Source organism: Micromonospora hortensis (assembly GCF_022230935.1).
GTDB classification, from domain to species: domain Bacteria; phylum Actinomycetota; class Actinomycetes; order Mycobacteriales; family Micromonosporaceae; genus Micromonospora; species Micromonospora hortensis.
This window is the reverse complement of sequence record NZ_JAKKFE010000026.1, coordinates 339,652-394,536: the sequence shown is the minus strand read 5'-3', so window position 1 is coordinate 394,536 and position 54,885 is coordinate 339,652. Positions and strand designations below refer to the sequence as shown.

The window sequence follows — 54,885 nt, the reverse complement described above, 5'->3', positions numbered from 1 at the left end:
GTCGGGGGCTCGCATCCGCCACAGCCGGTGCTGCAACCCGCTCCAGGTCTCCCAGTCGCTGGCCGACGGGATGCGGGCCACCTCGTTGCCCTCGACCATTCCCGACTCGGCGTTGACCACCGCGTGCCAGCGCGGCAGCGACTGCGCCGCGTCGTTGCGCTCGGCGAGGATGCGCAGCGCCTTGGGCAACGCGATGCGGAGGGTGAACTGGGCGACGAGCGCGGGGCGGCCCCACAGCGCCTCGATGCCCCGCACGTCCTGCGAGGCCAGGACCAGGTGGATGCCCTGGGACCGGCCGCGGCGGGCCAGGTCCTCCAGCAGGTCGGCCGCCTCGCGGGCTACCACGTCCCGGCCGGCCAGCAACATCTGGAACTCGTCCACCACGGCGACGATGCGTGGCCAGTGCCCGGTCGGGTCGACCGCCCGCAGCTCGGCCAGCTTGGTCACCTCGTGTTTCTTGGCCGCGTCGGCGCGTCGGCGCAACTCGTCGGTGAGGAAGCGCAGCAGCGCCAGCCCGAACTCCCGGTCGGTGTTGACGTTGATGCCGACCAGCCGCATGTGCGGCAGCCAACTCGGGTCACGCCGGCCCTGCGCGAACCGCGCGAAGGAGACCCCCTCCTTGAAGTCCAGCAGGTAGAACTCCAGCTCGGCGGGGGAGTAGCGGGCGGCGAGGGCGCCGATCCACGCGAAGATCAGATTGGTCTTGCCGGTGCCGGACGGCCCGCCGATCAGCGCGTGCGGTGGGTAGTCGCCGAGCGTCAACCGCACCGGCCGGCCCTGTGGGCCCTCGCCGATCGGCGCGGTCAGCCCGTCGGCGGAGTCCTCCCGCCACATCAACTCGGGCGGGGGCAGCAGGTCGGTGAAGGGGGTCGGCGGCGGGCCCGCGTTCACCCGGGCGGCGACGTCCCGGCAGGTTTCGGTGACCAGCGCCGCCGGTGGCTGTGGGTCCAGTCGGACCGGCAGCCCGGCCGAACCGCCGATCCGCGCGCCGGACACCCCGGCCACCACCCGGGTCACCGTCGGATCCTCCGGCAACGGCACACCGTGCACCACAAGGTGTACGCCGCAGGCGGCGCCGGCCCGCACCACCCGGTCCAGTTGCCCGCGCTCGTGCCGGTTCAGCTCCTCCCCGCCGAGCAGCACCGCCACCCGCCACGGCTCGGGTCGTCGGCCGGTCGCCGCCGCCAGTTCGCGCAGTGACGCGTACTCGCCGGCGAGGACCGTCTCGTTGATACGGCGGATCTGCTCCACCAGGTCGTCCAGCAGTGGGCCCAGTCCGCCCGGGCCGACGAAGGTGAGCAGCCCGGCAGTGCCCAACGGGGCGAACCCGGCCAGTCCGCCGCCGAGTTGGTCCGGGTCGTACCCGATGAGTCGTACCGCCCCGGGGTTGGCGCGGCCGACGGCCCGCAGCAGCAACGCGGAGACCACCGCGTCGCAGCCGGCGCGGTCGTCCCCGGAGAGGTGGACGTGCCCGGCGTCGAGCAGCGGCACCAGCGCGGGCACCGGGTCCACGCCGTCGATCCCGACCGTGCCGACCCGCAGCGCGCCGGGCGGCTCGGCCCGGCGGGCGGGCGTCGGCGCCCACCCGGCCCAGTCGGCCCCCGCGCAGCCGGGCGCCTCCTGCCGGGCCGCGTCGGCGGCCCTCCGGGCCAGCTCGGCGATCCGGGTGGAGTAGCGGGCGTCGATCTCGGCGATGCGGCGGTCCCGTTGGGCGCCCACCCGCTCCGGCACGGCGGCCGCGGCCCGCTGGACCCGGGCCAGTCTTTCCCGCCCGGCGGTCAGGTCGGCCTGGGCGGCGGACAGCCGGGTACGGGTGGCGCCCAACGCCTCGGCGAGGGTGTCCCGGACACGGCTGGCCAGTTGACCGCGCCGGTCAGCCATCGGAGCCCCGACGCGTCGGCGCGTCCCGCCAGGGGCTGCCCGAGCGCGGTGGCAGCCCACCGGGGCGCGGCGGCAGCCCATCCGAGCGCGGCGGCGGCAGGCCACCGGAGCGCTGCGTGGTGGCGGTGCCCGGCCGCTGTGCCACACCGCCTGCGCGGGGAGCCGTGCTCGGCCGCCCGGCCCCGCCCGGTTGCTGAGCGCCCGCCGGTTGCCCGGCCCGCGCTGGCTTTCCCGCGTCGCCACGCTGCCCCGAGCCCGCCGGTTCTCTCGCTCCCGCTGGTTCTCCCGCGCCGCCGGCCGGCAGGTCCCGGCCGAGGCGGGCGAGCAGCAGCCCGGTCGCCACCCCGGCGGTCACCGCGGAGTCGGCGGCGTGCGGTGGTTCCCCGGAGGCGCGTGGCGGCGGCATCCGGCACACCCGGGTCAGCAGCGTCTCCAGTACCGGCGGCGGCAACCCGGGCAGCAGGTCGCGGACGCGTCCGTCCAACTCGCCGCGCAGCCGCCCGAGGTCGGTGGCGCGCGGCGGGTGCCCGAGCAGCTCGCCGGCCAGTTCGCGCAGCAGCGGCGGCGCCAGCGCCGCCATGCCCAGCCCGACGTCGGCCGGGGCCCGGCGCAGCTCCTTGCGGAGCCGGTCCCGGTCGCCGGAGCGGACACCACCCACCACTCGGCGCAGCAGTTCCTGGGAGTCGTCCACCCGCTCGTCGGGTTCGTCGTCGGCACCCTCGCGCCCGCCGGTCAGCTCGGCCACCCGCACCGACCACCAGCGGCGCATTCGCACCTGCTCGGCCGGCTCCGGCGCGACCTCGGCGGGCCCGGATGCCGGTGGCGTGTCGTGTCGGGGTGCGCGTTGCTCAGGGCGGGGCGCCGGGCCGCCGTCCGCGCCGAGGCCGATCGCCGTCAGGTAGGCCGACAACTGCTCCTGTGCCACCCGCAGCGCGTAGCCGGCGCTCTCGGCGTGCTCGGTGGCGGCGGACAGCTCGGGCACCCCCATGGGGTTGGCCGACTCCTGTCGTACCCAGCGCAGCCGCTCCGCGGCCAGGCCGAACTTCTCCAGCGCCTGCCCGAGCAGCGCCACCGGGAACTCCTCGGTGGCGGCACGGACCTGCCCGCCGACATCCTCGATGATGGACATGGCGGCCTACAGGGTGGAGACGTAGAGCTGCGCCTGCTCCACCGCGACAAGTGTCGCGGCGAGACACTCCTCCAGCTCCTGGCTGGCCTGGGTCAGCGACGCCTGGGCCGCCTCCACCGTCTCGTGCCCGCTGCCCTCCAGCGCCCCGGCCAGGGTCTGCTGTGCCTCGGAGAGCTTCTCGCCGGCCGCCTGCACGGCTGTCTGCCCGTCTCCGATCTGTTGGAGGGCGACATCGATGGCAGCCTTCAACTCGGCGACGCTCGCCACGGCGGAACCTCCTGGGGGCGGGGAGATCTCCATTAGAGCCTATCGGCGGTTCCGAAAGAACATCCGCCCTGTCGGTGTTCCTGCCCGCCTGTCCGGAAGGCCCTCGGAAGTGCCGGGAGTCCGATCTGTGGGAGTCCCAGTGCGAGAATTTCTCAGTTGCTGGTCGGATTCTCGCGGAGCCAGCGCGGGCCGTACACCTCGGCGCCCAGCGCCGTCACCCGCCCGCGCAACTCCCGGTCGGCGGTGACCACCAGCCGCCGACGCCGCGGCGCGCCCTCCACCAGCTCGACCACCGTGTCGTCGCCGGAGCCGGCGGCGGAGACCACCCGGACCCCGTCGGTGCCCGGCACGTCCCGCGCGGCCCCCTCGACCACCAGGACCACCTCCACCGGGGCGGTCAGCCGGGCCGGCAACCCGATGGTCGCCACCGGGGCGAGCGAGTCGCGCAACCGGGCCGCGGCGCCGGCACGGTCACGCCACCACCCGTTCGGGCGCGAGCCCACCACGTTGGCGCCATCCACGATCAGCAGCGGGGTCTCATCCATCCCGTCAGCCTGCCACCATCGCCCGGCCCTGACCCGACGCCACTCCCGGAATGCCGGTCCTCCGCCACCTGCGGCGTTTGTCGGGGCGCGCGCCGGGTAGCCCCTGCCGACCGTGCCGAGCCCTACTGCGGAGGACAGACATGATGGGACCCGGTGACATCGGCTCCGACCCGTGGGACGAATTCCTGGCCAGGTACTTCGGCCGGGGCGAGGGAGGGCGCCGACCGCCGCACCGGGTCGACATCACCCGACTGATGACGGCCGACGCCCGGGAGATGCTCGCCGACGCGGCCCGGCGCGCCGCGCAACGGCAGAGCAGCGACCTGGACACCGACCATTTGCTCTGGGCGGCGCTGCAACGCGAGCCGCTGCGTGATTTGGTACGCCGGGCCGGTGCCGACCCGGACACCCTGCTCAACGCCCTGGGCGGAAAGGGCGACGGCGCGCCGCGCGGGGAGGTGCCGCCGAACCTGTCGTTGACCCCCGCCGCCAAGCGGGCGCTGCTCGACGCCCATCAGCTGTCCCGGGCGATGGGCGCGAACTACATCGGCCCCGAGCACATCCTGATGGCGCTGCCGCTCAACCCGGAGTCGCCGGCCGGGCGGATGCTGGCCGCCGGCCGGATCCAACCCGAGTCGTTGCAGGCCGCCAACGCCGAGCGCGGGCCGATGACCGGGCCGAAGCCGGACCGGGGCACCCCCACCCTGGACCAGTACGGGCAGGACCTCACCGACCTGGCCCGCAACGACCAGATCGACCCGGTGATCGGGCGGGCCGACGAGATCGAGCAGGCAGTGGAGATTCTGTCCCGGCGGACCAAGAACAACCCGGTGCTGATCGGCGAGGCCGGCGTCGGCAAGACCGCCATCGTCGAGGGGCTGGCCGAACGGATCTGCGACGGCGATGTACCGCAGACCCTGCTCGGCAAGCGGGTCGTCCAGCTCGACCTGGCCGGTCTGGTCGCCGGCACCCGCTACCGGGGCGACTTCGAGGAACGGCTGAAGAAGGTGATCGACGAGATCCGGGCGCACCGGGACGAGCTGATCATCTTCATGGACGAGATCCACACCCTGGTCGGTGCCGGCGGCGCCGGCAGCGAGGGCGGGATGGACGCGTCCAACATGCTCAAGCCCGCTCTCGCTCGCGGCGAGCTGCGGGTGATCGGCGCGACGACGCTGGACGAGTACCGCAAGAGCATCGAGAAGGACGCAGCCCTGGCCCGGCGCTTCCAGCCGGTGCTGGTGCCCGAGCCCAGCGTCGACGACACCATCGCCATCCTGCGCGGGCTGCGCGACCGGTACGAGGCCCACCACCAGGTGCGCTTCACCGACGAGGCGCTGGTCTCGGCCGCCGAGCTGTCCGACCGGTACGTCACCGACCGCTTCCTCCCGGACAAGGCCATCGACCTCATCGACCAGGCCGGCGCCCGGGTGCGGCTACGGACCCGCACCCCCGCGTCCGACGTGCGCGAGCTGGAGCAGGAACTCGACGAGGTACGCCGGGACAAGGAACAGGCCGTCACCGACGAGCAGTACGAGCGGGCCTCCGCGCTGCGCGACCGGATCTCCGAGCTGGAGGAGGACATCCGACGCGCGAACGGCGACGACGGCTCTTCCGGATCCCAGGTGCCCGAGGTGGGCCCCAAGGAGATCGCCGAGGTGGTCTCCCGGGCCACCGGCATCCCGGTCAGCCAGCTCACCGAGGAGGAACGCGACCGGCTGCTGCGTCTGGAGGGTCACCTGCACCAGAAGGTGGTCGGCCAGGACGACGCGGTCACCGCCGTCGCCGAGGCCGTGCGCCGTTCCCGGGCCGGGTTGGCCGACCCGGAGCGGCCGATGGGCAGCTTCCTGTTCCTCGGCCCGACCGGTGTCGGCAAGACCGAGTTGGCGCGGGCCCTCGCCGAGGCGTTGTTCGGCGAGGCGGACCGGATGGTCCGGGTGGACATGAGCGAGTTCCAGGAGCGGCACACCGTCAGCCGGCTGGTCGGCGCGCCGCCCGGATACGTCGGCTACGAGGAAGCCGGTCAGCTCACCGAGGCGGTGCGTCGCCGCCCGTACGCGGTGGTGCTGCTCGACGAGATCGAGAAGGCCCACCCGGACGTGTTCAACATCCTGCTCCAGGTGCTCGACGACGGCCGGCTGACCGACAGCCAGGGCCGCACTGTGAACTTCAAGAACACCGTCCTGATCATGACGAGCAACCTCGGTTCCGAGCTGATCACCGGCGCCCAGCGCTCGGTCGGCTTCGGCACCGGGGACGTGGGCAGCGAACAGGAGAGCAACGAGCTGCGGGAGCGGCTCATGCGTCGCCTGCAGGAGAACTTCCGCCCGGAGTTCCTCAACCGCATCGACGAGGTCATCATCTTCCGCCGGCTGGAGGCCGAGCAGCTGCGCGACATCACCGCGCTGCTGCTGGAGGAGACCCGCCGCCGGATGCACGCCCAGGACCTCCAGGTCGAGTTCACCACCGCCGGCATCGACTGGCTCGCCGAGCACGGCTACCAGCCGGAGTTCGGTGCCCGTCCGCTGCGCCGGGTGATCCAGCGGGAGGTGGACAACCACCTGTCCCGGATGCTGCTGGAGTCGGCGATCTCGCCGGGGCAGAAGGTCACTGTGGACGTCCGCGACGGCGCGCTCACCTTCGACGTGACAGCGGGCGAGCGGGGGTACACCGCCGCCACGACCACACACCCGCGATGAGCGGGCCGGCGCGAAGGGACGAACACGAGGACCCGCACCAGCACGCGGAGTCCGCGAAACCCCGGGACGAGGACGACCATCCCGACCCGATCCTGGCGCCGCCCACCGCGAACCCCCGCCGCACGCGGGTCCCCGCGGAGGGCCTGCATCCGAAGACCGACCAGGACGACCCGGAGACGTCCGGGCCGCCGCCCGGAGAGGAGACCTGATGGTACGCGAAGCGCGGCTCGACCCCGAGGTGGAAGTGCTCTGGGAGGACTTCCACGCCGAGGTCAACGTTCCGTCGGAGCAGTTGCGGACGTGGCTGCTGACCAGAGGTTCGGGGGAGGAGTCGTTCAGCCCGAACCCGAACCTCGACCTGCCCCAGCCCGGCCGGGAGATCCTCAAGGTGCTCAACAAGCGCAAGGTGGACCTCACCCCGGAGGACATCGAGGTGATGCGGGAGGCGGTCGAGCGGATCCGCGAGCTGATGGACGCCAAGCCGTCGCGCGGCAACGCCGACGACAGCTGGCGGCACTCCCTGCTGGACCTGGGTCACGACCCGCTCGTCGAACGCTGAGCGACCGCACGACGGTGCCGTCCCGGGCAGGGACGGCACCGTTCGGCGTCCCGCTACTGGCCCTTGTCGGATTCCAGGCTCGCGATGGTCAGACCCGCCGCGTCGGCGGCGGCGTCCCGGTCGCCGCGGGTCTGGTCCTCCCGGGTGAGCAGGTTCGCGTACTCGGTCACGTCGGCCGGGTCGGGCACCGTCGGCAGCCGGCGCAGGAACGCCTCCACCTCTCGGGTGGCGGCGGTGTGCGCGGCGGCCGCCTGGCGCAGCAGTTCGCGGTCGTCGGCGGGCGGGTAGAGGTCGGTCATGTCCGCCAGATACCCGGCCCACGGCGGTTCGCACCGCCAACGGCCGGGAATACCGGCCGCTCAGCCCGGCCGGACCCCGGTGGGGTGCCGGACGCCGAATCCCGGGTTGCGGGGCAGCCAGGCCAGGTACGCCGGGTGCGGCACCAATGAGTCGACGTACGCCGCCTTGGCCGTTCCCAGCACCAGCTCCGCGCCCTGGGCGGCGGGGGAGTCCGGATGCCAGCCGAGCAGCAGCCGCCAGCGCAGCGGCGTCCCGGCGAGCTGACGGGTGACCAGACCGCTCACCGGGCGGAACGTCGCCTGGCACAGGGCCACCGCCACGCCGGCTTCCACCAGGTCGACGCAGCCGCGGATGTCGGTCTCGTACACCTTGCGGGGGGTGAACCCGGCGCGGGCGCACGCGGCGGCGAAGCAGTCGGCGAAGCAGCCGTCACCCGGCGCGGCGACCCACTGCTCGTGGCGCAGATCGGCCAGGCGGACCTCGTCCTGCGCCGCGAGGGGATGGGTCTCCGGCAGCAGCACCAGCACCGGGTCGACGGCCACCTCCTGCCAGCTCAACCCGAACCCGGCCGACGGACTGGCGTCGCCGCACACCCCGGCCAGCGCGAAGTCCAGCCGACCGCCGGCCACCAACTGCGCCAACTCGTCCACGGACCAGGACGCGTACGTGGTGATCTGGGCGGGTGGCTGCTCGGCCGCCAACCGGTGCACCAGCCGACCCAGGATCGGGCTGTTCACCCCACCGAACCGGTAACACGGCGGCGTGTCGCCCGCCCCGGCCAGCCGGGCGGCCTCGTCCTGCAGCCCCTTCATCGCCGGCAGCAGCACCCGGGCGCGGGCCAGCACCAGCTCACCGAGCGCGGTAGGTCGAGCCCCGCGCCGGTCCCGGTCGAACAGCGGGCCGCCCAGCGTCCGTTCGATGCGTTGGAGCTGGGCGGTGAGCGCCGGCTGAGCCAGGCCGAGCGCCGAGGCCGCCTTCGTCACACTTCCCGTCTCCGCGATCGCGCAGACCACCCGCAGGTGACGCAGCTCCAGGTTCATAGGGTGACGGTAGGACTACGCGTCTGCTGGCGGAATAGCCCAAGCGGATCGGTGATAATGAATGCATTGCCGGCGGTCGCCGGTCACCGGTCGCGCGGGGGCTCCGGCAGGTCCGTCAGGTACGTCGGCCGCCGGGTCACCGCGTCGAGGACCTTGTCCACCACCCCGACCGCCGGCTCCACGATCCGGTTCCACGGAGGGGTGGCCGGCGTGCCCGGGTGCGGTCGTGTCGGCGCGGCCTCCTCGGCGATCTCCAACCGGTTGCCCAGCCGGATCAGCTCCTCCTCGGTCGCGACAGCGCGCAGCTCGGTGACCAGCGCGCCCACCCCCTCGACATGCCGCCGGACCCGCTCGGCGACATCGGTCAGCGCCTCGTCCGTCAGCCCCTTCAGAGCGCTCAGCAGGGCCGCGTCGGCGTTGATCTCCGCATCCACCCGCTCGGTGGCCGCCGGCAGCGCCGCGCGGGCCGCCGGCAGCAGGTACTGCTCCTCGGCGGACAGGTGCCGCGACAGCGCTGCGGTGAGCACCGCCAACCCCTCCTGCGGCGTGGTCTCCGGGCCGGAGAACTGGTCCAGCAGCTCCAGCAGTTGCCGGTGCTCCCGGTCGACGATGTCGGCGATGCTGCGACCGGCGGGTCGGTAACCCTCCTCGGGTGCGGGCGCGGGCGGCAGCGGCGGCAGGGGAACAGCGGACATGGTGCCCTCCTCGACTGGCGGGCGGAAGCTCCGGCAGGGACGTACGGTCGTGGGCGGCGGTACCCGAACGCGGCAACGGCGAAACCGACCCTCGCCGGGGCTGCCAGTTCGGTCTCGACGAACGGCAGTGGCGGGCTCGGTCGGGCGCCGAGACTCCCTTTCGGAACAACGGAAGGTCAGGTGCCGCAGCCGCAGATCCGCACCGCCTTGGCGAGGTCGGTGGCGGTGACCTCCCGGACTCCGCGGCCCGACAGGTTGTGCAGGGTGACGGCGGCCGCACGACGGAGATCGGGCGACGCCGTCGTGGTGTCGATGGTGGAACGCAGATCCGCGACGACCGCGCGCCGCACCGCCTCGCTCGCGTTGGCGGTGTCCGTGAGGGCCCTCTCGTGGGTGTTCCCCTGGAGCAGTTCGGTGAGCAGAGCGGCCCGCGCCGTCGACTGCTGACGCCTGGCCGTGAGGGCCGACAGGGTGTTCTGCGCGGCGGTGACGGCCTGCCGCGCCTGATCGGCGTACCGGCCGGCGATGGCGGGGATGTCGATCGTCGCCGTGAGGTCGCGGACCGCCGTGCTCATGGCCGCCTGTAACTCGCCCGACCGGGCCGAGATCTTCCTGACGAGCGGCGGCACCTGGGCTCGCAGCCGGTCCTGCACCTGGGTGTCGAACGCTTCGGCGACGGCGTCGATCAGTGGCTTGGCCGCCGGGTGGTGGTCCTGGGCCCAATCGCCCAGTCGCTTCCACGCTGCCAGTTCGGTCGCGACCTTCGGCATCTGTACGAGGACTTCCTTGCCCCCGGCAGTGGCGACGCTGGTCGCCGCGACCGGCGTCGCCGTATCCGCCCAGCGTCGCGCCATCTCGGCGTCCTCGCCGGTCAGATCGCCGGGAGTCGGCAGCGCCGGGGCGTCACCGGAGACGGTGATGACCGACTGGTCCGACAGGCCGCCCCGGCGGGCGACACGATCCTCCTCGGTGGCGACGACCGGGTCGTCGCGGGACCGGTCGCCGTCGGCCGCCCGGATCCGCTCCAGCTCGCTGATCACCTGGGCTGAGACGGTGCCGGCGAGCACCTGCTGGTAGTCCGTCGGCAGCTGCTCGCGCAGCGCGCGGACCACCTGGTCGAGGACCTGGCCGGCCAGCCGCTCCTCGACCGCCGCGGCGGCGTGCCGGTAGTCGTCCGTCGTCCACTCGGCGGCCAGTTGTACCCGTCCACGGAGGGTGGCCACGGTGCCGGTGAGCAGGGTGAACACTGACAGCGCGGTAACCGTGGCAACCGCCGGCCCGCTGTAGCGTCCGTAGCCGCGGACGATCCCGTTGAGCCAAGCCCCCGCTGCACCGGGAGTGCCGGCCGCCGTCAGCAGGGAGGTCAGCAGCCACGCCCCGAGCAGCACGAGGGCCAGGCCCCACTCGGGCAGTTTCAGCTTGCCGACCATGTCGGCGGCGTCGTCCAGGACGTTCTGCGTGGCCAGGATCGTGTCCTGCGTCGCGGTCGGAACGATGAGCGATCCGAGCACCGCCGCGGCCACGAGGTACAACGCGAGCACCGCGCCCAGCGGCAACAGGTACAGTCGGGCAGTGCCGGCCAGGTTGTCGCGCAGCGCGGCCGCGAAGCCGCGCCGCACCGCCGGATCGAACCGGTCGACGTCGTGCAACCGGGCGTGCGCGCCGCTGACCGCCAGCGCCGCGCAGATCAGTGCCAACGCGAACGCGTACAGCCACGCCTCCGCGATCAGGCCGGCCAGCACGCAGAGCGCGGCCAGGGCGTAGCGCCACCGCCAGTCGGGCACTGTGATCCGGACCAGTTGCTCGTCCGGCCAGTCGCGGCCCGGATGCTTCTTCTCGAGAGCCGCCCGGGTCAGCCGGAGCGATCTCCGGCGGGACGCGCCACCCGGGGGGATGTCGCACCGGACGACGAGGGTGGCGCCGCCGACGTCGGTGACCGCGACGCGGTGGCCTCGGACGCCAGCCCGGGCCTGGTCACGGGTGAGAACGGTGTGGGTTCGGGGGCGGCGCGGCGCGGACTCTGTCACATCGCATCCCTGCGTAGAGCGGCGGAGAGGCAGGCGCATCCAGTCGTCGCCAGAGCCTCGACTGTACGGTTCGTCAGTGGCTGAGCCGAGGTCCACACGGCGGCTCTTGCGACGTGTTTCCGACTGAGGTCCGAGGCGGTCGCGCGGAGCGGGGCCGGGAACACCTGTCGATGCGTCAGCCGAGGGGCGCGGGCGCGCCGGTCCGGCCGCACACCCGCGCCAGACCGTCCGCGTCGGTGCGCCGGCCCGTCGACCACCTCGGGCTGGTATGAAGAGGCGATGACGAGCGATGCCGCCTCCGCCCTTCCCGACCCCACCGCAGAGGTCGTGGACCTCTGCCGCGACCTGCTGCGCATCGACACCACCAACACCGGTGACAACGACACCAGCGTCGGCGAGCGCCGCGCGGCCGAGTACGTGGCGGAGAAGCTCGCCGAGGTGGGCGTGGAGTCCGTCCTGCACGAGTCCGCGCCGGGCCGGGCGAACGTGGTGGCCCGCATCCCGGGCACCGACCCGAGCCGGGGCGCGCTGCTGGTGCACGGCCACCTGGACGTGGTGCCCGCCGACGCCGACGAGTGGTCGGTCGGCCCGTTCTCCGGCGAGCTGCGCGACGGCTACCTCTGGGGCCGGGGCGCCATCGACATGAAGGACTTCGACGCGATGGTGCTCGCCGTGGTGCGGCACTGGCAGCGCACCGGTGTACGGCCCCCGCGCGACATCGTGCTCGCGTACACCGCCGATGAGGAGGCGGGCAGCGACTACGGCGCGCGCTTCCTGGTGGACAACCACCGGGGCCTCTTCGACGGCTGCACCGAGGCGATCGGTGAGGTCGGCGGCTTCTCCTACTCGGTCAACGACAGCCAGCGGCTCTACCTCATCGAGACCGCCGAGAAGGGCATCGACTGGCTGCGGCTGCACGCCAAGGGCCGCCCCGGCCACGGCTCGATGATGCACGACGACAACGCCGTCACCGCGCTCGCCGAGGCGGTCGCCCGGATCGGTCGGCACCGCTTCCCGGTGGTGGTCACCGACACCGTGCGGGCCTTCCTGACCGAGGTCTCCGACCTGCTCGGCATCGAGTTGGACCCGGACGACCCGGAGACGGCCATCGCGAAGCTCGGCCCCATCGCCAACATCATCGGCGCGACCATCCGTAACACCGCCAACCCGACCCGGTTGAGCGCCGGCTACAAGGACAACGTCATCCCCGGCCGGGCCACCGCCACCATCGACTGCCGCAGCCTGCCTGGCCAGTCCGAACTGCTGGAGCGGCAGCTGCGCGAGCTGGTCGGCCCGGACATCGCGATCGAGTACGTCCAGCGGCAGCCGGCGCTGGAGACCACCTTCGACGGTGACCTGGTCGAGGCCATGTCGGCGGCCCTGCGCGCGGAGGACCCGGGGGCGCGACCCGTCCCCTACATGCTCTCCGGGGGCACCGACGCCAAGGCGTTCTCGCAGCTCGGCATCCGCTGTTTCGGGTTCGCCCCGCTGCGGCTGCCCGCCGACCTGAACTTCTCGGCGTTGTTCCACGGCATCGACGAGCGCGTTCCGGTGGACGGACTACAGTTCGGCGTGCGGGTTCTCGACCGGTTCCTCCGCACCTGCTAGTCGTGTCCGGCGGTGGCCGCCGGCGCGCAACCTCCCAACGTGAAGGGACTGCCCCACATGACCGACCAGCATGGTGAGCTGGACGCCGCTCTCGAGCGGGTGATCGAAGCGGCCCGCCACCACCTGGCCGCCGTACGCGCCGCGCAGGGCCGCGTCGACGACGACGACGTCTGGCAGGCGTACGTGGCGTTGAACAACGCCTCCTTCGCGTACGACGAGCGGCTGCTCGACGCCTTCGGCGAGGTGACGCCGTGGGATGTCGACTCGATCGACCCGGACGAGGCCGACGAGCGTTTCGGCGGCGGCGAGGGCGCCGAGGCCAGCGACCCGCACCCCAGGGTGATCTCGGTGCGTCAGCGTCGTGACTACCGGGTGCCGAGCGTCGCCGCGCTGCTGCGGGTGGCCGAGGCTGCCCGCCGCGAGGGCACCCCGGAGGACGACGAGCCGGCGCCGGTGGAGGGCGTGGGCGAGGCGGTGCTGGAGCTGCTGCAGAGCGGTGACGGCTCGCTCGGCGCGTTGGACGTCCCCGAGTTGGAGCCGCTCGACGGGGTGGTCATGGTCAGCGAGGTGGGCACCCCGGTCGACCTTGAGTCGTTCGACGACGACGACGCGGTCGGCCCGTTCCAGCCGGCTGCCGACGACCGGCTGGTCGGTCGGCTCGACGAGCACCCGTTCCTGGAGCTCGACGACGACCACGACCACGCCGGGCACCAGCACTAGGCCGGGTGCCGCCCGAGGCCGACTCCGGCCCTGGGCGGCACCGCCCGGTCGTCAGTACGACAGACCCGGCTGCGGCTGGTTGACCCGCCGACGACGCAGCACCACCTGCCGCGTGCCGTCCCGGTACAGCCGCACCCGGGCCAACTCCCATCCGGAGAACTCCGCCTGGATCGCCAACTGCGCCGTGGCGGTCAACCGGTCGACGTTCGGCGGCAGCCGCAGTGGCGCGTACTCGTAGTCCATGCCTCCATGCTGCCCAGCCCAGCGGCCGTTCGCCACCCCCTCCGGAGTGACCAACGACGCCACCGCGGGCGGTTCGTGCCGCCCCGTGCCCCGTCGCGCCGATCTCACGTTTCGGTCGCCGAGATGCCCCAGGGTGGGAGGGCAGATCCTGACGATGCCGGCCCAGTCGGGTCGATCATGGAGTTTTGGTGCCTGATTTGGCCCTGTTGCGGCGACCTTGTCGCTCACCACACCTTCGTGATCGACGAGGCGGTGCCGTGCGCTTCGTCGCCGCCCCGCCTTGGCGCGAACTCAGCCCGCGGGGGCGTTGGCCATCAGCAGGGCGGCGAGGGCCGGGGCGGCCAGGGCGACCGCTCGGGCGCTGCCCGGGTCGACCGCCAGCCCCCAGGACGGGTCCGGCCAGTCCTCGAACAGCTCCGCGCAGGGCAGCGCGACGAACGGCACCCCGTCCCCGCTGAACGCGGCGAGCGCCCCCGGCGAGGTGAAGACCGGCAGCAGCGGCGCACCGGTCGCGTCGCCGACCACCGTCCACGGGAAGTCGGCGTCCGGCGTCGGCTCCCCGGCCAGGGGGACGCACACCGTGGTGCCGGCCAGCGCTCCGAGGTAGCCGGGCAGGTCGCGCCGGCCGACGGCCGCCGCGAGCACCGCCACCACCGCCGGCTCCGCGTCGACGGCGGACGCCGATCCAGGTCGCGTAGCCGGCACCGCTGGTCCAGGCTGAGTAGCCGGCACCGCTGGTCCAGACTGAGTGGCCGGCGCGGTCGTTCTGGGCCGCGCGGCTGGCGGCAGCGCCCGGCAGGAGAGCGTTCCCGGCTCGTTGGTCAAGACCTCGGCGGCGGTACGGGTCACGAACACACTGAGCCGCTGCACCTGCTCCGGAGTGCGCTCCGCCTCGTACCACCAGCCCTCGTCACCGGTCGGGCGGTGCCAGCCGAGCGCGGCCAGGCGTGCCTCGTCGTGGCCGGGGCAGATCACCCGCACCACCCGGCGGCGCACCAGCAGCCGGATCCCGCGTGGGCCGGTGGAGAGCTCTAGGTCGGTGTCCCGGTCGCAGCGGGCGACGGTGTCCCGCAGTCGAGCGGCGATCTCCGGCCAGGTCGGCGACGGCGACGTCACGTCGGTGCGCCCGGCAGGCGGTCGTCCAGCCGCCCGAGCCGGGCCACGGTCTCCTCCAGCCGGCCCAGCGCCGAGAAGTCCCCCGGCGTCCCGAACAGGTCGCCGAGCCCCGCGCCGAGCGCGACGTCCAACCCCTCGGTGTGCTCGTCGACGTGCCCGGAGGCGACCTCCCGAGCCCGCCGGTACGCGTCGAGCACCAGCTCGGCCACCCCCTCCGTGCCGACGCGCAGGGCGGCGGGCGCGAGGGTGAGGCCGGTCAGCGCGCCGGTGGCGTCGACGGTCGCCGAGACCAGCCCGCTCTCGTCGACGGCGGTGCCGGACAGCTCGGCCAGGTCGTCGCGGAGGCCCGCGAACCGGCGCTCGATGTCGGCGATCCGCCCGGCGAGCGCGTCGAACGCGGACGTCGGGTCCGTCATGAGATCCCTCCCCGTGGATGGTGCGACCGGGTGGTGCCCGGCGGCCGGGAGATCGTATCGTCGGTGCGCTCGACTCATGGGGGAGGAACGGCATGCCACCGGATATCGATGTCGACGTGCAGGCGGTCCGTCGACTGGAGACAGCCGCCAAGCAGGTCGCCAGCTCGCTGGCCGCGCTGGAGCGGCAGATCGTCTCGGCCGGCGACGTGCCGTCGGACGCCTTCGGTCACCTGCCGTTCGCCAGCGACATGCTCCGCGACAAGTACGCCGAGCAGGTCACCGGCGGCAAGGAGTTGTTCGCCACCGCGAACGCCGCGTTCGGCCGGGTCGCCACGGCGCTGGCCGACACTGTCGAGGCGTACGAGCACAACGAACGGGATCTCGACGCCGGGTTCAAGGCCATCCAGTCGGGCCTGCCCGGATGAGCGGTCCGGCCGGCAGCGCCGTCCAACTGTGGAACGGCCTGGACAGCGCGCTCTCCGGGGTGCAGGACGCCGTCGACAGTGTCTGCCGGACCCTTGCCTGGCCACTGATCCAGCTCGTCGACATGGTCGACGGTGAGCCCGCCGTGCTGCGCGCGAAGGCCGCCGAGTGGGACGCGTTGGCCGCGCAGGTGCGCGACCTGGCCCAGGGGCACCGCGGCGCCAGGGAGTCCGCGCAGGCCGGCTGGCGCTCACCGTCCGGTGTGGCGTACGGCCAGCGGTTGGCCGAGGTGGAGCAACAACTCCTCGACGTCGCCGAGCAGTTCGCCGCGACCGCGGAATACCTGCGCAGTGTCGCCGACGGCCTGCTGACCGTGCACGACGTGCTCGTGGACCTCTGCGTGGAGTTCGTGAACTTCCTCCTGGTGACGCTGGTGACGGCGTTGCTGATGGCTCCGGTGACCATGGGGGCGTCCTGGGCGGTCGGCGTGGGCGTGACAGTGGCCAGGGCCCTGGTCGTCGTCACCCGGATGCTGAAGGTCATCCGGCCACTGGCGGCGCACCTGCAGAAGGTCATCCGCCTGCTCCAGCGGGTCATGCTGGCCCTGCGCAAGCTGCAGGCACACCTCGACAAGCTGGTCACGTTGCAGGACAAGCTGCGAACCGGCAAGAAGTACGCCGACAAGCGGCACGCCGCCGGCAAGGCCGACAAGTGGTTCCACAAGATTTTCGACCCCACGAAGGGCACCTACAAGCTGGGCAAGTCCGGTGCCCCGTTCGACATGGGCGCCCTCGAACGGGCCGCCGCGCTGCGGGCGCACGGGGTCGCCGACGGGGCCCGGGTGATCGCCCGGGACTGGGCGACGAACCTGCCGTGGAACGTGCCGAACTCCGTCGTGCACGGTGTCACCTGGGGGACTGTCGCGTTGACCAGTGGGCTTTCCGTTCCCGGTAGCGAACAGGTCGGCGACCAGATCGACCAGGCGGTGCAGGGCGGGGCAGACTGGATCGACCAGAATGTCTTCGGGCAGCCGCCGGCGGGTCAGCCGGCGGGCCGGTAGAGAGGAACCCGTGATGTCAGGGGAGCGAGGCCGGCTCGGTCGGTTCACCGACGCGATGCTCGGCGGCGCGCGGGCCGCCCGGGACAAGGCCCGTGAGCTGCGCGACGAGTTCCGCACCAGCGACGAACCCGAACGCGCTCTCGTCGCACCGCTCCTGCCCGGGCAGGAGCTGCGCTATGTGGGGCTCGGCCCGGTCCGCGTCCCGCAGACCCACAAGGCAGGTCGGCAGCTCGCCGATGTGATGGCCGACGAGTTCGTCGACTCCCTCGACCCGAAGGTGCTGTTCGGGCTCCTCAACATCGTCAACCCGGTGGTCTGGGTGGACGCGGTGCTGACGCCGGTCCGGCTGGCCGCTGGCGTGCTGCTGCTGCCCGGCGAGGCCGGTGCCATCGCCACCGGTGTGCCGGAGGCGGCCGAACCGGAGCAGGCCCCACCACACCAGCGGGTGCAGCGGGATCCCATCCCGCTCACCGAGGAGCAGGAGGCGTTCCGCGCCCTGTTCCGGCTCAGCCTGTACCGCCCGCTGGCCGAGCAACTCGCCGAGATCGCCTACCGTCGCCGGTTCGTCTTCAGCGGCGACCTCGCCACCCTCGCCGGCAGCCTGCTGCTCTTTCTGGAGCGGTACAACGGCACCCCGCTGGCGGTGACCGACACCCACCTGCACCTGCTGCGGATGGGCCCTCGTCCGGACGCCGACCGGCCCGACCGACGGCAGCCGCGGGTGCTGTGGAGTGTGCGACGCGACCGGGTGGCCCGGGTCGATTCGGAGCGCGGCGCGACCGGGCTCGTGCAGCTGACGTCCACGATCGTCTTCGACGACGGCTCGTGGATCCGGCTCACCCAGCCGGCGCTCCGCGACGACCAGTCGCGCTTCCTGACCGCGATCCACGACCTCCCCGGGCAGCGCCCGCAACCATGACCGGGCGCGCCGGGCCAGCCGTGACCGGGCGCGCCGGGCCAGCCGTGACCGAGCATGCGGGGCCACCCGCGACCCGGCCGGCTGGTCAGCCGTCGCGTTCGGGGTAGCCGACCGGCACCGCGGAGACATCGTCCAGCGCGGTGGTGATCTCCTCGGGCAGGGTTATCCGCTCCACTGTGAGAGCGCCGAGCAACTGCCCGACCGTCCGCGCGCCGAGGATCGGCGCGGTCACCCCGGGCCGGTCCCGGATCCAGGCCAACGCCACCTCCAGCGGCGACACCCCCAGCCCACCGGCCGCGGTCGCCACCGCCTCCACGATGCTGGAGCAGCGCGGCTCCAGGTAGGTCGAGACGAACCGTTCGAAGTGCGGCGACGCGGCCCGGGAATCGGCCGGACGGCCGTGCCGGTACTTGCCGGTGAGCACGCCCCGGCCCAGCGGCGACCAGGGCAGCACGCCGAGGCCGAGCGCGTCGCACGCGGGCAGCACCTCCCGCTCCACGCCCCGCTCCAGCAGCGAATACTCCACCTGGGACGCGACCACCGGCGCCCGCCCCGGCCAGGCGGTCTGCCAGGCGGCGGCCCGCGCGGTCTGCCAACCGGAGAAGTTCGACACCCCGACGTAGCGGACCTTGCCGCTGGCCACCGCGTGATCCAGGGCGGCCAGGGTCTCCTCCAGGGGGGTGTCCGGGTCGTACCCGTGCACCTGGAACAGGTCGACGTGGTCGGTGCCGAGCCGGCGCAGCGACGCGTCCAACGTGCGCAGCAGGTGCCCCCGGGAGCCGTCCCGACGTCGGCCACTGCCCGGGCGCAACCCGGCCTTGGTGGCGATCAGCAGCTCCTCACGGGGGACGAGGGAGCCCAGCAGCGAGCCGATCACCGACTCGGCGTCGCCGTCGCCGTACACGTCGGCGGTGTCGATCAGGTTGCCGCCCGCGTCGAGGTAACTCTTCAGCTGAGCGGCCGCATCGTCGGCGTCGGTGTCCCGGCCCCAGGTCATGGTGCCGAGCGCGAGCCGGGAAACCGCCAGCCCGCTTCGGCCGAGCGGTCGCTGTTGCATGGGTGAACCTTATTTCGAACCTGCCGCCACGGATATCCTCGCTCCCGTATCTCTGCCGGTTCTGCCGGTTCCGCCGCCCCGGGCTGCCCCGATGGAGGGGGGATCAAAGGGGTCGAGCCGGTGATCGAGTCCGTTATCGGCATTGCGTAACCTGGGGCGACCTGTGCCACGGATGGGGGAGGACCAGTGCGACTCGGGCTCAGTCTCGGATACCAGACGGCGTGGAGCACACCGGCCGACCACCTGGCGCTGGCCCAGGAGGCGGACCGGCTGGGCTATTCGGTGGTGTGGGCGGCGGAGGCATACGGCTCCGACTCGCCCAGCATGCTCGCCTGGATGGCCGGCCAGACCGAACGGATCGACGTCGGCGCCGCGGTGATGCAGATCCCCGCCCGTACGCCGGCGGCCACCGCCATGACCGCCGCCACGATCGACGCGCTCTCCGGCGGCCGGTTCCGGCTCGGCCTTGGTGTCTCCGGCCCGCAGGTGTCCGAGGGCTGGCACGGCGTGCGCTTCGCCAAGCCGCTCGCCCGGACCCGCGAGTTCGTCGACATCGTCAAGCTGGCCATCGCCCGCAAGGAGGTGGCGTACGACGGCGAGCACTACACGCTGCCGCTGCCGGACGGCCCGGGCAAGGCCCTGCGGCTGGGCTTCCACCCACCCCGCGAGCACATACCGATCTACCTGGCCGCTGTCGGCCCGAAGAACCTGGAGCTGGCCGGCGAGATCGCCGACGGCTGGCTGGCCGTGTTCTACGCCCCGGAGTTCGCCGAGGAGCAACTCGCCTCGGTGCAAGCCGGGCGGGCCAAGGTCGGCAAGGAGCTGGCCGGGTTCGACGTGGTGCCGTCGGTGCCCGTGGTGATCGGCGACGACGTGGCCTCCTGCGCCGAACTCGTCCGCTGGTACGCCGCGCTCTACGTCGGTGGCATGGGCAGCCGGCAGCAGAACTTCTACAACCAGCTCGCCACCCGGATGGGCTACGGCGACGCCGCCCGCGAGGTGCAGGACCTGTACCTGGCCAAGCGGCAGCGCGACGCCGCAGCCGCCGTACCCATGGAGTTCATCGACCGCACCTCGCTGCTCGGCCCGAAGGAGCGCATCGCCGAGCGGATGCGGGAGTACGCCGCGGCCGGCGTCACCACGCTGTCGGTGACCCTCTTCGTGGCCGACCGGGACAGCGGTGTGCAGACCCTGCGTACCGTCGCCGAGGCTCTCGACCTCTCGGGAGTCGGCGAGTGACCTGGGTCGAGGCCATCGTCCTGGGCATCGTCCAGGGACTGACCGAGTTCCTTCCGGTCAGCTCGTCGGGGCATCTGCGGATCACCTCGGCGATCTTCTTCGACCGGGACGCCGGCGCGTCGTTCACCGCGGTCACCCAGCTCGGCACCGAAGCGGCAGTGCTGATCTACTTCGCCAAGGACATCTGGCGGATCACCCGGACCTGGCTCGTGGGCATCCGGGACACGTCGGTCCGCTCCAGCCTCGACTACCGGATGGGCTGGTACGTGATCGTCGGCTCGATCCCGATCGGGCTGTTCGGTTTCGTGTTCAAGGACCAGATCAAGACCGCCGGGCGCAACCTGTGGGTGGTGGCGACCACGCTGATCGTGTTCGCCTTCGTGTTGGCGTTCGCCGAGTACTGGGGGCGGCAGACCCGCACCCTGGAGAACTTCCGGATGAAGGACGGCATCGTGATGGGCTTCGCCCAGGCGATGGCGCTGGTCCCCGGGGTGTCCCGCTCCGGCGGCACGCTCACCGCCGGCCTGCTGCTCAACCTGACCCGCGAGGCGGCGGCACGGTACTCGTTCCTGCTGGCCATCCCGGCGGTGGTGATGTCCGGTGTGTTCAGCCTCGGGGACGTCTTCGAACCGTCCGCCCCGGGCACGTCGGTGCCCACCGTGGCCCAGACGATCGTGGCCACCCTCATCGCCTTCGGCATCGGCTACGCGGCCATCGCCTGGCTGCTGCGCTACGTGGCCCACCACACCCTGTACGTCTTCGTGCTGTACCGGGTCGCGCTGGGCACCCTGGTCCTGGCGCTGCTGCTGACCGGCACCATCGACGCCACCTGACCGCTCTGCCGCCGGCCCCCGGCTCCGCCCACGGGCGGAGCCGGGGGCCGCAGTCGTCAGGTCGCCGCCCACGACGGCCCGGCGCGGTGCCCAGGTCATAGGGTGGTCCCGTGGCGACCCTTCTTCTTCTGCGACACGGCCGAACCACGGCGAACGCCGATGGCGGCCTGGCCGGTCGGCAACCGGTCGAGTTGGACGACACCGGGCGCGCCCAGGCCACAGCGGTCGGCGAGCGGTTGCGGGTGGTACCGCTGGCCGCCGTGGTGACCAGCCCGCTCATCCGCTGCCGGCAGACGCTGGAGCTGGCGCTCCCGCAGGCCGCCCCGGTCGTCGAGGACGGGTTGATCGAGTGCGACTACGGCAGCTGGGAGGGGCAGCCGCTGAAGAAGCTCGCCAAGGAGCCGCTCTGGCCGGTCGTCCAGCAGCACCCCAGCGCGGCGGTCTTCCCTGGTGGGGAGGCGATGGCGGCGATGGCGGCGCGTGCCGTGGCGGCGGTGCGTTCCTGGGACGCCCGGGTGAACGCCGAGCACGGGCCCGAGGCGGTCTGGTTGGCGTGCAGCCACGGCGATGTGATCAAGGCCATCGTGGCGGACGCGCTCGGCGTACACCTGGATGCCTTTCAGCGGATCGTGGCCGACCCGGCGTCGGTGACGGCGATCCGGTTCACGCCGCTGCGTCCTTTTCTGGTGCGACTCAACGACACCGGTGGTGACCTGGCGGCGCTGGTGCCGCCGCCGGCCAAGCGGCGTCGGCGCGCGAACCGCGTGGCCGACTCGGACGCGGCAGTCGGTGGTGGGGCGGGTGCGTCGCGGTGAGGCGCGTCACGACACCTCCTGCGCTCGGCGCGTCAGCGCACGCCGGAAAGGCCGCCACGCCCGGGTATAGCCCCTGGTACGCCGGGCGCGCCGCCGCTGCGGCGATTCGCGTCGGTGGGGTGCGCGACGCCGAGGCGGGCCGGATAGGGTCGTGGGTATGACCCACCAGGTGCACGCCTTCGAACCGCCGGAGCGGTTCGTCGCCGGGACTGTCGGGCCGCCGGGGGAGCGCACGTTCTTCCTGCAGGCCCGCGGCGGCGGCAGGCTGGTCAGCGTCGCGCTGGAGAAGGTCCAGGTGTCCCTACTCGCCGAGAAGCTCGAGGAGTTGCTCACCGAGGCGCAGCGTCGCTTCGGGGTGGACCTGCCCGAGCTGGCGCCGGTGATCGGCGACAACGAGCCGTTGGACACTCCCGTCGACGAGGAGTTCCGGGTCGGGACTCTCGGGCTGGCCTTCGACGTGGACACCGCGACAGTGGTGATCGAGGCGATCGCGGCGGGCGAGGTGGAGCCCGAGGTCGAGCTCGGCGACGAGGACGACGACGAAGACGACGACGAGGACGACGAGCCGGACGAGGACCTGGATCGGCTCCGGGTCCGGCTCACCCCGCAGGCGACCCGCCAGTTCATCGAGCGGGCCCGGCGAGTGGTCAACGCGGGCCGGCCACCGTGCCCGCTCTGCGGCCAACCGTTGGACCCCGCCGGGCACCTCTGCCCGCGGCACAACGGTTATCACCGGTGACCTCGTCCGGCCTCCAGCCTCGCCAGGACGGCGACGCCGCGCTGCGGCTGCTGCGTGACGGCGTCCTCGACCTGGAGGGTCGGCTGGTCGACGCGTCGAACACGACGCTGCGCGGCATCCTGACCCTGGACGGGTTGACCGCCCGGTGCGTCTACAAGCCGGTCCGTGGCGAGCGCCCCCTTTGGGACTTCCCCGACGGCACCCTGGCCGGTCGGGAGGTCTCGGCGTACCTGGTCTCCCGGGCCACCGGCTGGGACCTGGTGCCGCCCACAGTGCTGCGGGACGGCCCGTTCGGCCCCGGTTCCTGCCAGCTGTGGATCGACGAGCCGGAGGACGCCGAACCGCTTGTCGGTTTCCTGCCCGCCGGGGAGTTGCCGCCGCGCTGGATCCCGATCGCCGCGGCCCGGGACGACGACGGCGCGGCGTACGCCCTCGCCCACGCCGACGACCCGCGGCTGGCCCGGCTCGCGGTGCTCGACGCGGTGCTCAACAACGCCGACCGTAAGGGCGGTCACGTGCTCGTCGGTGCCGACGACCGGATCTATGGCGTGGACCACGGGGTGAGCTTCCACGTGGAGGACAAGCTGCGCACTGTGCTCTGGGGTTGGGCCGGTAAGCGGCTACCCGCGGACGCCGTGGAGATGCTCGACGCGCTGGCCGGGCAGGTCGCCGGTGCGCTCGGTGCCGAGTTGGCCGACCATCTGACGATCAGCGAGGTGGCCGAGGTGGCCGCCCGGGTCGGCCGGCTGCGCGAGACCGGCTGCTTCCCTCAGCCTCCGGAGGACTGGCCGGCGATGCCCTGGCCGCCCATGTGACCCGCTGTCATCTTGATCACCCGTGGGGTGCTCCGGCGTTGTCGCCGGGCTGGCTAGGCTGATCCCATGGAGTCTTGGGCGGGACACGAGGTGCCACGGCTGCCGGGCAGGGGCGAGCCACTGGCGTTGTACGACTCGGCGCGGCAGGGCGTCCACCCGAGTGAGCCGGCCGACGCGGGCAGCATGTACGTCTGCGGCATCACCCCGTACGACGCGACCCACCTCGGCCACGCCGCCACCATGATCACGTTCGACCTGGTGCAGCGGATGTGGCGCGACGCCGGCCGCCCGGTGCGCTACGTGCAGAACGTCACCGACATCGACGACCCGCTGCTGGAGCGGGCCGCCCGCGACGGCGAGGACTGGGTGGTCCTGGCGATGCGCGAGACGGCGCTGTTCCGGGAGGACATGGAGGCGCTGCGGATCATCCCGCCGGCGCACTACGTGGGCGCTGTCGAGTCGATCCCGGACATCGCCGACAAGGTCGAGGTGCTCCTCAAGGACGGCGCCGCGTACCGGCTCGACGACGGCACCGGCGACGTCTACTTCGACATCTCCGCCACGCCCCGCTTCGGCTACGAGTCGAACCTGACCCGCGAGCAGATGCTGGAGATCTTCCCCGAGCGCGGCGGTGACCCCGACCGGGCCGGCAAGCGCGACCCACTGGACCCGCTGCTGTGGCGCGGCGCCCGCGAGGGCGAGCCGTCCTGGCCGGGCGGCGAGCTGGGCCCGGGCCGACCCGGCTGGCACATCGAGTGCGCGGTGATCGCGCTCAACCTGCTCGGCGACCGGATCGACGTCCAGGGCGGCGGTAACGACCTGCTGTTCCCGCACCACGAGGCCTCCGCCGCGCACGCCGAGCGGCTCACCGGCCAGGCGCCGTTCGCCGAGCACTACGTCCACGCCGGCATGATCGGTCTGGACGGCGAGAAGATGTCCAAGTCCCGCGGCAACCTGGTCTTCGTGTCCCGGCTGCGCGCCGACAAGGTCGACCCGATGGCGGTCCGGCTGGCGCTGATCTCCGGGCACTACCGCAGCGACCGCACCTGGACCGACGACCTGCTCACCGCCGCACACGAGCGCCTGGACCGTTGGCGGCGGGCCGCCGCCGCGCCCGCCGGGCCGTCCGGGGCTGAGCTGCTGGCCGAGGTACGCGCACGCCTGGCCGACGACCTGGACACCCCCGGAGCCCTGGCCGTAGCCGACCGCTGGGCCGAGGCGACCCTCGCGGGTGCCACCGACGACCCCGAAGCGCCCGCCCTCTTCGCGAACACTGTCGACGCCCTCCTGGGCATCCGCCTCTGACAGCCCACGGGCGGCGTGCCGTGCGCCGTTGACCGACTCGGTTTCCAGGAAGTCGCGGTGTCCGGAGCCCTGCGATACCCCGACTTCCAGGAAGCCGAGTCGATCAAAAGGCTCGGCCCGGGCGCGCCCTCGATCGGGTCAGGGAATGAACGCCACCTCGGGAAAGGACCTGCTCGGGCCGTTCAGTAGGTGGCCGCCCCGGTGCCTCAGGTGCAGGTCGAAGAACGCCAGCGGGTACGCCTGCCCGATGCGGACCGCGCGGGCGGGGTCGAGCGTGCCGACCCAACCGACGAGATCCTCGTCGCTCATGCCGATGAGCTTTGCCAGTTGCGGCACGAGCCACTGGTTGTCGCCGTAGGACGAGTGGACCGCTTCGGCGGCCTGGATGTTGAGTCGCCATCCGCGTAGGTGCGTGAAGAACTCGGCGACGGCCGGCTCCGCTGCCCGGGTGAACTCCGCCGTCATCAGCATGAACGGCCGGTACAGGTCGGCGGAGGGCATCGGCTGCGACAGCATCGGGGCGTCCAGGCTCAGCCCCGCCCGGACCCGTCGGTCGGTGCCCATTGTCAGGGCCGTCGCGGTGCCGCCCTTCGACCAGCCGAACATGCCGATCCGGCTCAGGTCGAGGGCGGCGCCCAGCCCGGTCGGCAGCAGCGCTTGGTCGACGTCGGGGTTGCCCCCGGCGGCGAGGTCGGAGATCTGATCGAGGACGAATCGGACGTCCCGGGTGTAGGTCCACGGGGTCGAATCGACGTCTTCCTCCTGGATGGTGACTCGGCCGTCGGGGAATTCGCCGAACCCGTCGTACGTGTGGTCCACGGTGACCACCGCGTACCCGTGGCTGGCGAGTTCCTGCACCACGATGGTGGTGTCCGAACGGTGGCTGCCCGCGCCGTGCGAGTACAGCACCACCGGCAACCGCCGGCCCGGATGCCGCACCGGGGCGCCCTCGTGCCCGGCCGTCAACGGCGCCAGCGCGGCGTGGGGGTCGAAGCCGGCGGATTCCAGCAGCATGCGCATCGAGGCGGCGGTCATCCACTCGGAGCGCGGGTAGCGCCGCTCGTTCCGGGCGGGATACCAGACGCTGACCATCAGTTCCCGATACCGCCCCGGCCCGGCCAGCGGTTCCGGCCTCGACCGGTCGACCAGATGCAGCGGCACCACACCCACGCGGTACGGCCCGGTCGGCCGGGGGAGAGTGAGCCGGACCGGGCCTGAACGGGCCGCTGCCGCCCGGGCGCGGCCGGCGATGCCCATCGGTACACCGGCCCCGACCGCCAACGCGGCTCCGACAAGGCCACGGCGCGTGATCCCCCGTGCGCCAACAGGTCTCACGGTTGGCATTGATCCTCCAGTGGGTTGCTCGACGCCGGAACCGGGCCGCCCGACCATCGATATACCCGCAGTATATATATCGAGTGTATAGATGCAACGGTGGTGGCGCGCTTCGACATCGGAGAATTCGCAGGGGTCGCCCTGGCCCGCCCGTCGCCCAGCGATCTTGCAGTTTCTGTCCCAGCGAAAGGCGCAAAAACGGAGATAAGTACGACCGAAAGCGCAAGATCGCCGGGCGGGGCGGGGCGGGGCGGGGCCTGGCAGGGCAGGGCAGGGCCGGGCCGGGCCGGGCCGGGGCGGGGGCTAGCCCAGGACCAGGCCGGGGTCGGGTTCCGGGTCGGGGGTCGGGCCGGGGATCTTGTACTCCTCGGTGAGGGTGGTCATGGGGCCGGGCCAGGTCGCCTGGGACACCTCGATCGGCTTGCGGTGCGCGTCGTACGCGACGTGCAGCAGGTGCAGCACCGGTGTGTCCGGCCGGATCTGGAGGGTTTCGGCCTCCTCCCGGCTCGGTTGGCGGGCGCTGATCGTGTCGGTGGCCGAGACGTACCGTCGTCCGGTCGCTTCCTCGGCCTCCTGGTAGAGCGGCCGGCCGAACGCCTCGGTGCGCTCCAGCGAGGTGCCGGCGGCGTCGCGGGGCAGGAACCAGGAGGCGCCCACCTCGACGGGGGAGTCGTCGGTGCGGACGAGGTGCCGCCGGCAGAGCAGGTTGGTGCCGTCGGACACGCCGAAGGCGTCGGCCACCTCGGCGGGGGCGGGGGCGTGCCCCACGGAGACGAGCTGTTGACGGTATCGGGCGGCCAGGTCGGTGTGGTAGCCGCGGAAGCCGCCGTACCGGCCTCGGGAGAGGCGGTTGAGGCGGCGGCGGGTGCCGCGGACGTACGTACCGGAGCCGGGCTTGGTGATCAGGATGCCCTCGACCCGCAGCTGGTCGACGGCGCGTTGCACTGTCTGCTTGGCGACGCCGAACATCTCGGCGATGGCCGGGATGGACGGCAGCCGCTCGCCCGGCCCCCAGTCCCCACGGCGAACCTGGGCCTTGAGCTGCGCGGCGATCTGTCGGTGCGGGAACTCGGCGGCCCCGGGATTGATCTGCACACCCGCCTCCTTGATCACATCTAGGTTCCTAGGATGCCCCAGCGAGTGTGACGGCGCCACCCCGGACACGCGAAAACGGGCCCCCGGACCAGAAAAGGTCCGAAGGCCCGCAGCGAAACAGTGCTACCAGGAACCGGCGGTGGGACCGGCCGAACCGCCTCGGCGGCGCAGGTACTTCTCGAACTCCTGGGCGATCTCGTCACCGGTCAACGGGGTGATCCCCTCGTCGCCGACCCGTTCCTCCAGCTCGCGGACGTACTCGCCCAGCTCGGCGTCCTGCTCGGCGGCGCTGCGGACCCGCTGCTCCCACTCGGCGGACTCCTCGGCCAGGTCGGCCATCGGCACCGGCAGGTCGACGACCTCCTCGACCCGGTGCAGCAGGGCGAGGGTGGCCTTCGGGCAGGGCGGGTTGTTGGCGTAGTGCGGCACGTGCACCCAGAACGAGACGGCGTCCACCTCGGCGCGGGTGCAGGCGTCGTGCAGCACGCCGACGATGCCGGTCGGCCCGTCGTAGCGGGTGGGGGTGAGCTGGTAGCGCTCCGCGGCCTGCGCGTCGGAGGCGCTGCCGCTGATCGGCAGCGGCCGGGTGTACGGAACGTCGGCCAGCAACGCGCCGAGCAGCACCACCCGTTCCACCTCCAGGCTGTGGCAGATCTCCAGCACCTGCTCGCAGAACGTCCGCCAGCGCATGCTCGGCTCGATCCCGCGGATCAGCACCACGTCACGGTCGGTGCCCTCCGGGCTGGCCACCATGAACCGGGTCGTCGGCCACTCCACCCGCCGGGTCTCGCCGTCGGCCATGGTGATGGTGGGTCGGCTGACCTGGAAGTCGTAGAAGTCCTCCGGATCCAGCTCGGCGATCTGCCGGGCGTTCCAGACCTGCTCGAGGTGCTCGACCGCGGCGGTGGACGCGTCGGCGGCGTCATTCCAGCCCTCGAACGCGGCGATCGCCACCGGGGACCGCAGCACCGGCAGTCCGTCGAACTCGGTCACGCCGTCACCTCACCCTGCTCGTCGCGGCTGGCGCCGGGACCGCGCCCGGTCGTCATACCGTGTGGCACGGCGGCGTCCCTGTTGTCCTTCACGTCCGTCAGCCTACGTGCAGGGCGAGGGTGCGGCCCGTCGGCCGCGCCGGTCGGCCGCTCCGGCAGCAGGTCATACCCGAACGAACCAGACAGGGTGATCCCCGTGACACAATAGGGGATCGCTCGAGGAGAGTCGTGGAGTCCGGCCGAATCGCACTAACCTGAACGGGTGCGGACTTCATTGATGGATGTGCTGGCTGATCGCATTCTCATCGCCGACGGGGCGATGGGCACGATGCTTCAGGCCGCGGACCTCACGCTCGACGACTTCGACGGGCTGGAGGGGTGCAACGAGATCCTCAACGTCACCCGCCCGGACGTGGTGCGCGGGGTGCACGACGCCTACCTGGCCGTCGGTGCCGACTGCGTCGAGACCAACACCTTCGGGGCCAACCTCGCCAACCTCGCCGAGTACGACATCCCGCACCGCATCCGCGAGTTGTCCGAGGCGGGCGCCCGGATCGCCCGGGAGGCCGCCGACGCGGCCAGCACCCCGGAGCGGCCCCGGTTCGTGCTCGGCTCGATCGGGCCGGGCACGAAGCTGCCCACCCTCGGGCACGCCGCCTACTCGACCCTGCGCGACGCCTACCAGGAGAACGCCGCGGGTCTGATCGTCGGCGGCGCGGACGCGCTGATCATCGAGACCTGCCAGGACCTGCTCCAGGTCAAGGCGGCAGTAGTCGGGTCGAAGCGGGCCATGGCCGAGCTGGGCCAGTCGGTGCCGATCATCTGTCACGTGGCGGTGGAGACCACCGGCACCATGCTGGTCGGCAGCGAGATCGGGGCGGCCCTCGCCGCGATCGAGCCGCTCGGCGTGGACCTGATCGGGCTCAACTGCTCGACCGGCCCGGCCGAGATGAGCGAGCACCTGCGCTACCTGTCGCAGCACTCCCGCATCCCGCTGTCGGTGATGCCGAACGCCGGCCTGCCGGTGCTGACCGCCGACGGGGCGTACTTCCCGCTGACTCCCGTGGAGCTGGCCGAGGCCCTGGAGCGGTTCATCACCGAGTACGGCGTGGGGCTGGTCGGCGGCTGCTGCGGCACCACCCCGGAACACATCCGGGTGCTGTCCGAGCGGCTGCACGGCGTCACCGCCCCGGCCCGCGAACCCCGGCACGAGGCGGGCGTCTCCTCGGTCTACCACCCGGTGCCGTTCGCCCAGGACGCGTCGGTGCTGATGGTGGGGGAGCGGACCAACGCCAACGGCTCGAAGGCGTTCCGGGAGGCGATGCTCGCCGGCGACTGGCGGGCCTGTGTGGAGATCGCCCGCAGTCAGGCGCGCGACGGCTCGCACCTGCTCGACCTGTGTGTGGACTACGTCGGCCGCGACGGCACGCAGGACATGCGCGAGTTGGCCGGCCGGTTCGCCACCGCGTCGACCCTGCCGATCATGTTGGACTCCACCGAGCCGGCGGTGATCGAGGCCGGGCTGGAGATGCTCGGTGGCCGGTGCGTGGTCAACTCGGTGAACTTCGAGGATGGCGACGGCCCCGAGTCCCGGTACGGGCGGGTGATGCCGGTGATCCGGGAGCACGGTGCCGCAGTAGTCGTGATGTGCATCGACGAGGAAGGGCAGGCGCGCACCGCGGCGGACAAGGTCCGCATCGCCTCGCGCACCATCGACGACCTGACCGGCCGGTGGGGGATGGACCTGTCCGACATCCTGATCGACACGCTGACCTTCCCGATCGCCACCGGGCAGGAGGAGACCCGCCGCGACGGCCTGGAGACCATCGAGGCGATCCGGGAAATCGCCCGGCGTTACCCAGGGATCAACTTCACCCTCGGCATCTCGAACATCTCCTTCGGGCTCAACCCGGCGGCCCGGCAGGTGCTCAACTCGGTGTTCCTGCACGAGTGCGTGCAGGCCGGCCTGACCTCCGCGATCGTGCACGCCAGCAAGATCCTGCCGATGGCGAAGATTCCCGACGAGCAGCGCGAGGTCGCCCTGGACATGGTCTACGACCGGCGCCGCGAGGGCTATGACCCGTTGCAGCGCTTCCTGGAGCTCTTCGAGGGCGTCGACGTGACCAGCGCCCGAGCCAGCCGGGCACAGGAGTTGGCCGCGCTGCCGTTGGACGAGCGGCTCAAGCGGCGGATCATCGACGGTGAGCGCAACGGCCTGGAGGCCGACCTCGACGAGGCGATGGCCGGCGGCCGGTCCCCACTGTCGATCATCAACGACATCCTGCTGGACGGTATGAAGGTGGTCGGCGAGCTGTTCGGCTCCGGCCAGATGCAGCTGCCGTTCGTGCTCCAGTCCGCCGAGGTGATGAAGACCGCGGTGGCCTACCTCGAGCCGCACATGGAGACCATCGAGGACGGCGGCAAGGGCCGCATCGTGCTCGCCACAGTGCGCGGCGACGTACACGACATCGGCAAGAACCTTGTCGACATCATTCTGTCCAACAACGGCTACGAGGTGGTGAACATCGGCATCAAGCAGCCGATCAGCGCCATCCTGGACGCCGCCGAGCAGCACCGCGCCGACGCGATCGGCATGTCCGGGCTGCTGGTCAAGAGCACTGTCATCATGAAGGAGAACCTGGCCGAGATGGCCACGCGCGGGGTCGCCGAGCGCTGGCCGGTCCTGCTGGGTGGGGCGGCGCTGACCCGCGCGTACGTCGAGGACGACCTGCGGTCGACGTTCCCCGGGCAGGTGCACTACGCGCGGGACGCGTTCGAGGGTCTGTCCCTGATGGACAAGGTGATGACCGCCAAGCGCGGTGGCGCCCCGGTGATCGACCCGGAGCGGGAGGCGGCTCTCGCGGCCCGGCGGGCGCGCCGGGAACGGCAGCGCTCGATGGTCTCCACGTCGCTGCCGGAGCTGCACGACTCGTCGGTCCGCTCCGACGTGGCCGCCGACGTGTCGGTGCCCACCCCGCCGTTCTTCGGCACCCGGGTCGTCAAGGGCGTGCCGATGGCCGACTACGCGGCGCTGCTCGACGAGCGGGCCACCTTCTCCGGGCAGTGGGGGCTGCGCGGCGTCCGGGGCGGCAGCGGACCCTCCTACGAGGAGCTGGTCGAAACCGAGGGCCGACCGCGGCTGCGGTACTGGCTGGACCGGCTGATCGCCGACCAGGTCCTTGAGGCAGCCGTGGTGTACGGCTACTTCCCCGCGTACTCCGAAGGCAACGACCTGGTGGTGCTCGACGAGAACGGGCACGCCGAGCGCGCCCGGTTCTCCTTCCCCCGGCAACGGCAGGAGCGGCGGCTCTGCCTGGCGGACTTCTTCAGGCCCCAGGGCGACCAGCTCGATGTCGTCGCGTTGCAACTGGTCACCGTCGGCCAACCGGTCAGCGAGTACGCGGCGAAGCTGTTCGCCCGCAACGAATACCGCGACTACCTGGAGGTGCACGGTCTCTCCGTGCAGCTCACCGAGGCCCTGGCCGAATACTGGCACCAGCGCATCCGCGCCGAGATGACCCTGCCCGACGGTCGTCCGCTGGGGCACGACGACCCGGCGGACCTGGCCGGCATCCTGCACAACGACTACCGGGGTTGCCGGTACGCGTTCGGCTACCCGGCCTGCCCCGACCTGGAAGACCGGGCGAAGATCATGGATCTGCTCGGCGCGGACCGGATTGGGGTCGAGCTGTCCGAGGAGTTCCAGCTCATGCCGGAGCAGGCCACCGACGCGATAGTGGTCCACCACCCGGAGGCCAACTACTTCAACGCCAAGTAACGGCGGCAGGCCCCCGAGCTGCACCTCAGGCCGTCGGCGGCCCGGACCAGGCCGTCAGCTGCCTCCGAGCTGTGCCCGGTGGCCTGGTCCGCATGGGTTGAGCCAAGGTCGGGCTCCCACCATGGCCAGTCCACGAGCACGTGCTGGGGTGTGGTCCCGACGATGCGCGCGTCGAGCGCCTCGGCTGAGATCAGGAGCACGTCGCCGACGGTGGTCCAGCTCATGAGCGACAAAGCTAGGAATGACGCCGCCGGGCGTCAAGCGTCGTGGTTGTTGCCCGGGGTCAAGGGGTCGTCGGGCTACCCGGGCACCGGCAAGATGGTCGTGTGAAGACCGAGGCCGTCAAGGCAGGCAGGGCGGAGTTGGTGGACGCCCTGGAGGGCTTGCCCGGGAGTTCCGACGGCTGTCGCGTTGCCCTGACGTTGGCATCTCCCGTCTTCCTTCGTGCCGGCGACGTCTGGTGGATTGAGGATGAGGTGCTGTACGTCCAGCGTGGAGACGTCCCGGCCGTGGCGTATCGGGGTGCCCTCGAATGGCGTCGGCAGTGGTAGCCGCGGGAGCCGGGACTCAGGGCCTGTCTTGAAGTCGATTGTCAGGGCTGGCCGCATCGATGAACATCTGACAGGTCGCTGTGCTCTGACGGATGGGCAGTGGGTGCGTTCCCGCTACGGTCTCGTCATGTCTCGATTCAGCATGATGGCTCGCGTGGACATCCCTCATGAGGTGGCCGACGCCGAGAGTTGGATCGCGCGATATCGCGGGTCGTTGACGTCGATCGCGGAGACGGGCTGCGGCTGCTGCGTACGTGCGTGGCAGATCGAAGGACCGCAAGAGTTGGTCGACACCATCCCGCTCGTGCTCAGCGCTTCGACGGACTGGGACCGGGACTGATCATTCGCACAGCGCGGCCCGCTCAACCAGCGGACGACGGAGGACGCGACTGCCAGCAACGGCTGCGGACTTAGCGGAAAAGCTCAAGCCCCGCCAGCGCGTCGATCGCTATCACCACGTCGGCCATGCTGAACGCCGCAACCCCAAGCAGCCACAGCCGGAACGACGATAGCCGAACCCACCAGGGTTGGTTGTCTCCGAGACGCTCGCGTACAGCCGAGTGCGGTGGCAGCCCAAGCATCTGGTCCAAGCCCAGCTGTTGCTCGATCCGCTCCAACAGCCGGCTGTCGGACAACTCCAGGCGCCGGTACTTGATCATGAGTTGGGCGGACAGGCCGGTCAAGGCGGCAGCCAGGGTGGCCGCCACCGCTTGGGCCGGACGCGCCGTCTCCGGACCGAGCGCGAGCGTCAGAAGGAACGCCTGAGCCGCGGTGGCCAGGGCGGGTACCTGCCACGTCATTGTGTCGAAAGCGGTCCGGCGAGCTGCGACGACCGCATAGGTTGCCGTGAGCACCTGTTCGGAGATCTGAGTCTCGTCCGGCCTCGCGTCTGGGCTTGGCACCATGACGTCATCGTGTCAACGCGTCGCAACGCGGACGAGTGGAGCGCAGCCCGAGGCCGCGAGCAGCCACCGAAGCCATCGGGTGCCCGATGCATGCCCATTCAGCAGGGGGCGACAAGGGCCAAGGACGATGCCGTTGCCAGGCCTCCGTGGCAGGGGCAGGATTGAGTACGTGGGACCGGTCGGTAGCCCGTGGTGGCCGACAGCGAAGACACCCAAGCAGGGGTTCATCCTGGGGGGCTTCTGCCGTGCTGGCAGCGCTGCTTGGCGTTGGCTACCTGGTGACGGCCGTGCTGCTGCGCCGACGCCAACGCTCACAGATGACACGCTGGATGGATGCGACAGGTCACAGTGCTCGGCAGTTCCGGTGCCTTTCCCGGGCCAGGTCGCGCCTGTAGCGGCTTCGCGGTGGACTGGGATGGCTTCCGCGTAGTGCTTGACCTGGGCTACGCCACACTGCCGCGGTTGCTCAGGCACTGGCCCGACGGTGCGGTGGACGCTGTCGTCATCACCCACGAGCACCCGGATCACTGCGTCGACCTGCATGGTCTGTTCAGGATGCGGTTCTACGGTCAGTCTGGGGGACCACGGCTGCGGTTGTTCTGCCCGCCCGGCGTGCTCGACCGGCTCAGCGGCGTGGAGCCCGATGTCGACCTGCACGCGGTCTTCGACCTGCACCCACTACCGGGCAGCTACCGGGTCGGGCCGTTCGACCTCACCGGGCTGTCCCTGCCGCACTTCGTGCCCAACGCCGGCATCCGGCTCCAGGCCGACGGGATTGCCCTGGCCTATTCCGGGGACACGGGGCCGACTCCCGCGTTGGCCGAACTGGGCCGTGGCGCCGACCTGTTCATCGTCGAGGCGACGGACCACGACGGCGAGACCAGCCGTCCCACCCGTAACCTCATGACCTCCACCGAAGCCGGTCTGTGGGCTCGCCGCGCGGGTGCCCGCCGCCTGATGCTCACCCACTTCTGGCCAGGTAACGACCGGGCAGGCGCGGTGGCCGCCGCGCAGGTGGAGTTCGACGGTGCCGTACTGGCGGCTGAGGAAGGGCTCACCCTGATGCTTGGGGCACCAGACAGCTGATCTCCCTCACTCGACGAACGTGCCGTCCGGATTCATGATCTCGTCTCGCACCAGCGGTACGAAGGCCGACCAGGTCCCGTCATCCACGGCGACTGACATGCGGATGCGCCCATCGCCGTCGTCAAGGGCGTAGCTAACCACGCGGTACCGCCTGCCGTCATCGCCGGTGGCGTGGCGTGCATCCTTGTCATCGAGCATCGCGCGCCAGTCGCCGTAGTTGACGCGTCGCCACTCAGCCAGGCGCGCCTCGGCGAGCCCTGCCGCCGACTCGTTCTTCAGCCTCACCTGCTCCACCTTCCAGCCGCCGTGCGGCCGACGCTAGGGCGGTGGAGGAAGCGTCTGCAAGCTTTGACGGAAGGCCGGCTCCGGCCACGTGGGCGCGGTCAACAGGAGGACGAAATCCGGCAACGCGCATGGTGAGGGGTCCCCAGTCGGTGCCCGCGACTCCGGCTCGCTCTCCCAGTCGATGAGGTTGACCGTCACCGCGTAACGGCCGGCGGGCGCGGCCACGTGTAGGGCCTTTTCGTCCGGGATTGCGGAGACGCCTTCCAGTCCGCTCAGGTAGAGCGACCCGGCTGAGGTGATGAGGTACGGCTCCGATGCGACGACGAGACGATCTTGCTCGCGCTCTGTCAGGTCCGCAGCCTGCTGGGAGTCGCCGACACGGACCACGAACTGGAACGCCGAGTCCCCCAGGTTGATCGGCACGAGCACGCCGGCCAGGACGTGCTGGAGGATGTCATCGTCGTTGAGCAACGAGCGTTCCCATGAGTCGTCGTCGACGATCGAGGTGAAGCCCTCGGGGTTCCAGAGCACCTGCATGCCAGCATCAGTCGTGACGGGTCCCGTCACCTCGAACATTCGGCCTCCTACACGTCCCTGGCCCGTCGCCGGGCCGTCGGAGGCTAGCCAATGGCGACCAGCGACGACCAACGCCCGCGCCGCGGTCACCGTGCCCGCCGAAGTGCGGACGCTGGTGGATGGCAGCGGGCCCGTCACGCGAAAAGGCAGTCCGCCGGATGTCGAGAACGGCCGGGTGGCTCCGTCCTCGGGGAGGATGCGGTCACCGTGACCGCACCAGAGCAGGGAGATCCAGCATGGCGATCCAGCGGATGGACAACGTCCTCATCGTTGTCGAGGACCTCGACGCGGTCATCGCGTTCTTCGTCGAACTCGGCATGGAGTTGGAGGGGCGAGGACCGGTCGAGGGGCGGTGGGTGGAGCGTGTCATCGGGATCGACGACGTCCGGCAGGAGGTCGCGATGCTGCGGACCCCGGACGGCCACGGCAAGGTCGAGTTGGCGATGTTCCACCGGCCGACGGCGATCGGCGGGGAACCGAAGAACGCGCCGGCGAACACGCTGGGCATCCGGCGGATCATGTTCGCCGTCGACGACATCGAGGACGTGATCACCCGGCTGCGTGGCCACGGCGCCGAACTCGTGGGGGAGTTGGAGCGGTATGAGGACGTCTACCGGCTCTGCTACGTCCGCGGCCCCGAGGGAATCATCGTCGGCCTGGCCGAACAGCTCCGCTGACGGCCGCCGCCGGCCCGTCCCGCCCGCAACTTCAGGGATGTAGGGGCCTCGCGAGCGGTGGAGGCCACTACATCCCTGAAGTAGCGCGGATCTTGGGGCGCGCTAGGCCCCCGCGTCGCGCGGGAAGGTCTCGCGTAGGGCCGGGTCCAGCGGTCGACCGCTCGTCGGTTCGATGAACAGGTCGGCGAGCAGGAGGTCGGCGAGGTAGCTGGGGTTCACCCCCGACTCCTTGCGGCCGAGGGTCTGCGCCAAGCCGCCGAGTCGCAGCGCGGCCTTCGCTGCGCCGGACGGCATCCGCGCGACCCGGCGGGGTCGGCCCACCGCGTCGGCGATGCGCCCGATCATGTCGTGCCAGGTGAGGTTCTCGTCGGCGACCGGGATGTCCGCGCCGCTGGCCTGCTCCAGGGCATCGACCGCGACCTCGGCCACGCTGCGGGCGGAGGCCGCGGCGCTGCCGCCGGTCGGGGCGACCAGCGGGGTACGCGAGCGGGCCCACCGGTCCAGCGGACCGGCCCAGTTGGGCAGTCGGTCGCCGGCCCGACCGAAGACGAAGGGCAGTTCGAGTACGGCGACCGGCAGGCCCTCGCCAGCGGCCGCCCGCCCCTCCCGGGCCTGCTCCAGGCGGCACCGGATGTACGTGTGCCGTTCGGCGAGGCGCCACTGCGGGTGGAGTCGGTCGAAGTAGGTGTAGTAGGAGCCCATCACGACGCCCCGGGTGAGACCTTCGAGGCGGGCGGCGGTGAACAGGCGTACCACCGGGTCGACGTTGTCGCGGCGGAACTCGGGATAGATCGGTTTGGGCAGCGGCCGTTGCTCCTCGGTGCGGGTCGCGTACACGACGCCATCGTGACCGGCGAGCAACGACCGCAGTTGCTCGATCGAGGCGGCCCCGACATCGAGCAGATGGTCGATGCCCGGCTGGGCGGTTCGCGCCACAGTGGTCGCGGCATGGCCACGCTCCCGAAGCACGTCCGCGACGTGAGCGCCGATCAGGCCACTGCCACCCACCACAAGAATTCGCACGGTGCATCGTCCACTCTGGAACCCGCCCTTTGTCAAGCCGCTGCCGCTGTGGCGAGGGCGTCGAGGAGTTGCTGGTCCAGCATGAGCGCGTGCTGCGCCTCGGCGGCCGGCTGCTGTACGACCGCATCGACGACCCGGACGAGCCTCTGCGCGTGTACGCCGACCTGGCCGGGCACCCCTTCTGCGTCTTCGTCGGCTGAGCGGGTTGCGGCTACCTCGCCGCGGCGCAGGTTGACAACGGGCGAGGATGGCGTCGGCAACCCCGACGTTGGCCTAGGTTCGAGGTACGGAACACCGCCGCTGTGAAACGGGGATGAGGATGCCGGAACCGCGCGCCTTCTGGCTGGACGAGCAGTTCGACCGTGAGCACGGCACCGACGGGAGCGGCCGGTACGAGGCCGAGGTGTTTCGTCGGATCGACGAGTTCGCCGACACCTGGGGTGACTTCGCGCCAGTGGCGTTCGCGGTGACCGCCTGGCGGCTGGCCACCGAGCTGTCGCCAGGCTTCGTGCGCTGGCACCGGCGGATCATCTCGGCGACCTGCGCGCGTAGCCCATGGGACGGCAGCCTGGTCTGCGAGGTGACAGTGGCGTCCCGCTGGCCGGCCGAGCTGACCTGGACCAAGCAGTGGCAGCGCGACCGTGGTTGGCAGAACTGGCCCCAGATGTTCGGCCAGTTCACCACACCCACCGAGCAGGACCAGACGCGCCGCCCGCATCTGCGCGCGTTGCTCCAGGTGGAGGCGCCGGTCCCGCTCGACGACCTGCCGCCAACGCCCGACGGTCCGGACGACGAGGTCGCCGCGGCAGCGCGCCGGGCCGTGGCGGTGGTGGCCCGGGAGCTCAACGACCTCCTCGCGCCCATGATCGGGCAGCTCGACGCCGGGGTGCCGGCGGACTCCTGAGAAGCCCGCCGGCCGGTATGGTCGTCGGCGTGGATCTGGACGACATCGCCGCCCGGCTCGGGGTGCCCGTCGAGGAGGTCGACCGCGTGCACCGGCTCGCCGGTGACGGGCCGTCAGCTCCGTTGCCAGCCAAGGCCGACGCGCCCGCGCTCCTCGACCAGCTCGCCGTGCCGCCGGACGACGCCGCCGAGATCATGGCGGGCTGGCCCGACCCCGACTCCCCGCTCTGGACTCCGGAGCTGCGCTGGCTGCTCGACCGCTCGACCGCCCTGGTCCGCGCCGACCTCGCGGGCCACGACTGGCTGTCGCCCGGCCCGGAGCTGCCCCGAGAGCGAGGCCCTGCCTGGCGCCATCTCTACGTGTACGCGTACCTGGCTTTGGTCGACGTGGTGCGCGGGTACCACAGCGCCCACGGCATCCCCGACGCCGTGACCTGGGTGACCCTGGCCGACCTGGGCCGCAACCTCGCCATCGACCGGCGGATGCGCGGCGAGGGCTGGCCGATCATGCAGAGCTGGCTGACGCTGCACTCACGCGGCAGCGTCTACGAGCTGGGCCGGCTACAGCACCAGCGTGGCGACGGCGCCATCGGCCTGCACGTCCCCGATTCGGGGCCGTTGACCCCGGAGGCGGTCGAGGCGTCCCTCGACGAGGCCCGCGCGTTCTTCCCCAGGCATTTCCCCGACGAGCGCTACACCGCGTTCTCCTGCGCCTCGTGGCTGCTCGACCCGCAACTGCGGCAGTACCTTCCGGAGGACTCCAACATCGTGCGGTTCCAGCGCCGGTTCGAGCTGGCGCCCTACGACGAGTCGGCGGGGCCGGACGCCGACATCGAGGTGTTGCGGTTCGGGTTCCGGACCCTGACCACGCCGCTCGACGAGCTGCCGCGCCGCACGGCGCTCCAACGCGCGATCACCGACCACCTCCGGGCCGGCGGCCACTGGCACTGGCGCCACGGCCGCTTCCCGATCTAGGCACCCGCGTCCCACCAGGCGCCGTTGGCGGCGGTGTGGGCCGCCGGTTCGATGACTTCCCACACCTCCGCGATCAGTCCGTCGGCGACCCGCAGGATGTCGACGACCACGATCTGCGGCCCGCCGTCGGGGAGTCGGCGTCGCGAGTGCACCACGACGTGGTCACCGTCGGCCAGTAGGTGCAGGATGTCGACCCGCATGCCGGCGGTCGGGCCCAGCGCGGTGCGGACCGCGGCGAGCCACTGCGCCCTGGTCGAGGTCGTCGAATCCGACCGGTGATGGGTGAAGTCCTCGCTCAGGTACGACGCGAGCGTGTCGACGTCGCCGGTGTCGACCAGCCCCGCCAACGCACGCCCGACGATGCTCTTGTTCTCGGTGGTCATGGCCGCAAGTGTTTCCCCGGCCTCGTGCGCTTGTCGATGACATCGCACTTCATGGCGTCCCGGGCGACGTTGAGTAGGCTCATGATCGTGTATGCGGTCGGGGAACTCCTGCGCCAGTGGCGCAAGCGTCGAGGGCTCAGCCAACTCGACCTGGCGATCGCCGCGGATGTCTCGGCTCGGCACGTCAGCCTGGTCGAGACCGGCAAGTCCACGCCGAGCGCCGACATGGTCCTCCGGCTCGCCGAGCAGCTCCACGTGCCACTGCGTGATCGCAACCAGCTGTTGCTCGCCGCCGGATTCGCGCCCCGGTACGCGCAGCGCCCGCTCGACGACGCCGCCCTGTCGGGTGCCCTCGACGCGGTCCGCAGGGTGCTCCGGGCGCACGAGCCGTATCCGGCGCTGGTCTTCGACCGCCGGTGGAACATCGTGCTGACCAACCGTGCGGTCGACCCGTTCTTCGCCTACGCGGCACCCGACCTGTTGCGGCCACCGGTCAACCTGGTTCGGCTGGGCCTGCACCCGCGCGGGCTCGCCCCTCTGGTCGTCAACCTGGCCGACGTACGGGCGGTGTTCCGCAGCCGGATCTCGCGCCAACTCGCCGCCGCGCCCGACCCGGAACTCACGGCGCTCTACGAAGAACTGCTGAGCCCGCTGCCCCAGGAGCCGCCGGACGAACGGGTCGACGCCGACGTGGTGATCCCGATGATCCTGCGGATCGGTGGACGCGAGCTGCGGCTGTTCTCGACCATCACCACGTTCGGCACCCCGATGGACATCACCGTCGAGGAGATCGCTGTGGAGTCCTACTACCCCGCGGACCAGCAGAGCGCCGCCTACTTCACACGGTAGGGCCCGACCTGGTAACCGCCCAGGCCGGGCCCACCACATGCTGGTCAGCCGGTGGTCAGGACGAACCTCTCCCAGGACCCGACCGACGTCCGGTTGGCGATCAGTGATCCGGCCCCGGCGTTCTCGGCGGCCACGATCTGGTTGTTGGCCAGAGCCCGCAGACCGACAGTCCCGTCGGAGTTGTTGATGATCTGGAACGTCTCCCATGGTCCGATCGTCGTGCGGTTTGCGATCAACGGATTGGCGCCGGCGTTGTCGGCGCAGACGTACAGCCCGTTGGCGCGCGACCGCAGGGCGATGTTGCCGTTGCCGGCGTCCACCCGATCGAACTGCTCGGACGTCGAGACGCTCGCCTTGTTGGCGATCAGCGGGTTGGTGCCGACGGCCGACACGTACTGGTTGTTGACCTGCGCCCGCAGCGTGATCCCTCCGCTGGGGGTGCTGGTACCGGTGGTGAAGGTGAACGCGTCGACGTCGAACAGGTTGCCCGAGCCACCCTTGAAGACCAGGTACAGAGTGGTCGACGCGCTCGGCGGGTTGCTGATGGCGGTGGAGACGTCGACGAACGTCTCCCAGCTACCGGTCACCGGCACCGTGGCGGTGCCCAGCAGGGACCCGGTGGCCGACCCTGCGCGAACCTCGATGGTGCCGCCGGCGCCGGCCGACGAGACCCGCGCGGTGAACCGGTTCGCGTTGGACAGGTTGTACGGCTGGTAGGAGATCCAGTCGTTGTTCTCGATGAACCCGGCCGTGCGGCCACCCTCGGCATTGGTGTGGTCGGTGGCCTGGACACCGGACTGGGCGCTGAAGTGCTCACCCTGACGGTGTTTCGGTTGCAGCGTCTTGATGCTGTGCGTGGTGAGCCCACCGTTGTCGGTGTACGCGGCGTCGAAGACCCCGTAGATGTTGGCCGCCGAGTCGTGCTCACCGTCGGTCGGGACGGTGATCGTGCCGCTGCACCCGGTCTTCGAGGTGATCTGGTGGGCGTGGCTGTCGTGGCCCAGCGCGTACGTCAGGCTCACCTTGGAGCAGTCGATGGTGCCGTCCTGCGGGTCGCTCACCGAGATCTGGTACGGCACGGTGTCACCGAAGGTGAACAGCTGGCCGTCGGTGGGCGCGGTGAGGGACACCGTGGGTGCGGTGTTGCCCACTGTGACGATCAGGCTCGCCGTGCCGGACAGGCCGGTCGGGTCGGTGACCTTCAGGGTGGGGCTGTACGAGCCGTTCGTGGTGTACGTCTTGGTGGGGTTGGCCGCCGTCGACGTGGTGCCGTCGCCGAAGGTCCACAGGTAGCTGAGCGCGCCACCCTCGGGGTCGGAGCTGCCGGCCGACGAGAAGTTGACGGTCAACGGGTTGGCCCCCGACGTGGGGTTCGCCGAGGCGACCGCGATCGGGCTGCGGTTGCCACCACCGATGTACTCGATCCGGAAGAGCGCCTGGTTGTTCGAGCCGGTGCCGTAGTCCAGCACGTACAGGGCGCCGTCCGGGCCGAAGGTCATGTCCATGACCTGGGTGCCGGTCCACGGGAAGTTGGAGATCTCCCCGCGCGAGCCGTCGGAGTTGACAGCGATGGCCTTGATCCAGCGGCGGCCGTACTCACCGGCGAAGAACTGACCGTTCAGCGAGGCCGGGAACTTGATGCTGGAGTTGAGCGAGGCATCGTACCGGTAGACCGGCCCACCCATCGGCGACTCCGAGCCGCTGCCGAACTCCGACGGTGAACCGGAGTCGCCCGCGTACTTGATCCAGGCCGGCTTCGCCGCAGGCAGCGTGCCGAGCCCGGTGTTGCGGAACGAGTTGTTGGTCGGCCCACCCGAGCAGTTGTACTTGGACTGCGACGGCCCGGACGGGAAGGTGTATTCATTGTATGTTTCCGTGCTGGTGTTGCTGCCGGTGCAGTACGGCCAGCCGTAGTTGCCGGGCGCCGCGATGCGGTTGAACTCGACCTGACCGGAGGGGCCACGGCTCGAGTTCGTGGACCCGGCGTCGGGGCCGTAGTCCCCGAGGTAGACGACACCGGTCGCCTTGTCGACGCTCATCCGGAACGGGTTGCGCAGACCCATCGCGTAGATCTCCGGGCGGGTGCCCGAGGTGCCGGGCGCGAACATGTTGCCCGACGGGATCGTGTACGTGCCGTCCGCCTGCGGTTTGATCCGCAGCACCTTGCCCCGCAGGTCGTTGGTGTTGCCCGCCGAGCGTTGGGCGTCGAACTGCGGGTTGCGGTTGGTCCGTTCGTCAAGTGGCGCGTAGCCGGACGACTCGAACGGGTTGGTGTCGTCGCCGGTGGTCAGGTACAGGTTGCCGGCGGCGTCGAAGTCCAGGTCACCGCCGACGTGGCAGCACTGCCCACGGTCGTTGGCGACCTGAAGCACGATCTTCTCGGTGCCCAGGTTGAGCGTGTCGTCGCTGTTGAGAGTGAACCGCGACAACCGCAGATGCCCCTTCCACCGGTCCCAGTCGGACTGTGAGCCGGTGGTCGGGGCGTCTCCGGACGGGGTGCTCAGCGTGGGGGAGTAGTACAGGTAGATCCACCGGTTGCTGGCGAAGTTGGGGTCGACGGCGACGCCCTGCAACCCCTCCTCGTCGTGGGTGTAGACCGACAGGGTGCCGGAGACCTTGGTGTTGCCGGCCACGTCGGTCACCCGCAGGACACCGTTGCGAGCGGTGTGCAGCACCGAGCGGTTCGGCAGGACGGCCAGGGACATGGCCTCACCGAGTTCGCCCGAGCCGGTGGCGAGCTTGACCTGCTGATAGTCGGAGGCGGGGATCACCGCCGCCTGGGCGGTGGACGGTGCAGCCACAGCGAGGGCCGCGCTCGCGACGGTGAGGACCGCCGCGAAGAGCGCCCGGGGCCAGCGCCGGGGGTACGAGAGCATGATCGTCCTTTCTCGACGACCGGTGGACGGGCGCGCGGGGGCGCACCACGACCAGGTGGGGTGGTGGAGACGAGCGGGGGGACCAGGTCAGTTGGTGGTGACCAGGTCGAACTTCTCCCACTGACCGATGGAGGTCCGGTTGGCGATCAGCGGGGACCCACCACCGTTGTCAGCGGCGACGTAACGGTTGTTCACGGTGGCCCGCAGGCTCACCGTGCCGTCGGAGTTGCGGACCAGCTGGAAGGTCTCCCAGGAGCCGGCGGTGGCCCGGTTGGCGATCAGCGCGGCGGCACCGGCGTTCTCGGCGGCGACGAACTGCCCGTTGCCCTTGGCGCGCAGCGCCACGTTGCCGTTGGCGAGATTCACCAGGTCGAACCGCTCGGTGGTGCCCACCGAGGTCTTGTTGGCGATCAGCGCGGTGGTGGCGTTGGGGGAGCTGACGTACTGGTTGTTGGCGCGGGCCCGCAGGGTGGAGCCGCTGGCGGTGGGAGGCGGGGTCGTGGTGCGCGGCGAGCAGTCGGCAGTCACGGAGCCCGCGGCGACCTGGAGGCCGCCGAGCAGCATCCGGGTGAAGTTCGGGTCGGTGTACGACGCCTCGGTGTGGCCGAGGCCCGTGTACCAGGCACGCCCGCCGCCGTACGCCTTGCACCAGGTGATCGGGTGGTCGCCGCTCATGTTGCCGCCGCTGTAGGACGACTCGTCGAGGCTGGCCAGCACCCGGGCGCTGGACCGGGGGTTGGTGCGGTAGTTGTACCACTCGTCGGAGCGGACCCAGGTCGTGCCGAGGTGGGCGGTCGAGGGGTTGGTCTGGTCCTCGATCTTCACCGTGGCGTTCTGGATCGCCGGGTGCGAGTCGAACCATGCTCCGACCAGCGAGCCGTACCACGGCCAGCTGTACTCGGTGTCGGCTGCGGCGTGCACGCCGACGTAGCCACCACCGGCGGCGATGTACGACTCGAACGCGCTCTGCTGGCTGGCGTTGAGGACGTCGCCGGTGGTCGACATGAAGACCACCGCCTGGTACTGGGCCAGGTTGGAGGTGGTGAACTGGGCGGCGTCCTCGGTCGAGGTCACTGTGAAGCCGTTGGCCGAGCCGAGCTGCTGGATCGCGGCGATGCCGTTGGGGATGGACGAGTGCCGGAAGCCGGCGGTCTTGCTGAACACCAGGACCTTGGTCAGGGGTGCCGCCGAGGCGGGGGTCGGCAGTGCGACCAGGCTGGCCAGCATGACGGCCAGGCCGGTGACGAGTGCCAACAGGCGGGGACGGGAACGCATGGTCTTGCTCCTCTGCTGAGCGTCGACCTCAGGCTGTGCACACGGGCAGGCCGGGGCCGCGATGGCGGTGGTGCGGAAGCCGGGCCGCCGATGCTCGGCTGAGGTGGTGCGGGATGGTGGGGGTGCGGGGGTGGGCTTGCTGAAACCAGCCGATGACGGAGACCACCCACATTGGACGATCAGAATTCATCGACTGGCATCGTTGACGCAGTAAACCTCCGATGTCTACGCCCCGTCAAGCCCAGGCGCTTCGGGCCGAGCGCGCCCGCGCACGGCCGACGGCACTGCTGAGGTGAGACGTATGACGTATGGTCGGTGTATGGCCGCCGACGAAGATCGAGAACGGCTCGCCGGGCACCTCGTGGCGCTGCCGGCTGGCCGTCGCGCGTCCGACCGCTGCGGCCCTACGCGGGACTGCGGGTGCCGCGGGTCGCCATCAGGATGAGGTCGGCGATCGTCTCCGGGTGCGTGACCATGGCCAGATGCGATGATTCGACCTCGATGGTCGTGGCGTTCATCCGATCGGCCAGAAACCGCTCCAGCTCCGGCGCTGTAGTGCGGTCCTGAGTGGAGATCGAGTAAAAGCACTGCCGATCCCGCCAGGCGGCCGTGGTCGTGCGGCCCTGGAAGAGGTCCTTGGCGATCGGGCCCTGCACCGCGTACAGGGCGCGGGCGCGGGCCTCCTCGATTCCACCGGCGAAGTCGGCCAGGAAGGCGCTCTCGCTGAGCTGCGCGTACCCGTCGTGGTGCACGAGGCCGGCGTTCGCCGGCGGCGTGGGATATTTCGCCGCGAGCGCGTTGTAGTCCTCGCCGGCGTCCGGCGCGCGGGCCGCCACGTACACCAGGGCGGTGACCCTCGGGTGGTTGCCGGCCTCGCTGATGATCGTGCCGGCCCAGGAATGGCCCACCAGCACCGTCGGGCCGTCCTGGCGGTCGAGGGCGCGGTTGGTGGCCGCGACGTCGTCGGCCAGGGAGGTCAGCGGGTTCTGCACCGCGGTGACCGTCAGCCCGGCCCGCTGTAGCAGCGGGATGACGTCGGACCAGGACGAGCCGTCGGCGTACGCGCCGTGGACCAGGACCACGTTGCGGGCGGGCGTGGCCGAAGACGTGTCGCTCATCCGAAGAACCTCCGCACGACGCCGTGCCGTCGCTCGCTGGTCGACGACAGCTCTCGCCCGCCACTCTTCCCCACGCCGGTCGGGGCGGTGGGCCAAACGCCCAGGCTTCAGCCCTTCAACGCACCGGCTCGGGTGCAGGGCGCGCCAGTTCAGGCGGTCCCGGTAGTGGTGTCGCAGGACCAACCAGCTGACTGAGAACGGGATGGCCCCCATGGCCACCACGCCCAGGACGTCCGCGCCGACCACGTCGAAGACCGCCCCGACGTCGCCGAACAGCTGAGCGACAGTTTGGAACGCGACGTGCAGGCCGATGCCGGCCCAGATGTCGCCGGTGGCGGCGCGGAAGGCGCCCAGCAGCAGCGCGAAGACGAAGAAGAGCGCCAGTCGGTCGACGGATCTCGCCGCCCCGACGAGGAACCCGAACACTGTGAACAGCAGCGCCTGCCCGACGGCGGCCTGCCAGGCGGGCAGCCGGGTGGCGAGGTTGTGTTGCAGGTACCCGCGGAAGATCAGCTCCTCTGGCAGCGCCTCCTTCAGGAAGACCAGCACGACCAGCAGCGCCGCCACCCGCAGCACGTCCCCGACGGACGTCCGGACACTGATCTCAACCCAGCCGAGACCGAGGCAGAGCGCGAACCCCACCGCGGCGGGCACGAGCCAGCAGGCCATGCCGAACAGCAGACGCCGCCAGCCGGCGCGCAGCGACGGCATCCCGAGGCCGGCCCACGGCCGCCGGTCCAGGACGCGACGGGCGACGACCACCAGGGGTACGACGACAACTGTGGTGAGGACAGCCCCGATCGCATGGGTGGGCCGGTCGTAGTCACGATCGAGCAGGACGCCCAGGAACAACCACACCAGCACGGCGGCGGTGGCCACGACGAGGATCCGCCAGGGCAGGGCGAGACGAGATCCGGCGCTCACCACGCGCAGCGTAGCCAGCGGCGTCAACTGCGGACGGTCAGCGGCGTCAACTGCGGACGGTCAGCGGCCGAGGACGAGGTAACCGAGGCCGAGGACACCCCGGTAACCGCCGACGTACTGGCGCAACCGGTCGTCGAGTTCCGCGCGGACCTCCGGCGCACGGGGATCCTCCGGGTACGCCAGCAGCCACTCCTGCCGGCCGGCGAGCCAGGTGGACTCGAAGTCGTCCCATTCCCGCTGGTCGGCGGTGCTCAGGTGCAGCAACCGCCAGCCCCGCTCGCGGGCGGCCTCGACCAGCCCGGCAAGGGTCGGCACCTCCGGGCCGAAGACCTCGGCGATCTCCGTGCTGGGGGATCGCTCCCAGTACGCGTCACCGAACAGCAGCCGCCCACCGGGCCGGACCACTGCGCCGAGGGCGTCGAGGGCGGCCTCGGTGCCACCGAAGGCGTGTGCCGAGCCGATGCAGAGAACCCGGTCGGCCGGCTCCTGCCAGGCCGCCGCTTCCCCCATCACGAAGGCGACGTGCCGGTTCAGTGACCGCCCCGCGGCCAGCCGCCGTCCTCGGGCGAGCGCGGCCTCGTCGGTGTCGACGCCGACGCCGCGCGTCGCGACCGGGCCGGAGACACCGCCGGCGGCGACCGCCCGCAGCAGCAGCTCACCCCAGCCGCAGCCGAGGTCGAGCACCCGCGCGCCGGGGCGGACGTCGAGCCGTTGCAGCAGCAACGCGGCGTGCTCCGGCGAGAGCGGAGTGTTCCAGCGCATCCGCGAGTAACGGCTGGCGGCGAGGTGGTCGGTTGACTGCATCCGTTGAGGGTCCCAAGCCGTGTGTCGGGTCCGGCACCGGGGCTTACGGCAGGATCGGTGGGATGGACGCGGAGCGTGCGGGGCCGGCGCGACGGCCGACCCCGCAGGAGGTGGCGGCGGCGGCCGGCCGGGGTCTGCCGGACATCATCGGACCCGGGCTGCGCGTGCTGTTCTGCGGCTACAACCCGGGCCTCTACTCGGCCGCCGTGGGGGAGCCGTTCGCCCGCCGGGGCAGCCGATTCTGGCCAGCCCTGCACGGAGCCGGGTTCACCGACCGCCAGCTGCACTCGTGGGAACGCGACGAGCTGCTGCGGCAGGGCCTGGGCATCACCAGCCTGAGTAACCGGGCCACCGCCCGCGCCGCCGAGCTGACCCCGGAGGAACTGGTGGCCGGTGTGACCGGGTTGGCGGTGAAGGCCGAGCGATACCGGCCGCGCTGGGTGGCGATCCTCGGGGTGACCGCGTACCGGATCGCCTTCGCCCGACCGCACGCGGGGCTGGGCCCGCGACCGGACCGGCTGGGGCCGGCCCGGGTCTGGGTGCTGCCGAACCCCAGCGGCCTGAACGCGCACTTCCCGCTGCCGGCGTTGACCGCCGAGTTCGCCAAGCTGCGGCGGGCCCTCGATCCCTAGCCGGCCGTGGCGACCAGCCCCTGGTAGTAGGGCTGCATCGCCGGGTGGTAGTCGTCGAACTCCGGGCGGGGCGAACCGTCCCGGGAGGCGACGAGCAGGTCCAGGTAGTACTCCCAGCCGGCGCCGACCTCGGCGATGCCCTCCACGCTGGTGAGGTGCTGGACGAACCGCAGCTCGGTGGTGCCGTCGGTCTCGGTCAGCGACAGCTCCAGCAGCCAGCTGCCGTAGTCGTCGACCATCGACACGGCGAGGCGCTGCTGCGGTTCGCACGCGTCGATGCGCATCTCGCACCAGGGCTGCTGCTCCTCGTACGCCATCTGGACCCGGATGGTCCGTCCGGGCCCGGCGTCGCCCTCCCACGGGCCGAACCAGCGGGCCGTACGCTCCGGCTCGGTCAGGCTGGCCCAGACGTCCGCCGCCGGAGCGCGGAAGGTCCGGGTGAGGACGAGATCGTGGCCGGTGTCGGTCTGAAACAGGCGTCCGGCGGGTGTGCGGGTCATGCCGTGTGCTCCCTTCGGTGCTCCGCCGGGCCGCGGCTGCGGCGCTCTCGGCGGGTGCGATAGACCTCGGTCTCCAACGCGTCGAGGTGCCGGCCCCACCTGTCGACTGTGGTGAGCCCGGTGAGCCAGTCGAGCAGCGGGGCGATCGGGCCCGGGTCGAGCCGGTAGATCCTCCGCCGTCCGACCAGCTCGTCACGGACCAACCCGCTGTCGCGCAGCACCCGCAGGTGGCGGCTGATGGCGGGTCGGCTGATCGTGAACCGCTTGGCGATCTCGCCGGCGGAGAGGGGTTCGGCGCGCAACATGGTCAGGATGTGCCGCCGTACCGGGTCCGCGATCGCGACGGCCACCTCATCCACCCCTGAAGCGTAACCCATAAGTTACGGGTTTTGCCGCTGTGGACCACCGCCACCCCGCACCGATGCGTCGATGGTGGGCACATGATCACCTGACCTGGCACCCTGTACGGCATGGCCGCCCTGCTTCGCTCCCGCCTGACCGACTGGACCTTCGCCGTACCCGTGCTCGCTGTCCTGGTGTTGATCGTGACCTGGGGGCGGAACCTGCCCGGCCCGATCATCGTGGTGGTCGCGGTGCTGCTGGGGGGTGCCGTGCTCGCGGCCGTGCACCACGCGGAGGTGGTCGCCCACCGGGTGGGGGAGCCGTACGGGTCTCTGGTGCTCGCCGTCGCGGTCACCGTGATCGAGGTCGCCCTCATCGTCACGCTGATGATCAGCGGGCCGGAGAAGACCCAGTCGCTCGCCCGGGACACCGTCTTCGCCGCCGTCATGATCACCTGTAACGGGATCCTCGGCCTGTCCCTGCTGCTCGGGGCGTTGCGCCGTCGCGTCGCGGTGTTCAACCCGGAGGGCACCGGCGGGGCTCTGGCCACCGTGATCACCCTGGCCACCCTGAGTCTGGTCATCCCGACCTTCACCACCGCCCGGCCCGGCCCGGAGTTCAGCCCGGCCCAGCTCGCCTTCGCCGCCGTCGCTTCGCTGGCGCTCTACGGGTTGTTCGTGCTCGTGCAGACCGGCCGACACCGTGACTACTTCCTGCCTGTCGACAGCCGGGGCCAGGTGATCGACGCGGAGGAGCACGCCAAGCCGCCCACCACCCGCGCGGCGCTGATGAGCCTGGGGCTGCTGCTGGTGGCGCTGGTCGCGGTGGTCGGCGACGCCAAGACCGTCTCGCCGACCATCGAGGCCGGTGTCGCCGCGGCGAACCTGCCGCACGCCTTCGTCGGCGTGATCATCGCCCTGTTGGTGCTGCTGCCGGAGACCCTGGCCGCCGCCCGCGCCGCCCGCCGCGACCGCGTGCAGATCAGCCTGAACCTCGCGCTCGGCTCGGCGATGGCCAGCATCGGCCTGACCATCCCGGCCATAGCGATCGCCTCGATCTGGCTGGACGGCCCGCTCCTGCTCGGCCTCGGCGGCACCCAGCTCGCCCTGCTCGCGCTGACCGCGGTGACCGCGGTGCTGACCGTCGTGCCGGGCCGGGCCAACGTGCTCCAGGGTGGCGTACACCTGGTGCTGATGGCCGCCTTCGTCTTCCTGGCCGCCAGCCCGTGACCCGCACGGGCCTGCGGCTCCGGCCCTGATCCGCACGGCCCCTGCGGATCAGCCGGCGGGCGGCGGGTCGCCCGCCAGGCGCTCCGCGCGGGCGTTTAGGTAGCGCTGCTGCGCCAGGTTCGTCGAGCGCGCCGCCGCCATCCGGTACGCCTCCCGCGCGGTGACCCGCTCACCCTCCAGCTCCCACAGGTGGGCGCGGGCGGCCGGCAGTCGCGGGTCGTCGGCGAGACGGGGGTCGTCGGCCAGGTCGGCGAGCAGCGCCAACCCGGCCGGCGCGCCCCGGCTCATGGCCACCGCCACCGCGTGGTTGAGCGCCACCACCGGGTTGTCGGACATCCCGAGGAGCACCTCGTACAGGGCCGTGATCTGTGCCCAGTCGGTGGCCGCCGCGCTGGGCGCCTCGTCGTGCACGGCCGCGATGGCCGCCTGGAGCTGGTACGCCCCGACCACGCCGCGCGGCAGGGCCCCGGTGATCAGCTCGACCCCCTCGGCGATCTGGTCGGCCCGCCACCGGGAGCGGTCCTGCTCGGCCATCGGCACCAGCTCGCCGTTCGGACCGATCCGCGCCGGCGCTCGGGCATCAGTGAGCAGCATCAACGCGAGCAGCCCGGTGACCTCGGGGTCCTCGGGCACCAGCCGGCGCACCAGACGGGTCAGTCTGATCGCCTCGGCGGTCAGGTCGGCGCGCAGCAAGCCGGGTCCGGCGGTGCGGGCGTACCCCTCCGTGAAGATCAGGTAGAGCACGTGCAGCACGGCGGCGAGCCGGTCAGCCCGCTCCGGGCCGGTGGGCAGCGCGAACCGTAGCCCACTGTCACGGATCCGCTGCTTACCCCGACTGATCCGCCGGGTCATCGTCGCCTCCGGCACCAGGAACGCACGCGCCACCTCGGCGGTGCTCAGCCCGCCCACCGCCCGCAGGGTGAGCGCGATCTGCGACGCCGCCGACAACGCCGGGTGGCAGCACAGGAACAACAGGATGAGCGTGTCGTCGGCGTCCGCCGACGGACGGTCGGCGGCGGGGGCACGCCACTGCTCCGGGAGCACCCACCGGGCCACCGTGTCCTCCCGCCGCATCCGGGCCTGCTCGCGACGCAGCAGGTCGGTCAGCCGACGGGACGCCACGGTGATCAGCCAGCCACGCGGATTCTCCGGTACGCCATCGCGCGGCCAACCCTCCGCCGCGGCGATCAGCGCCTCCTGCACCGCGTCCTCGGCCGTGTCGAAGTGCCCGTAGCGGCGGACCAGCGCGCCGAGGACCTGCGGCGCCAGCTCGCGCAGCAGGCCCTCGGCGGGAGTCTCCGGCACCGCGTCAGCCGGCCAGGTCCTCGACACCGTCGAGCACCGGCCGCACGTCCACGTACCCACCAGGGGCGTCCGGGTCGACCAGGCCGGCGGCGATCTCGGTGGCCCGGTCGAAGCTGGCGCACTCCACGATGGTGTAACCGGCGAGGACCTCCTGCGTCTCCGGGTACGGGCCGTCGGTGACCACTGGCGCTCCGTCACGCACCTGCACCCGACGGGCGTGCACCGGCTCGCTCAGGCCCCGGGCATCGACCAACTCGCCGGACTCGGCCAGCGCCTGGTGGAAGGTCTCCATGTGCTTGTGCATCGCCGCGATCTGCTCGGCCGACATCGCCGGCCGGTCGGAAGCCCGCCCCGACAACACGTCGTAGTCCTGCTGCGACCCGTAGAGCAAAATCATGTACTTCATGGTTCTTCCCCTCCTCCTGCGAGGACACCACCCCGGCGCCCCACAGGAAACGTCGAACCCCAACTCCCCACCCGGACACCCCACCCACGCCGGCTTGTCCCTCCACCCGAACCGGTGATCATGAAGTTAGCGTCACGACACGCCGAGTGGGATGACACCAACTTCATGATCACCGGGGACCAGGGGTGGTGGGCGCGGCCTAGGGTGGCCGGATGACGGTGGTGTGGGTGGTGGTGGGGATCTTCGTCGTCGTGGCTGGGGTGGCGTTTGGCGTTGTGGTGCGGCGGGGGCGCGTCGGTGAGGTCGGGGGCGACGACTCCCGGGCTGGGCGGGACGCTCGCGTGCGGCAGCACCGGTACGAGGCCGACCGGCACGGCGACCAAGGCGACACGTGGCATCGCGGTCGGGAGTCGGCTGGTTGAGCGACCCTACTGGCCATACGAGCGGCGCAGCCGGCCGTTGACCAGGTAGTTGAGGCGATGGCGTAGGTGGCCGAGAGTGCCCTCGCACGGCAGTTCCCCGTCGGTGGTGAGCGTCCAGCGCAGCGTGCAGTCCCTGCCGGGCAGCCCGGGAGTCAGGTCGAAGCGGATCCGGTCCAACGGTCGGCGTGGCCACAGCGACGACCACACGAGCAGCATCGGCGCGTAGCCCGCCACCACCCGGGGCAGTACCTCGTCGTCGCGCAACTCCAACCAGGGCCGGCTGCCGGCCTCGTACGGGTAGCGCAGTGACCGCCACACGACGTGCGCCGGCGCCGGTTGACGTCGGCTGCGACTGCCAAGCTCGTGCACCAGAGCCTCTCCTGTCCTGGGCGGCGACACCCGCCCCGGAGCATTGTGGCGGCCCCGCAGCGGCGCCCCGCGCCCGCCGTGCGACACCACCCAGCCAACCGGGCCCGCTGCGCCGCAGCCCATCCGCCCCGCAGCACCCGGTCCAGATCCGCCTCGATCGGCGCGCCCGGGTCCGGTGAACCGTCCGGCCGTGCCATACGTGAAACCGGTGACGGGCGTTTCGGTCCTCTCGTCGGGGTACTACCAGCCTGAGCACCGATGTCTGGGGAGGCACAGTGGGGGCACGGTTCGGTCGCGACGCGCGGGGCCCGCTGGCGGGTCTGCTGATCGCCGCCCTCGTCTCCCTCGCCTGCGCCGGCGGTGGACTGGCCGAGCCGGAGGCCGAGCGCCCCGGGGCGAACCCGTCGGCCGCATCACCGGGCCCGAGAACCACCCGGGCCGACAGCACCACCAGCGTCGCCGAGTTCGAGCAGGACGTCGCCGACGCGCAGGCGATCGCCGAGCGGTACTGGGCGGCCCAGTTCAAGGAATCCGGGCAGCGGTTCCGACCGATCCGGCGGATCATCCCGTACCAGCGCGACGGCGAGGTGTCCTGCGGCGGCCAGTCGTTGCCCCGCAACAACGCCGTCTACTGCTCGCAGGGCGACTTCATCGCGTACGACGTCGCCTGGTCGGTGGCGGCGTTCCGTCAGGTCGGCGACGCGTTCGTGTTCTACCTGCTCGGGCACGAGTACGCGCACGCCATCCAGGTGCGGCTCGGCATCAACTACAGCTTCACCATCCAGCAGGAGTTGCAGGCCGACTGCATGGCCGGGGCGTACCTCGGCGACTCGGTGCGCTCGGGGACCCTGACCCTCGCCGAGGGCGACCTGGACGAGTTCCGTGAGGGGGTGGCGGCGGTCGGCGACGACCCGGACCAGCCGTGGTTCGCGGAAGGGGCACACGGCACCGCCGAGCAGCGCACCGACATGTTCTTCCGGGGTTACGAGGGTTCCCTGAAGGAGTGCGACCTGGGCTGAACGGGGTTGCCCGGATCACCCTCGAGCCCGTTGCCGCCACCGGCCCCGGCGGCTGCTGGCAGGATCGCCGGTGTCGGTCACGACCCTGGAGGTTCCGCTGAGCAGCCATCACCCCGCCGCTGTGCTCTTCGACATGGACGGCACGCTGGTCGACAGCGAGAAGCTGTGGGACGTCGCGTTGCAGGAACTCGCGAAGGAGTACGGCGGGGAACTCTCCGTCGAGGCCCGCCAGTCGATCATCGGCACGGCCATGGCCGAGTCGATGCGCATCCTGCACGACGACCTGGGGCAGCCCGAACGGGATCCGGCGATCAGCGCGGCGTGGATCAACACCCGGATCCTGGAGCTGTTCCGCACCGGCCTGCCCTGGCGGCCGGGCGCGTTCGACCTGTTGCGTGCGGTCCGGGCGGCGGGAATCCCCACCGCGCTGGTCACGTCAAGCCCTCGGGCGTTGGTCGAGATCGCCCTGGACACCCTCGGTCGGGACAACTTCGACACGGTGGTCGCCGGCGACGAGGTGGTGGCGGCCAAGCCACACCCCGAGCCCTACCTGACCGCCGCCCGGCTGCTGGGTGTGCCGATCGCGCGCTGCGTGGCGATCGAGGACTCACCGACCGGGGTGGCCAGCGCGCTCGCGTCGGGCGCGGCGGTCCTGGCCGTACCGGCGGAGGTGGCGTTGCCGAGCACTGTCGGCGTACACCAGGTGGAAAGCCTGACCGGCGTGGACCTGGCGCTGCTCGCGGCGCTGCTGACCGATCGGGCAGCGGCGACCGGCTGACCCGCCCGGCGCGGGTCGGCGCCGCTCGGCTCCCGACCGGCCGGGGTCACCGGCGCTCGGCGAAGACCGCGGCGACCACCTGGTAGCTGTCGAACGCCCGTGCCGCCCCCGCGTACGCGGCCAGGTGGATGAACAGCTCGACGATCTCCTCCCGGCTCACCCCCGAGGTCAGCGCGATGCGCAGCTGCCCGCGCAGCGGTTCGTGGGTGCCGAGGGCGGCGGCGATCGCCACCGAGACCAGACACCGGCTGCGCAGGTCCAGGCCCTCCCGGGGCCAGGCCGCGCCGAAGGTCTGCACTGTGGCGAGACGACGGAAGTCGTGCCCCACCTCCGGCTCACCCTCGCCGAGCGGCAGAACCAACGGCTGCCCGAGCAGCCGCTCGGCGTTGTCGAGTGCCAGCTGGTACGCGTCCTGATCGGTCATGTCACCGGCCCCGGATCTCCGGCCGCCCGGCTCGCGGGCGGGCCGGCGCCCTGCCGGCAGCACCAGCCTGGCAGTCGCGCACGGGTGGCCGAGGGCGAATGGGACAGGCCGAGGCCCCCGGCGCGGCGACCGGGGGCCTCGGAAGTGCCGATCAGTCGTGGGCGATGGCACCCAGGACGTTGATCCGGGCCGCCCGGACGGCCGGGAGCACCGCGGCCACCACGCCGATGATGGCGGCGAGACCGAGGAAGACACCCATCTGCCCCCACGGCAGGATCAGGTCGGTGATGCCCTCGTCCTTGAGGGCCTCGACCACAGCGGCGCCGAGGCCGGTGCCCACCACCACGCCGAGCAGCGCGCCGAACACCGAGATCACCACCGCCTCCACGGTGATCATCCCCATGGTCTGGGACCGGCGCAGGCCGATGGCCCGCAGCAGACCCAACTCGCGGGTCCGCTCCAGCACCGACAGGGCAAGGGTGTTGATGATGCCCAGCACGGCGATCACGATTGCCAGCGCGAGCAGGATCTGGATCATCGTGAGCAGCCCGTCGAGCGAACTGGTCTGCTGCTTGATGAACGCGTCCCGGTCCGCCACC

58 protein-coding genes (2 of these 58 cut by a window edge) are annotated in these 54,885 nt (G+C 71.6%); 26 read left to right on the top strand and 32 right to left on the bottom strand.

The genetic code is table 11. The features are described from left to right. The 4 genes from NIE111_RS20285 to NIE111_RS20270 all read right to left on the bottom strand — a co-directional run. Positions 1-1,881, bottom strand: partial view of an FtsK/SpoIIIE domain-containing protein gene (locus NIE111_RS20285; RefSeq protein WP_238685869.1) — the 5' portion only. 795 nt of this gene lie to the left of the window's left edge; only the first 1,881 of its 2,676 coding nucleotides appear in the window; its start codon is at positions 1,879-1,881; its stop codon lies off the left edge, out of view. Then, on the bottom strand, positions 1,874-3,010 hold the full coding sequence (locus tag NIE111_RS20280; RefSeq protein ID WP_238685868.1) for a hypothetical protein: 1,137 nt from the start codon (positions 3,008-3,010) through the stop codon (positions 1,874-1,876). The genes NIE111_RS20285 and NIE111_RS20280 overlap by 8 nt, the downstream gene beginning before the upstream one ends. 6 nt (positions 3,011-3,016) lie before the next feature. Continuing rightward, the gene (locus NIE111_RS20275; RefSeq protein WP_030332749.1) at positions 3,017-3,277 is read right to left on the bottom strand and encodes a hypothetical protein; all 261 of its coding nucleotides are present in this window, start codon (positions 3,275-3,277) and stop codon (positions 3,017-3,019) included. Positions 3,278-3,429: 152 nt separating this feature from the next. Next, the gene (locus tag NIE111_RS20270; protein WP_238685867.1) at positions 3,430-3,822 is read right to left on the bottom strand and encodes a PIN domain-containing protein; all 393 of its coding nucleotides are present in this window, start codon (positions 3,820-3,822) and stop codon (positions 3,430-3,432) included. Between the two features lie 140 nt (positions 3,823-3,962). On the opposite strand from NIE111_RS20270, the gene NIE111_RS20265 reads away from it, so the two are divergent. From NIE111_RS20265 to NIE111_RS20255, 3 genes are read left to right on the top strand one after another with little or no spacing between them, the layout of a single operon-like run. After that, the gene (locus NIE111_RS20265; RefSeq protein ID WP_238685866.1) at positions 3,963-6,521 is read left to right on the top strand and encodes an ATP-dependent Clp protease ATP-binding subunit; all 2,559 of its coding nucleotides are present in this window, start codon (positions 3,963-3,965) and stop codon (positions 6,519-6,521) included. Beyond that, positions 6,518-6,730 carry a hypothetical protein gene (locus tag NIE111_RS20260; RefSeq protein WP_238685865.1) on the top strand — a complete coding sequence of 71 codons (213 nt, stop codon included), beginning with the start codon at positions 6,518-6,520 and terminating at the stop codon, positions 6,728-6,730. The genes NIE111_RS20265 and NIE111_RS20260 overlap by 4 nt, the downstream gene beginning before the upstream one ends. Continuing rightward, on the top strand, positions 6,730-7,080 hold the full coding sequence (locus tag NIE111_RS20255; protein WP_091408434.1) for a DUF3140 domain-containing protein: 351 nt from the start codon (positions 6,730-6,732) through the stop codon (positions 7,078-7,080). The genes NIE111_RS20260 and NIE111_RS20255 overlap by 1 nt, the downstream gene beginning before the upstream one ends. A gap of 53 nt (positions 7,081-7,133) precedes the next feature. Here NIE111_RS20255 and NIE111_RS20250 read toward each other — a convergent pair whose 3' ends face one another. The 4 genes from NIE111_RS20250 to NIE111_RS20235 form a co-directional block, all read right to left on the bottom strand. Continuing rightward, the gene (locus NIE111_RS20250; RefSeq protein WP_210781671.1) at positions 7,134-7,379 is read right to left on the bottom strand and encodes a hypothetical protein; all 246 of its coding nucleotides are present in this window, start codon (positions 7,377-7,379) and stop codon (positions 7,134-7,136) included. A gap of 60 nt (positions 7,380-7,439) precedes the next feature. Continuing rightward, positions 7,440-8,420, bottom strand: coding sequence for a LysR family transcriptional regulator (locus tag NIE111_RS20245; protein WP_238685864.1), 981 nt, complete (start codon positions 8,418-8,420; stop codon positions 7,440-7,442). 83 nt (positions 8,421-8,503) lie between these two features. Next, a complete protein-coding gene (locus NIE111_RS20240; protein ID WP_238685863.1) occupies positions 8,504-9,115 on the bottom strand; it encodes a hemerythrin domain-containing protein in 612 nt (203 codons plus the stop codon). 176 nt (positions 9,116-9,291) lie between these two features. Further along, positions 9,292-11,142 carry a hypothetical protein gene (locus tag NIE111_RS20235; protein WP_238685862.1) on the bottom strand — a complete coding sequence of 617 codons (1,851 nt, stop codon included), beginning with the start codon at positions 11,140-11,142 and terminating at the stop codon, positions 9,292-9,294. Positions 11,143-11,421: 279 nt separating this feature from the next. Here NIE111_RS20235 and NIE111_RS20230 point away from each other — a divergent pair, with 279 nt between their 5' ends. Together NIE111_RS20230 and NIE111_RS20225 are read left to right on the top strand one after the other, a co-directional pair. Beyond that, on the top strand, positions 11,422-12,750 hold the full coding sequence (locus NIE111_RS20230) for a M20/M25/M40 family metallo-hydrolase (RefSeq protein ID WP_124854659.1): 1,329 nt from the start codon (positions 11,422-11,424) through the stop codon (positions 12,748-12,750). Positions 12,751-12,807: 57 nt separating this feature from the next. Then, positions 12,808-13,470, top strand: coding sequence for a hypothetical protein (locus NIE111_RS20225; RefSeq protein ID WP_091408864.1), 663 nt, complete (start codon positions 12,808-12,810; stop codon positions 13,468-13,470). A 51-nt stretch (positions 13,471-13,521) separates the two neighbouring features. On the opposite strand, the gene NIE111_RS20220 is transcribed toward NIE111_RS20225, so the two are convergent. The 3 genes from NIE111_RS20220 to NIE111_RS20210 form a co-directional block, all read right to left on the bottom strand. Then, a complete protein-coding gene (locus NIE111_RS20220; protein WP_238685861.1) occupies positions 13,522-13,713 on the bottom strand; it encodes a DUF5703 family protein in 192 nt (63 codons plus the stop codon). 291 nt (positions 13,714-14,004) lie between these two features. Continuing rightward, on the bottom strand, positions 14,005-14,829 hold the full coding sequence (locus NIE111_RS32305; protein WP_238685860.1) for an SseB family protein: 825 nt from the start codon (positions 14,827-14,829) through the stop codon (positions 14,005-14,007). Then, positions 14,826-15,245, bottom strand: coding sequence for a YbaB/EbfC family nucleoid-associated protein (locus NIE111_RS20210; RefSeq protein WP_238685859.1), 420 nt, complete (start codon positions 15,243-15,245; stop codon positions 14,826-14,828). Before NIE111_RS20210 ends, NIE111_RS32305 begins: the two co-directional genes overlap by 4 nt. Positions 15,246-15,337: 92 nt before the next feature. On the opposite strand from NIE111_RS20210, the gene NIE111_RS20205 reads away from it, so the two are divergent. From NIE111_RS20205 to NIE111_RS20195, 3 genes are read left to right on the top strand one after another with little or no spacing between them, the layout of a single operon-like run. After that, the gene (locus NIE111_RS20205) at positions 15,338-15,670 is read left to right on the top strand and encodes a hypothetical protein (protein ID WP_238685858.1); all 333 of its coding nucleotides are present in this window, start codon (positions 15,338-15,340) and stop codon (positions 15,668-15,670) included. Then, positions 15,667-16,728 carry a WXG100 family type VII secretion target gene (locus NIE111_RS20200; RefSeq protein WP_238685857.1) on the top strand — a complete coding sequence of 354 codons (1,062 nt, stop codon included), beginning with the start codon at positions 15,667-15,669 and terminating at the stop codon, positions 16,726-16,728. Before NIE111_RS20205 ends, NIE111_RS20200 begins: the two co-directional genes overlap by 4 nt. A gap of 13 nt (positions 16,729-16,741) precedes the next feature. After that, entirely contained in the window at positions 16,742-17,647 is a 906-nt protein-coding gene (locus NIE111_RS20195; RefSeq protein ID WP_238685856.1) for a hypothetical protein, read from the top strand. An 85-nt stretch (positions 17,648-17,732) separates the two neighbouring features. On the opposite strand, the gene NIE111_RS20190 is transcribed toward NIE111_RS20195, so the two are convergent. Next, entirely contained in the window at positions 17,733-18,704 is a 972-nt protein-coding gene (locus NIE111_RS20190) for an aldo/keto reductase (RefSeq protein ID WP_238685855.1), read from the bottom strand. 186 nt (positions 18,705-18,890) lie between these two features. On the opposite strand from NIE111_RS20190, the gene NIE111_RS20185 reads away from it, so the two are divergent. The 6 genes from NIE111_RS20185 to mshC all read left to right on the top strand — a co-directional run bounded on the left by NIE111_RS20185 (position 18,891) and on the right by mshC (position 24,450). After that, positions 18,891-19,943 carry an LLM class F420-dependent oxidoreductase gene (locus NIE111_RS20185; RefSeq protein ID WP_238685854.1) on the top strand — a complete coding sequence of 351 codons (1,053 nt, stop codon included), beginning with the start codon at positions 18,891-18,893 and terminating at the stop codon, positions 19,941-19,943. Then, a complete protein-coding gene (locus NIE111_RS20180; protein WP_238685853.1) occupies positions 19,940-20,776 on the top strand; it encodes an undecaprenyl-diphosphate phosphatase in 837 nt (278 codons plus the stop codon). The genes NIE111_RS20185 and NIE111_RS20180 overlap by 4 nt, the downstream gene beginning before the upstream one ends. 110 nt (positions 20,777-20,886) lie before the next feature. After that, a complete protein-coding gene (locus tag NIE111_RS20175) occupies positions 20,887-21,591 on the top strand; it encodes an MSMEG_4193 family putative phosphomutase (protein WP_238685852.1) in 705 nt (234 codons plus the stop codon). Positions 21,592-21,748: 157 nt separating this feature from the next. Then, positions 21,749-22,330: a DUF3090 domain-containing protein gene (locus NIE111_RS20170; RefSeq protein WP_238685851.1), complete on the top strand. Its 582-nt coding sequence runs from the start codon at positions 21,749-21,751 to the stop codon at positions 22,328-22,330. Then, on the top strand, positions 22,327-23,145 hold the full coding sequence (locus NIE111_RS20165; protein WP_238685850.1) for an SCO1664 family protein: 819 nt from the start codon (positions 22,327-22,329) through the stop codon (positions 23,143-23,145). The genes NIE111_RS20170 and NIE111_RS20165 overlap by 4 nt, the downstream gene beginning before the upstream one ends. A 66-nt stretch (positions 23,146-23,211) precedes the next feature. Continuing rightward, positions 23,212-24,450 carry a cysteine--1-D-myo-inosityl 2-amino-2-deoxy-alpha-D-glucopyranoside ligase gene (gene mshC, locus NIE111_RS20160; RefSeq protein WP_238685849.1) on the top strand — a complete coding sequence of 413 codons (1,239 nt, stop codon included), beginning with the start codon at positions 23,212-23,214 and terminating at the stop codon, positions 24,448-24,450. A 138-nt stretch (positions 24,451-24,588) separates the two neighbouring features. Here mshC and NIE111_RS20155 read toward each other — a convergent pair whose 3' ends face one another. From NIE111_RS20155 to NIE111_RS20145, 3 genes are all read right to left on the bottom strand, one after another. After that, positions 24,589-25,707, bottom strand: a complete 1,119-nt coding sequence (locus NIE111_RS20155; RefSeq protein ID WP_308193713.1) for an alpha/beta hydrolase family protein — start codon at positions 25,705-25,707, stop codon at positions 24,589-24,591. Positions 25,708-26,088: 381 nt separating this feature from the next. After that, the gene (locus NIE111_RS20150; RefSeq protein ID WP_238685847.1) at positions 26,089-26,880 is read right to left on the bottom strand and encodes a GntR family transcriptional regulator; all 792 of its coding nucleotides are present in this window, start codon (positions 26,878-26,880) and stop codon (positions 26,089-26,091) included. 123 nt (positions 26,881-27,003) lie between these two features. After that, positions 27,004-27,873 (bottom strand): PAC2 family protein, encoded by an 870-nt coding sequence (locus NIE111_RS20145; RefSeq protein WP_030332815.1) that lies wholly within the window; start codon positions 27,871-27,873, stop codon positions 27,004-27,006. A gap of 276 nt (positions 27,874-28,149) precedes the next feature. On the opposite strand from NIE111_RS20145, the gene metH reads away from it, so the two are divergent. Then, the gene (gene metH, locus NIE111_RS20140) at positions 28,150-31,650 is read left to right on the top strand and encodes a methionine synthase (RefSeq protein WP_274531421.1); all 3,501 of its coding nucleotides are present in this window, start codon (positions 28,150-28,152) and stop codon (positions 31,648-31,650) included. Here metH and NIE111_RS20135 read toward each other — a convergent pair. Then, positions 31,632-31,874 carry a hypothetical protein gene (locus tag NIE111_RS20135; protein WP_238685845.1) on the bottom strand — a complete coding sequence of 81 codons (243 nt, stop codon included), beginning with the start codon at positions 31,872-31,874 and terminating at the stop codon, positions 31,632-31,634. The genes metH and NIE111_RS20135 overlap by 19 nt on opposite strands. A 454-nt stretch (positions 31,875-32,328) precedes the next feature. On the opposite strand from NIE111_RS20135, the gene NIE111_RS20130 reads away from it, so the two are divergent. Then, a complete protein-coding gene (locus NIE111_RS20130; RefSeq protein ID WP_238685844.1) occupies positions 32,329-32,541 on the top strand; it encodes a hypothetical protein in 213 nt (70 codons plus the stop codon). A 70-nt stretch (positions 32,542-32,611) separates the two neighbouring features. On the opposite strand, the gene NIE111_RS20125 is transcribed toward NIE111_RS20130, so the two are convergent. Continuing rightward, a complete protein-coding gene (locus NIE111_RS20125; protein WP_238685843.1) occupies positions 32,612-33,106 on the bottom strand; it encodes a hypothetical protein in 495 nt (164 codons plus the stop codon). Between the two features lie 333 nt (positions 33,107-33,439). Here NIE111_RS20125 and NIE111_RS20120 point away from each other — a divergent pair, with 333 nt between their 5' ends. Further along, positions 33,440-34,192: an MBL fold metallo-hydrolase gene (locus NIE111_RS20120; RefSeq protein ID WP_238685842.1), complete on the top strand. Its 753-nt coding sequence runs from the start codon at positions 33,440-33,442 to the stop codon at positions 34,190-34,192. A gap of 6 nt (positions 34,193-34,198) precedes the next feature. Here the strand turns inward: NIE111_RS20120 and NIE111_RS20115 are convergent, their stop codons facing one another. Together NIE111_RS20115 and NIE111_RS20110 are read right to left on the bottom strand one after the other, a co-directional pair. Next, positions 34,199-34,477 carry a hypothetical protein gene (locus NIE111_RS20115; protein WP_238685841.1) on the bottom strand — a complete coding sequence of 93 codons (279 nt, stop codon included), beginning with the start codon at positions 34,475-34,477 and terminating at the stop codon, positions 34,199-34,201. A gap of 33 nt (positions 34,478-34,510) precedes the next feature. Next, positions 34,511-35,053, bottom strand: a complete 543-nt coding sequence (locus NIE111_RS20110; RefSeq protein WP_238685840.1) for a hypothetical protein — start codon at positions 35,051-35,053, stop codon at positions 34,511-34,513. Between the two features lie 236 nt (positions 35,054-35,289). Here NIE111_RS20110 and NIE111_RS20105 point away from each other — a divergent pair, with 236 nt between their 5' ends. After that, positions 35,290-35,730 (top strand): VOC family protein, encoded by a 441-nt coding sequence (locus NIE111_RS20105; protein ID WP_238685839.1) that lies wholly within the window; start codon positions 35,290-35,292, stop codon positions 35,728-35,730. A gap of 102 nt (positions 35,731-35,832) precedes the next feature. Here the strand turns inward: NIE111_RS20105 and NIE111_RS20100 are convergent, their stop codons facing one another. Further along, the gene (locus NIE111_RS20100) at positions 35,833-36,753 is read right to left on the bottom strand and encodes an NAD-dependent epimerase/dehydratase family protein (RefSeq protein ID WP_238685838.1); all 921 of its coding nucleotides are present in this window, start codon (positions 36,751-36,753) and stop codon (positions 35,833-35,835) included. A 319-nt stretch (positions 36,754-37,072) separates the two neighbouring features. Between NIE111_RS20100 and NIE111_RS20095 the strand changes: the two genes are divergently transcribed. Together NIE111_RS20095 and NIE111_RS20090 are read left to right on the top strand one after the other, a co-directional pair. Further along, positions 37,073-37,657: a hypothetical protein gene (locus tag NIE111_RS20095; RefSeq protein WP_238685837.1), complete on the top strand. Its 585-nt coding sequence runs from the start codon at positions 37,073-37,075 to the stop codon at positions 37,655-37,657. 29 nt (positions 37,658-37,686) lie between these two features. Then, positions 37,687-38,631, top strand: coding sequence for an acyltransferase domain-containing protein (locus tag NIE111_RS20090; protein ID WP_238685836.1), 945 nt, complete (start codon positions 37,687-37,689; stop codon positions 38,629-38,631). Here the strand turns inward: NIE111_RS20090 and NIE111_RS20085 are convergent. Then, positions 38,628-39,014: a nuclear transport factor 2 family protein gene (locus NIE111_RS20085; RefSeq protein WP_238685835.1), complete on the bottom strand. Its 387-nt coding sequence runs from the start codon at positions 39,012-39,014 to the stop codon at positions 38,628-38,630. The two genes, NIE111_RS20090 and NIE111_RS20085, sit on opposite strands and share 4 nt — an antisense overlap. 81 nt (positions 39,015-39,095) lie before the next feature. Between NIE111_RS20085 and NIE111_RS20080 the strand changes: the two genes are divergently transcribed. Next, on the top strand, positions 39,096-39,863 hold the full coding sequence (locus tag NIE111_RS20080; RefSeq protein WP_238685834.1) for a helix-turn-helix domain-containing protein: 768 nt from the start codon (positions 39,096-39,098) through the stop codon (positions 39,861-39,863). Positions 39,864-39,907: 44 nt separating this feature from the next. Here the strand turns inward: NIE111_RS20080 and NIE111_RS20075 are convergent, their stop codons facing one another. From NIE111_RS20075 to NIE111_RS20060, 4 genes are all read right to left on the bottom strand, one after another. After that, complete coding sequence (locus tag NIE111_RS20075; RefSeq protein ID WP_238685833.1) at positions 39,908-42,739, bottom strand: PQQ-dependent sugar dehydrogenase; 2,832 nt, start codon at positions 42,737-42,739, stop codon at positions 39,908-39,910. Between the two features lie 87 nt (positions 42,740-42,826). Then, a complete protein-coding gene (locus tag NIE111_RS20070; RefSeq protein WP_372488376.1) occupies positions 42,827-44,014 on the bottom strand; it encodes a ThuA domain-containing protein in 1,188 nt (395 codons plus the stop codon). 404 nt (positions 44,015-44,418) lie between these two features. After that, a complete protein-coding gene (locus tag NIE111_RS20065) occupies positions 44,419-46,056 on the bottom strand; it encodes an alpha/beta fold hydrolase (RefSeq protein ID WP_238685832.1) in 1,638 nt (545 codons plus the stop codon). Positions 46,057-46,116: 60 nt separating this feature from the next. Beyond that, complete coding sequence (locus NIE111_RS20060; RefSeq protein ID WP_238685831.1) at positions 46,117-46,860, bottom strand: SAM-dependent methyltransferase; 744 nt, start codon at positions 46,858-46,860, stop codon at positions 46,117-46,119. 62 nt (positions 46,861-46,922) lie between these two features. Between NIE111_RS20060 and mug the strand changes: the two genes are divergently transcribed. Next, positions 46,923-47,492: a G/U mismatch-specific DNA glycosylase gene (mug, locus tag NIE111_RS20055; protein WP_238685830.1), complete on the top strand. Its 570-nt coding sequence runs from the start codon at positions 46,923-46,925 to the stop codon at positions 47,490-47,492. On the opposite strand, the gene NIE111_RS20050 is transcribed toward mug, so the two are convergent. After that, positions 47,489-47,992 (bottom strand): SRPBCC family protein, encoded by a 504-nt coding sequence (locus NIE111_RS20050; RefSeq protein ID WP_238685829.1) that lies wholly within the window; start codon positions 47,990-47,992, stop codon positions 47,489-47,491. The two genes, mug and NIE111_RS20050, sit on opposite strands and share 4 nt — an antisense overlap. Then, positions 47,989-48,351, bottom strand: a complete 363-nt coding sequence (locus tag NIE111_RS20045) for an ArsR/SmtB family transcription factor (RefSeq protein WP_238685828.1) — start codon at positions 48,349-48,351, stop codon at positions 47,989-47,991. The genes NIE111_RS20050 and NIE111_RS20045 overlap by 4 nt, the downstream gene beginning before the upstream one ends. A 111-nt stretch (positions 48,352-48,462) precedes the next feature. Between NIE111_RS20045 and NIE111_RS20040 the strand changes: the two genes are divergently transcribed. After that, entirely contained in the window at positions 48,463-49,563 is a 1,101-nt protein-coding gene (locus tag NIE111_RS20040; protein ID WP_238685827.1) for a calcium:cation antiporter, read from the top strand. A 48-nt stretch (positions 49,564-49,611) separates the two neighbouring features. Here NIE111_RS20040 and NIE111_RS20035 read toward each other — a convergent pair whose 3' ends face one another. Both NIE111_RS20035 and NIE111_RS20030 read right to left on the bottom strand, forming a co-directional pair. Continuing rightward, positions 49,612-50,868, bottom strand: a complete 1,257-nt coding sequence (locus NIE111_RS20035; RefSeq protein ID WP_372488384.1) for an RNA polymerase sigma factor — start codon at positions 50,866-50,868, stop codon at positions 49,612-49,614. Between the two features lie 4 nt (positions 50,869-50,872). Continuing rightward, positions 50,873-51,274: a YciI family protein gene (locus NIE111_RS20030; protein WP_238685825.1), complete on the bottom strand. Its 402-nt coding sequence runs from the start codon at positions 51,272-51,274 to the stop codon at positions 50,873-50,875. Positions 51,275-51,486: 212 nt separating this feature from the next. Here NIE111_RS20030 and NIE111_RS20025 point away from each other — a divergent pair, with 212 nt between their 5' ends. Continuing rightward, positions 51,487-51,696, top strand: a complete 210-nt coding sequence (locus NIE111_RS20025) for a hypothetical protein (RefSeq protein ID WP_238685824.1) — start codon at positions 51,487-51,489, stop codon at positions 51,694-51,696. Positions 51,697-51,702: 6 nt separating this feature from the next. Here NIE111_RS20025 and NIE111_RS20020 read toward each other — a convergent pair whose 3' ends face one another. Further along, positions 51,703-52,065 (bottom strand): hypothetical protein, encoded by a 363-nt coding sequence (locus NIE111_RS20020; RefSeq protein WP_238685823.1) that lies wholly within the window; start codon positions 52,063-52,065, stop codon positions 51,703-51,705. Between the two features lie 275 nt (positions 52,066-52,340). Between NIE111_RS20020 and NIE111_RS20015 the strand changes: the two genes are divergently transcribed. Both NIE111_RS20015 and NIE111_RS20010 read left to right on the top strand, forming a co-directional pair. Then, entirely contained in the window at positions 52,341-53,084 is a 744-nt protein-coding gene (locus NIE111_RS20015) for a neutral zinc metallopeptidase (RefSeq protein ID WP_238685822.1), read from the top strand. A gap of 121 nt (positions 53,085-53,205) precedes the next feature. Next, a complete protein-coding gene (locus NIE111_RS20010; RefSeq protein ID WP_238685981.1) occupies positions 53,206-53,862 on the top strand; it encodes an HAD family hydrolase in 657 nt (218 codons plus the stop codon). Between the two features lie 46 nt (positions 53,863-53,908). Here NIE111_RS20010 and NIE111_RS20005 read toward each other — a convergent pair whose 3' ends face one another. Beyond that, on the bottom strand, positions 53,909-54,286 hold the full coding sequence (locus NIE111_RS20005) for a carboxymuconolactone decarboxylase family protein (RefSeq protein ID WP_210781704.1): 378 nt from the start codon (positions 54,284-54,286) through the stop codon (positions 53,909-53,911). A 151-nt stretch (positions 54,287-54,437) separates the two neighbouring features. Further along, a protein-coding gene (locus tag NIE111_RS20000) for an ABC transporter permease (RefSeq protein WP_238685821.1) crosses the window boundary here: on the bottom strand, positions 54,438-54,885 show its end. It continues 2,108 nt past the right edge of the window; 448 of the gene's 2,556 nt are visible here — the last part of the coding sequence; its start codon lies beyond the right edge, outside the window — the gene reads right to left on this strand; the stop codon is at positions 54,438-54,440.

What these genes read in the sequence shown, in the direction of transcription:
- NIE111_RS20155 (WP_308193713.1), bottom strand. Translation starts at nt 25,707, where the DNA reads ATGGGCATCGCCGGCCGCGCCCGGGCGGCAGCGGCCCGTTCAGGCCCG.
- NIE111_RS20240 (WP_238685863.1), bottom strand. Translation starts at nt 9,115, where the DNA reads ATGTCCGCTGTTCCCCTGCCGCCGCTGCCGCCCGCGCCCGCACCCGAG.
- mug (WP_238685830.1), top strand. Translation starts at nt 46,923, where the DNA reads ATGGACGCGGAGCGTGCGGGGCCGGCGCGACGGCCGACCCCGCAGGAG.
- NIE111_RS20030 (WP_238685825.1), bottom strand. Translation starts at nt 51,274, where the DNA reads ATGAAGTACATGATTTTGCTCTACGGGTCGCAGCAGGACTACGACGTG.
- NIE111_RS20130 (WP_238685844.1), top strand. Translation starts at nt 32,329, where the DNA reads ATGTCTCGATTCAGCATGATGGCTCGCGTGGACATCCCTCATGAGGTG.
- NIE111_RS20260 (WP_238685865.1), top strand. Translation starts at nt 6,518, where the DNA reads ATGAGCGGGCCGGCGCGAAGGGACGAACACGAGGACCCGCACCAGCAC.
- NIE111_RS20265 (WP_238685866.1), top strand. Translation starts at nt 3,963, where the DNA reads ATGATGGGACCCGGTGACATCGGCTCCGACCCGTGGGACGAATTCCTG.
- NIE111_RS20245 (WP_238685864.1), bottom strand. Translation starts at nt 8,420, where the DNA reads ATGAACCTGGAGCTGCGTCACCTGCGGGTGGTCTGCGCGATCGCGGAG.
- NIE111_RS20120 (WP_238685842.1), top strand. Translation starts at nt 33,440, where the DNA reads ATGCGACAGGTCACAGTGCTCGGCAGTTCCGGTGCCTTTCCCGGGCCA.
- NIE111_RS20050 (WP_238685829.1), bottom strand. Translation starts at nt 47,992, where the DNA reads ATGACCCGCACACCCGCCGGACGCCTGTTTCAGACCGACACCGGCCAC.
- NIE111_RS20025 (WP_238685824.1), top strand. Translation starts at nt 51,487, where the DNA reads ATGACGGTGGTGTGGGTGGTGGTGGGGATCTTCGTCGTCGTGGCTGGG.
- NIE111_RS20040 (WP_238685827.1), top strand. Translation starts at nt 48,463, where the DNA reads ATGGCCGCCCTGCTTCGCTCCCGCCTGACCGACTGGACCTTCGCCGTA.
- NIE111_RS20125 (WP_238685843.1), bottom strand. Translation starts at nt 33,106, where the DNA reads ATGGTGCCAAGCCCAGACGCGAGGCCGGACGAGACTCAGATCTCCGAA.
- NIE111_RS20005 (WP_210781704.1), bottom strand. Translation starts at nt 54,286, where the DNA reads ATGACCGATCAGGACGCGTACCAGCTGGCACTCGACAACGCCGAGCGG.
- NIE111_RS20195 (WP_238685856.1), top strand. Translation starts at nt 16,742, where the DNA reads ATGTCAGGGGAGCGAGGCCGGCTCGGTCGGTTCACCGACGCGATGCTC.
- NIE111_RS20105 (WP_238685839.1), top strand. Translation starts at nt 35,290, where the DNA reads ATGGCGATCCAGCGGATGGACAACGTCCTCATCGTTGTCGAGGACCTC.
- NIE111_RS20060 (WP_238685831.1), bottom strand. Translation starts at nt 46,860, where the DNA reads ATGCAGTCAACCGACCACCTCGCCGCCAGCCGTTACTCGCGGATGCGC.
- NIE111_RS20075 (WP_238685833.1), bottom strand. Translation starts at nt 42,739, where the DNA reads ATGCTCTCGTACCCCCGGCGCTGGCCCCGGGCGCTCTTCGCGGCGGTC.
- NIE111_RS20110 (WP_238685840.1), bottom strand. Translation starts at nt 35,053, where the DNA reads ATGTTCGAGGTGACGGGACCCGTCACGACTGATGCTGGCATGCAGGTG.
- NIE111_RS20085 (WP_238685835.1), bottom strand. Translation starts at nt 39,014, where the DNA reads ATGACCACCGAGAACAAGAGCATCGTCGGGCGTGCGTTGGCGGGGCTG.
- mshC (WP_238685849.1), top strand. Translation starts at nt 23,212, where the DNA reads ATGGAGTCTTGGGCGGGACACGAGGTGCCACGGCTGCCGGGCAGGGGC.
- metH (WP_274531421.1), top strand. Translation starts at nt 28,150, where the DNA reads ATGGATGTGCTGGCTGATCGCATTCTCATCGCCGACGGGGCGATGGGC.
- NIE111_RS20080 (WP_238685834.1), top strand. Translation starts at nt 39,096, where the DNA reads ATGATCGTGTATGCGGTCGGGGAACTCCTGCGCCAGTGGCGCAAGCGT.
- NIE111_RS20070 (WP_372488376.1), bottom strand. Translation starts at nt 44,014, where the DNA reads ATGCGTTCCCGTCCCCGCCTGTTGGCACTCGTCACCGGCCTGGCCGTC.
- NIE111_RS20270 (WP_238685867.1), bottom strand. Translation starts at nt 3,822, where the DNA reads ATGGATGAGACCCCGCTGCTGATCGTGGATGGCGCCAACGTGGTGGGC.
- NIE111_RS20250 (WP_210781671.1), bottom strand. Translation starts at nt 7,379, where the DNA reads ATGACCGACCTCTACCCGCCCGCCGACGACCGCGAACTGCTGCGCCAG.
- NIE111_RS20220 (WP_238685861.1), bottom strand. Translation starts at nt 13,713, where the DNA reads ATGGACTACGAGTACGCGCCACTGCGGCTGCCGCCGAACGTCGACCGG.
- NIE111_RS20225 (WP_091408864.1), top strand. Translation starts at nt 12,808, where the DNA reads ATGACCGACCAGCATGGTGAGCTGGACGCCGCTCTCGAGCGGGTGATC.
- NIE111_RS20255 (WP_091408434.1), top strand. Translation starts at nt 6,730, where the DNA reads ATGGTACGCGAAGCGCGGCTCGACCCCGAGGTGGAAGTGCTCTGGGAG.
- NIE111_RS20210 (WP_238685859.1), bottom strand. Translation starts at nt 15,245, where the DNA reads ATGACGGACCCGACGTCCGCGTTCGACGCGCTCGCCGGGCGGATCGCC.
- NIE111_RS20200 (WP_238685857.1), top strand. Translation starts at nt 15,667, where the DNA reads ATGAGCGGTCCGGCCGGCAGCGCCGTCCAACTGTGGAACGGCCTGGAC.
- NIE111_RS20230 (WP_124854659.1), top strand. Translation starts at nt 11,422, where the DNA reads ATGACGAGCGATGCCGCCTCCGCCCTTCCCGACCCCACCGCAGAGGTC.
- NIE111_RS20170 (WP_238685851.1), top strand. Translation starts at nt 21,749, where the DNA reads ATGACCCACCAGGTGCACGCCTTCGAACCGCCGGAGCGGTTCGTCGCC.
- NIE111_RS20280 (WP_238685868.1), bottom strand. Translation starts at nt 3,010, where the DNA reads ATGTCCATCATCGAGGATGTCGGCGGGCAGGTCCGTGCCGCCACCGAG.
- NIE111_RS20135 (WP_238685845.1), bottom strand. Translation starts at nt 31,874, where the DNA reads ATGAGCTGGACCACCGTCGGCGACGTGCTCCTGATCTCAGCCGAGGCG.
- NIE111_RS20190 (WP_238685855.1), bottom strand. Translation starts at nt 18,704, where the DNA reads ATGCAACAGCGACCGCTCGGCCGAAGCGGGCTGGCGGTTTCCCGGCTC.
- NIE111_RS20205 (WP_238685858.1), top strand. Translation starts at nt 15,338, where the DNA reads ATGCCACCGGATATCGATGTCGACGTGCAGGCGGTCCGTCGACTGGAG.
- NIE111_RS20095 (WP_238685837.1), top strand. Translation starts at nt 37,073, where the DNA reads ATGCCGGAACCGCGCGCCTTCTGGCTGGACGAGCAGTTCGACCGTGAG.